This window comes from Frankia sp. ACN1ag (genome assembly GCF_001414035.1).
Lineage (GTDB): Bacteria > Actinomycetota > Actinomycetes > Frankiales > Frankiaceae > Frankia > Frankia torreyi.
The window spans coordinates 1-57,671 of record NZ_LJPA01000002.1 but is presented as its reverse complement, the minus strand read 5'-3'; the positions used below and the strand labels follow the sequence as shown (position 1 = coordinate 57,671).

The following is a 57,671-nucleotide window of genomic DNA, read 5'->3' as shown; positions in this document are numbered from 1 at the left end:
CGCCGTGTTCGCCAGCCGCACCCGGGCGGAGTGGGAGCAGGTGTTCGACGGCACCGACGCCTGCGCGGCGCCCGTGCTGAGCTGGTCGGAGGCTCGTGCGCACCCGCACCTGGCCGCCCGGGGGGTGTTCGTCGACCTGGGCGACGAGGTGGCCCCGGCCCCGGCGCCGCGCTTCTCCCGCACCCCGGGGCGGGTCGCCGAGATGGGGCCGGCCGTGGGCAGTTCCACCCTCGCTCAGGTGAGACAGGCCTGGGGCCTGGCCACCGCCGGCTGACGCAGGAGACGAATGTGAACAGCGTGCCGCCGCCGGCCGAGCCGACGACCTCGATTCTCGATCTGCTGGAGCTGGAGGAGCTGGACCAGGACCTCTACCGGGCCCTGACGGTGTTCCAGGACCCCTACTCCCTCTACGGCGGGCAGGTCGCCGCCCAGGCGCTGCTCGCCGCCGGACGCACGGTGCCCGCCGGGCGCGTCCCGCACTCCCTGCACGGCTACTACCTGCGCAGTGGGGACGCCTCCCGGCCGACGATCTTCCGGGTGGAGCGGGACCGGGACGGCCGGTCGTTCTCCGCCCGCCGGGTCGTCGCCGTCCAGGGCGGCAAGGTCATCTTCAACATGTCGGTGTCGTTCCAGGTCCCGGAGGACGGCGCCGACCATCAGGTCGACCCGATGCCCGACGCCGGCGCCCCGGACACGGCCGAACAGCTGCGCTTTGGTCGGCTGTTCTCGATCGAGGGCCGGCTGCCGAAGCAGCCCTACGAGGACTCCGGGTGGCCCACCCGGGTGTGGGCGCGCAGCACCGTCGCGCTGCCCGACGACCGGCTGCTGCACGCCTGCGTCCTGACGTACCTGTCGGACACCTTCACCGGCCTCGCGGCGTTCCCCGGCGGCGCGGCCCTCTCGGGCGCGAGCCTCGACCACGCCGTCTGGTTCCACCGGCCGATCCGGATGGACGACTGGGTGCTGCTCGACCTGGTCCCGCACTCGGCGGCGGGGGGACGCGGGCTGTACTCCGGCACGATCCACACCGCCGACGGGGTCCTCGGCGCGAGCCTGAGCCAGGAGGCGCTCTTCCGCGTCCACCGCGAGTCCAGCCGGCCGAGGCCGATGCCCCCGACGACGGGCTGACCCGACCGGGCCGGCGCCGCCCACGGCGCCCGAAGGCGCGGCGCCGGCGCCGGCGCCGGCGATCCGAGACGGCCGATCCGAGCGAAGGGCGGGCCCGTGTACCTCAACGGCGATCTGTATCTGCGTGACACCGAGGCCGAGGGCCGCACGGTGCTGGTGACCGAGCCCGCGCCGGGTGTGCGCGTGCTGACGATGAACCGGCCGCAGCGGCTCAACGCGCTGTCCGGGGAGCTGATCCGCGACCTGCACCATGCCCTCGACGACGTGGCTGCCGACGAGGACTGCCGGGTCGTGGTCCTCACGGGCGCCGGGCGGGGGTTCTGCGCCGGCCTGGACCTGTTCAGCATGCCGGGCAGGCGGGCGGGCGAGGCCGACGCCTCCCCGCAGGCCCGCCTGCACACCCAACAGGCCATCGCCGCTCTCGTCCCCCGGCTGCGCAACCTCGCACAGCCGGTGATCGCCGCGGTGAACGGGCCGGCGGCCGGCGGCGGATTCGGCCTGGCGCTGGCCGCGGACATCCGGGTCGCCGCCACCTCCGCCCGGTTCAACGCCGCGTTCGTCCGCATCGGCCTGTCCGGCTGCGACATCGGGGTGAGCTGGCTGCTGCCCCGGCTGATCGGCGCCGGGCGGTCACACGAGCTGCTGCTCACCGGCCGGCTCGTCGACGCCGCCGAGGCGGAGCGGCTCGGCCTGGTCAGCCGGGTCGTCCCCGACGGCGAGACCCTCGACGCCGCCCTGGAGATCGCCGCCCAGATCACGGCGAACAGCCCGATGGGCGTGTGGATGACCAAGGAGGTGGCCTGGAGCCAGCTCGAGGTCGGCAGCCTGCAGGCCGGCATCGACCTGGAGAACCGCACCCAGGTCATGACCGCCTTCACCCGCGACCACACCGAGCAGATCTCGGCGTTCCGGGACAAGCGCCCGCCGACGTACACCAACGGCTGAGTGCGGTCAGCGGTTGCGCCAGTGGGGGGTGCGCTTCTCGGCGAAGGCGGTGAGGCCTTCGAGCATGTCCTCGCTGAGCAGGAGATCGTCCATGGCGGGGGNGTCGTGGGTGACGGCGTCGTGGGGGTCGGTGATCCCGGCGGTCTCGTTCATGATCTGCAGGGAGACGCGTACCGAGGTGGGTGAGCCGGCGAGGATCTCGGCGGCGAGGGCGCGGGCGCCGTCGAGGGCGGTGCCGGCGGGGACGACCCGGTTGACAAGGCCGTGGGCGTGGGCTTCGGCGGCGTCGAGGCGGCGGCCGGTGAGGATCATCTCGGTGGCGAGCGTGGGCGGCAGCGCGCGGGGGAGGCGGATCAGGCCGCCGGCGCCGGCGACGAGGCCGACGCGGACCTCGCTGAGGGCGAACTGGGCGGTGGTGTCGGCGACGACGAGGTGGCAGGCCAGCGCGATCTCGCAGCCGCCGCCGAGGGCGTAGCCGTTGACGGCGGCGATGACCGGTTTGGTCATGTCCCGGCGGCTGGTGAGCCCGGCGAAGCCGGTCAGCGGCACCGAGCCGCGTTTGCCGCTGGCCGTCCAGACCAGGTCGTTGCCGGCGCTGAACGCCTTGTCCCCGGCGCCGGTGATGATGGCGACCCACAGGTCGGGGTCGGCGAAGTAGGCGTCGAAGACCTCGGCCAGCTCGGTGTTCGCCGGCGGATGCAGCGCGTTGCGGGCCTGCGGCCGGTTGATGGTGACCTCGAGCAGGTGGCCGTCTCGGCGGACGAGGATGTGCTCGTAGCTGTCGCGGAAACCAGGGCTGCGGGTGGGTAGCAGGGCGGTCAGGGCGGCGCGGCTGACGGCGGCCCGGTTGCCGTCCGCGGTGGCGCGCACGAAGATCCGTTCCCCGAACGGGGACTCGCCGGCCAGCAGATCGAGCAGGTCGGTGTCGCCGCGCACGGTGGTGGCGAGGAAGCGCCGGTGGTCGTGGTCGAGGCGGCCGACGAGGATGCCGGTGCGCCGTCCGTCGCGGCCGTGGGTGATGGTGAACGTCTCGATCGTCGCCGGGCCGTCGGCGCGGGTCGCCACCTCGACGGGCTCCCAGGAGTTGACCTCCGCCTGCAGGGTGGCGCTGCCGTCGGGCCGCCAGGGCGTGGGGGTGGTGGTGTAGACGCCGACGGAGTACTTCGACAGCGAGCCGCCGTTGGCGCCGACGAGGCCGTGGCCGCCGGTGGCGCGCAGGCGGGTGACGGTCTCGGCGATGGCGTGCATCGAGTAGTTGTTGCCGGCGCCACCGAAGAACGGCAGGCCGCCGGTGAGGGTGAACCCGCGGGGGTCGTCGGGGGAGAGGCCGAGGCCGTCGAGGATGTTGAACACGGCGATGGGGAAGCAGCTGTACAGGTCGAAGGTGCTGATCTCGTCGAGGGCGCGGCCGGCGACGTCGAGGGCGTGGCGGACGGCCAGCACCGCGGCGGGACTGGCCGACAGGTCGGCGCGGGCGAGCAGGTCACGTTCGCGCAGGTCGGCGTGGCCGGCGAGGAAGATCCGTTTTTCGGGTGGGACGCCGAGGCGGCGGGCGGTGCCGGCGGAGGTGAGCAGGACGGCGGCGCCCTGGTTGACCTGGTCACGGGCGACGACGAACCGTGGGTAGGGATCGGCGATTATCCGGTTGCGTTCGGTGACGGTGGCGAGTTCGGTGGCGTCGCGTTCGACGGGGGCGGCGGCGTAGGGGTTGGCGGCGGCGACCGTCGTGAACGGGGCGAACAGCGCGCCCATGGCGAGGGCGTAGTCGGCGCGGGACAGCTTCAGTCGGGCGCGCCGCGCGTTCTCGAACAGCGCGTACTGGCTGGGCGCGCCGAGCAGGCCGTGGGCGGCGTGGTAGCGCGACGACAGCCCGGCCAGCCCGTAGCCGCGGTCGTCGAGCTGGCCGCCGACGTGCTCGGTGAAGTCGGGCCGGTCGGGGGCGTCGGCGAGTGCCCGCGTGGTGGAGATCGCCTCCGAGCCGACCAGGAGCACGACGTCGGGTCCGGTGCCGGTCGCGATCGCGGCGGCGAACTCGTTGACGAGGTGCTGGGGCGACTGGCCGCCGACGACCTCCAGCACGGCGTGCGCCGGGTCGGCGCCGAGGCGGGCGGCGACCGAGCGCGGGTAGTTGTCCGACCGGCCCAGCGGGGCCTTCGCCCGCGGGCCGGAGATCTCGAACTGGCGGACCCCGGCGATCGTGTCGATCGCGGCCGGATCGATGCCGGCATCCTCGAGCGCCCGCCGGGCCGCCGCCGCCGCCAGCTCCACCGCGGACAGCCGCGCGTAGCCGGGCTGGCCGGGCTGCTCGGCGTGCTGGCCGACCCCGACCAGCACCGGGGTCGCGGGATCAAGACCGTCGAGGGCGCTCATCGCTTCTCCTGGTTGTGCCGAACGTGGCTGGTCACTCTGCCTGCGCGGACGGGCGCGGGCCGATCCCGCGTCAAGGCACGGGTGGAGCGGTTCGCGGCGCTTCGAGGACGCCCGCGGCGACCAGCTCGTCCACCTCCGCGGGGGACAGCCCGAGCAGGCGTTCGGCCAGCTCGCGGGTGTGCTCGGCGACCAGCGGCGCCGGGCCGACGAGCGGGTCGGCGACGCCCCGGTAGTGGGCCGCACCGCCCAGCGTCAGCAGCGGCGGCGGAAGCTGGGGCTGGTCCTGCTCGACGAGGAGGCGCCGGGCGGCGAGCTGCGGATCGGCCGGCAGCTCGTGCACCCGCAGCATCTGCCCGGCGGGCACGCCGTGTTCCTGCAGCCGGCGGGCGGCCTGCGCCGGGGTGCGGGCCGCGGTCCAGCGGCCCACCACGGCGTTGATCTCCGTCCGGTGGGCGTCGCGGCCGGCCGCGGTGGCGAACCGGGGGTCGTCCCGCCACCGCGGCTCGCCCACGACGTCGGCGAGCCGGCCGAACGTCCCGTCGCCGTCGCCGCCGGCGTTCACGTCGACGACGCACCACTCGTCGTCCCCGGCGCAGGCGAACAGCCCGCGTGGGGCGTCGCCGCGCCGGTCGTTGCCCTCCGCGTGGACCGACCCCGGGCGCAGGTACTCCTCGGCGAGACCGACCCCCATCTGGTAGAAGATCGTCTCGATCTGGGCGGCACTCACCGTGCCGCCGCGGCCGGTGCGCCGCCGGCGCAGCAGCAGCGCCAGCACCGCCACCGCGCTCACCCTGGCGGCGACATGATCGGGGTAGATCGTGATCGCGTCGCAGAACCCGTCCGGGAGGTCCGGGTAGCGCCACAGCTTGCTGAGACCGGCGGTGGCCCGCACCAGCGGCCCGTAGCCGAGGCGGCGGCTCCACGGCCCGGTCGAGCCGAACGCGCTGCTGTCAGCGACGATGATCCCCGGGTTCACCCGGGCGAGCTCGTCGTAGCCGAGTCCGAGCGACTCCATCGTGCCGGGCTTGAAGTTCGACAGCACGACGTCGGCGGACGCGGCCAGCCGCAGGAAGATCGCCTGGCCACGCGGGTCGCGCAGGTTCAGCCCGAGGCTCGACTTGTTGCGATGGCCCCAGGCGAAGCTCTCGCTGATCTCCCCGCCGCTGCGGTTCTGCCGCGAGCCGTCCGGGAACGCCCTGTTCTCGACCTTGATGACCTCGGCGCCGTGATCGGCGAACAGCCGACCCAACTCCGCCCCGACGACGATCACCCCGAGGTCGAGCACCCGCAGCCCGGCGAACGGATGGCGTGGTGCCGCCGCCNCACCGGCTGGGACGTCCGCTCGCCCGGTGTCCGGCCCCGAGAGCGCGGTAGGGAGCCCTGGGACGCCGGCGCCCGGGCCCGGGGCGGCCGCCGTGGTCGCGGCGGTGGCGAGGACCGTGGGGTCGCACTCGCCGAGCGGCGGCGGGCCGTACCGCCGGCCGGCCCGGACGCCGTCGATCTCCACCAGGCCGTCGGCGACGGGCACCGTCACGCCCGGGGCGACCTCGACGGGCACGAAGGTCCTCCGCGCGCGGACGTGCTCGCCGGCCACTGTCGCGGCGGCGTCGAGCAGGGCGGCGGCGGGCACGCCGAACCCGATCGACTCGGCCACGATCGTCTCCATGGTGCGCTCGACGAACAGCTTCCCAATCAGCGGATAGAGCTCGCCGGCGGCGGCGAAGCGGACGCCGATGTTGTCATATTTCGGATCGGCGAACTGGGCCGGCTCGCCGAGCCAGCGGAACATCCCCTGCCACTGCCGCGCCGCGAGCAGGCAGATCCGCACCCAGCCGTCGGCCGCCGGGAAGATCGGGTACAGGTGGCGGGCGTCGGGTCGCCCCCGCGGGAGGTCGCGTACCGTCGCCCCCGCGCGGGCGCTGCCCGAGATGCCGTAGCCCGGGTCGAGGACCTGGGCGACCGCGGTGAGCACCGAGAAGTCGACGACGTCGCCGCGTCCCGTGTCCAGCCGGTTGACGTACGCGACCAGCGCGGCCCAGGCGGCCTGCGCGGCGGCGCACTCGTCGGCCAGGAACGCCGGCGGCAGCAGCGGCGGCAGGCCGGGCAGACCCGAGCGGGACAGCAGGCCGCCGATCGCCACGTGCACGTCGCTGCTGCCCGTCCAGTCCCGGTACGGACCCGTCAGCCCGAAATCGGTGATGGAGACGACGACGAGGCCCGGGTGGGCGGCCAGCAGGCCCTCGGGGTCGAGGCCAAGCGCCGCCTGCCGGTCCGGACGGGCGGTGTGCAGCAGGATGTCCGCGGTCGTCGCCAGCGCGCCCAGGAGCTCCCGACCCGCCGCCGTGGTCAGGTCCACCACCACGCCGCGCTTGTTGATCGAGTGGACCGCGAACGACAGGCTCGTCCCGTCCTCGGTGAACGGCCCCACCCGTCGCGACGCCGCGCCGCCCGGCGGTTCGATCCNCAGCACCTCGGCGCCGAGGTCGGCCAGGTAGCGGCCGGTCGACTCGCAGCGGCCGTCCGCCAGGTCCAGCACCCGCACCCCCGCCAGCGGTAGGTCCACGCCGGGGGGCCCAGTTCGACCGGTCATGGGGTCTCCCTTCGCCGCGCCGGCGGTGCGAACCGCTCGCGGCTGCCTGGCCGCTCGGCTGGCAGGAGGTCTGAGCGGGGACGAATCCCCGCCTGCCGGCCGAGCCGTCGCTCGATCGTGTGCGCCGGATCCAGCGAACACCCGGTAGTCGCGTCGACGCCATTGCGTTGCGTGCCGACTGGGCGTGCCACCGGACGCACGGTGGCGCGCCGCCGGCTCGCCCCCCCGATCGTGGTCCCCCATCGGCCGGCGGAATCCGTGGAACTACTGACCAAAAGGTGAGGTGACTAGGAACGGCCTCTTTGTCATAGCCGAGATGGGCTACGGAACGAGTCGCATTGCCGTTTTCTGATTAAAAAGGATGTGGTCACAACGGTGTGGCCCTCTCCTGTTGGCCGGACGTTCATCCAGCGCTGCCACCCTCTGCTCGGCGCGCCGGATGCTCACGTGCGGCGCGGCGGTCATCGAAAGGATCGACATGGGGGATCACGAGCACCGGGCGGATCGTCGCGGTGGGCGTCGGCGTCCGGGCCCGGCCGCCGCGGCCGGTGGGCCGACGCGGCCCGACACCGCGGCCGGCGGGCTGACGCTGCCCGACACCGCGGCGCCGGCCGTGCTGGCGCCCGCGCGATGACCGGGTCGCTCATCGTCGGGGTCGACGCCGGCTGCGCCTCCCTGCACGACGCCGACCTGCTGATCCACCGGCTGGTGGAGCTGCTGGACCTGCCGGGGGACACCGTCGCCTGCACCCACCTCGTCGACGCGCACCGTGTACACGTGGCCCTGTCGTTCGCGCTGCCGCCGACGTGGCGCGAGCCGGGCAGCTGGCGGCGCGTGGCGCACCTTGCCGGTGAGCTCGCGATCGTGGAGCTGGCGGCGGCCCGACGCGCCGCCGCGGCCGCGCTGGTCGGGACGGGCCCGGTCGGGACGGGCCCGGTCGGGCTGGGCTCGGTCGGGCTGGGCTCGGTCGGGCTGGGCCTGGCCGGGGCAGACCTGGTCGGGGCAGACCCGGTCGGGGGGCACCCGATCGGGGGACACCTGGTCGCGGGACACCTGGTCGGCGGGCTTGACAGCGCCGGCGCGCCCGGTGCGGTGGCCGGGCCGATGGTCGAGTTCCTCGGCATCGGTGCGCTGGTCTCGGGGCCGGTGGGGCTGGCCTGCGGGGCTGAGCGGATCGGCCCGCCCGAGCTCGCGGACGGCGCCGCGCAGGCCGTCGCGGACCACGCCGGCCGGCAGGGCGGGCGAGCCGTCGTCTACCCGGGGGTCGGCCGACTGCGCGGCACCGTGCTGGTGGAGACCGTGCTCGGGCAGACCGCGGTGGGACGGGTCGTCGTGCCCACCGGGCAGGCGGAGCCCCGCCGGTCGGACCTCCTGCGCACCCGCAACCACGTGCGACCCGTCTGGCGCGACGGCGTGCTCACCCTCGTCGCCGCCGCCGAGCGCGGCCGGGTGTTCACGCCCTCCGAGGTGCCCCACCCGACCCCGGTGGGCGGCCGCTGACGCGGGCGAGCGGACGCGCGGACACCCCCGCCGCCGGCCCCGTACTCGGCGTGCGATTTCCGGCGCGGAAGAACCGCCGGTAAGGCGGTCGTCATTACCTTTTCGGGGTGGCCGCCGGTGCACTTTCGGCCAATCGTCAATGGGATCCGGTCGCAGTTTTCCCATTGCCCGTTTTCGCATTGCCCGAGGAATGTCCGGGGTAATGGCCCGGCGACGATGTCGCCGGCCGCGCGGGATTGGTCAGTAGGTGCAGGTGGGGGCCTCGGGCGGGGCGGTCGGGCCCTGGACGCCGGCCGTCGCGCCGCCGGCCGTGGTTCCGGCCGCCGGGGCTGGGGCGGCGCCGGAGGTCCCGACGCTCGACGAGACACTCGGCGTGACGACCTCGGTGAACCCGGAACCGAGGACGAGCTGGACGCCGGTCACGCTGGAGTCGGCCAGCACGCTCGATCCCGGCACAGCCGCGGCGACGGTGCGCGCCTCGGCATCCTGGCCCGGTCCGTAGATGACCCGGGACGTCACGTGGGTGAGCGCCGAGGCGTTGCCGGCGTTGCGCGCGTGGAAGCCCTTGCTGGTCAGCGCGCCGGTGACCTGGGAGGCAAGCCCGGAGCGGGAGGAGCCGTTGTAGACGGTGACGCGCACCTGCGACGGGGCCGCGGTGGCGCCCGGGGCGAGCGCGGGGCCCGCGCCCGCGCCCGCGTCGCCCGAGGAGCTGGCGCCCTCGACGCGGCCGCCGAGTGGGCTGACGATCCGCAGCAGGTCGTCGGGCTGGTAGAACTGCACCGACGCGCGGGTGCCGTGCAGGCGGATGTCGCCCATGTCGTCGACGGCGCCCTCGGCGCGGGTCGGGGCGTGGGTGGGCACGGTCTGCATCCGGATCCCGCCGTTGGTGAGGCCCTTGATGCGGGTCGCGAGGCCGCGCAGGTCGGCGATGGTCGTGTGCTCGTCGAGGGTGAGCGCGCCCGCCGCGGTCGACACCAGCCGTTCGGCCTTGATGGGATTCGACAGCGTGTCGCCATTCATGATCTTGTGGAACATGGCGCCGATGAACTGCTGCTGGCGGCTGATCCGGTCGGTGTCGCCGGCGGGCAGGCCGTGGCGCTGGCGGACGAAGGCCAACGCCTGGTCCCCGTTGACCTGGATGGTTCCCGGGCCTCCGCGGAAGCCGCTCATCGGGTCGTTGGTGTTCGTGCTGACCCGCCACCGGCCGTTGTCGTCCTGGAAGCGCTGGGGCGGCGCGTTCGACGGTTTGATGCAGACCTCGACGCCGCCGATGGCATCGGTGATCTTCTTGAAGCCCTGCAGGTCCATCGAGATGTAGTGGTCCACCTGCATGCCCGTGAGGCTCTCGATGGTCCTGACCAGCAGCGGCGGGCCGCCCGAGGAGATGGCCGCGTTGAACTTGTCCTTCGTCGACGCGTGGCGCTTGCCGTTCGTGTCGGTGTACTCGGGGATCGTCACGTACATGTCCCGGGGGAACGAGATCATCGTCGTGGTCCCGTCCTTGTCCAGGTGGGCGAGGATCGTCGTGTCGGAGCGCTGCCCCTCGACGTCGCCGTACTCCCCACCGGTGCCGGCCCGGCTGTCGGTGCCGACCAGCAGGTAGTTCGCCACCCCCACCCCGCTCGAGCCGCCGTCGGAGAGGCCGAGATCGATGCGGTTGACCTTGCCGTTGATGAACGAGTAGGCGGCCCAGCCGCCGACCGTGACCAGCAGCACGCAGCAGGACACGAGGGAGAGGAAGGCCAGCAACCCGCGTCGGCGCCGCGGGGGAGGCCCGCCGGGCCCCGCGCCACGTCCCGACCGGCCGGGTCCTGACCCCCGCGGATCCAACCGGGGCGGGAGGACCCTCGCGCTGTCCACGGCGTCGTACTGCAGGTGCGGTGCGGTCACTTCCCGCCTTTCCTCGAGGGGCCCTGCGGGCAGGGTCCGACGTAGTGCGGAAAGTAACACGTATGGGTTATTGGCTTACCTTGAGGGGTGTCGACGAGATTCCCCGTATACGTGGCGCGATGGGGGTGGCGTCANGCCGGGATCCATCCGCCGATCACCTCGATGACGACGGCGTTCCGTGACGTCTGTCGACGCGTTGGCGGCCTGCCTGCTTGACGTACCCGGCGGATCGGCCCGCAGGGACTCCGGACCGACGCAGTGCGGCGCGGCGGTCCTACCGGGACGGGAACGCGGCGCGCAGGTGGTCGACGGCGGCGGTGATCCGTGGATCACGGGCGGCCGTGGCGCGCGACCAGACCAGGCCGAGCTGGAAGTCGATCTCGCCGGGAGCCAGTGGGACCAGGGCGAACGCCGGGTCGGCGAACACCCGTCCGGCGGGCCCGGAGTTGGCCGAGCCGGTCAGGGTGAGCTGACGGGATCGGCGGATGGTGGTCGCGAGCAGCAGCAGGTCCTGCTCGCGCATGGTGACGACGTGCGCGTGACCCGCCTGCTCCAGTCGGTCCTGCAGCCGGCGCATGGCGATGGGCTGCAGTCGGGTGGGGGTCAGCAGGATCTCCCGGTCGCGCAGGTCGGCCAGGTACAGGCAGGTGCGGGCCGCCAGCTCATCGTCGGCGCGCATCGCGACGCGGAACCGGTAGGTGACCAGGGGCAGCACATCCAGTGACGGATCGTCGACGGGCAGGTGCACCAGGGCGAGGTCGAGCTCGCCACGGGCCAGGGTCGGCAGCAGTTCGCTGGACGGGCCGTGGACCAGCTCCGCCAGACCGCCGCTCGGAGCGTCCGGGACGTCCGAGGTGGGGGTCTGGCCCGGCGCGCCGGTCGGGAACGCGGTGATGGTCGCGACGACGCGGTCGACGACGTGCGGCGGCGCGAAGTGGGTGGATCCCAGGCGCAGCGGCGCGACGTGGCCGGCGGCCTGGCGGGCGGCGAAGCGCGCCTCCTCCAGACTGCGCAGCGCCGCCTCGATCCGAGGCAGTGCGGCTCGGCCCGCCTCGGTGAGCGTCAGCGAGTGATGGCCGCGGGCGAACAGCTCCACGCCCAGTTCATGCTCCAGCGCGCGGATGCTGCGGCTGACCGGCGACGGAGTCAGGTGCAGCCGCGTCGCCGCGCGGCCGACGTTGCCCTCCTCGGCGACGGTGACGAAGGCTCTGAGCTGTCCGATCTCCATAGCGGTCTCACGGGACCATGAGCGGCGACCCGCTGTCAAAACCGGCCGCCCCACCGCGATCGGCGTCGGTGGGGCGAGGCCGTCGGGAGTCGAAGATCGTCAGTGGTCGAGGTAGAGCCAGCGGCGGCTGGTGGTGCCGGCGAGGACGCGGCCGAAGCGCAGGCCGGCGAAGTGCGGGGAGGCGACGGGGGTGCCGTCGGACTCGATCTCGTCGATGAGGCGGGCGCGGGCGGCCTGGGCGGCGGGGCTGTCGGTGTCGTAGACGGTCTCCCAGCCGGCGTCGAGGAGTTCGACGGGGGAGTGGGCGACGTCGCCGAGCAGCAGGGCGCGGTGCTGGCCGCTGGAGACGACGAAGATCGTCGAGCCGGGGGTGTGGCCGGGGGTGTGGCGGGCGTCGATGCCGGGGGCGAGGGTGAGGTCGGTGTCGAACAGCTCGACCTGTCCGGTGATCGGCGCCAGCTTCGCCGCGGTGCGCCGGTCGGGCTGCGGCCCGTCGACGAAGTGGTGCCAGTCGGCGGCGTGGCAGCGGTAGGTGGCGTTCGGGAAGACCGGCCGGTCCTCGAGCGCGGTCCAGCCGGTGTGGTCACCGTGCAGGTGGGTGAGCAGCACGTCGGTGACGTCGGCGGGCCGCACGCCGAGCGCGGTGAGGCTGTCGAGGAGGTGGCCGCCGTGGAAGCCGCGGGCGGAGAGCGGGCCGAGTCCGGCGTCGACGAGGACGACCTGGTCGCCGGTGCGGATCAGGAAGCCGCCGAGCGCCATCTCGAACTCGCCGGCGGCGGTGAAGTGCTCGGCGTTGCACTCCCAGTGGGCCTCGTCGCCGCCAGGCGGGGTGAGTACGTCGCGGGCTCGCACCCGGGCGTCGCCGTCCCACACGGGCTGAACGTTCAGGTCACCGACCTTCATCGTCACTCCTTGTTGCCGAAGGGGTCAGCCATTGGATTGCCGAAGGGGTCGCTGAACGGGTCGCCGTCGGGTTGCCATCGGGGTGGTCCGGGACACCGACCGGGGACGGCCATCGGGGACGGGGCGCCCGCGGCGGTCAGATCCCGGCGTCACCGCGGCGGTATTCGATGGTGATCTTGTCGAGGCGTTCCCGGGTCGCGTCGTCGAGGTGCAGGTCCACGGCGGCGAGGGTGGCGTCGAGTTGCTCGGGGCGGCTGGCGCCGATGATCGGCGCGGTGATCGCGGGCTGGCTCAGCGACCAGGCGACCGCCAGGGTCGGCAGGGTCACGCCGAGGTCCGCGGCGACGGCGGCGAGTTCGTCGATGGTGTCGAACATCCGCTCCTGCCAGTAGCGCTGCTGGTAGCGGTCGGCGGCGGTGCCGAGGGTGAACCGGCTGCCGTCGGCCGGGGGCTTCGTGCGGTCGTGCTTGCCGGACAGCAGTCCGCCGGCCAGCGGGTTGTAGGGGATGACCCCGACGCCCTCCTCCTGGCACAGGGGGAACAGCTCGCGTTCGACCTCGCGGAACAGCAGGCTGTGGCGGGGCTGGGCGGAGTCGAAGCGGACGAGGTTGAGCGTCTCGCTGCGGCCGATCGCGCGGGCGAGCTGGTAGGCGAGGTAGTTCGAGACACCGACGTAGCGGACCTTGCCCGCGCGGACGACGAGGATGGCCCGGGAGCGTTCCTCGTCGCACTGCAGGCCGAAGGTCATCGTGCCCAGGCACAGGCGGGAGACGTGCAGGCCGGTCCGGCCTAGCCGTACGTGCTTCATCGGCGTCATCCTTCGTCGGAGCGTCCGCGGGTCGGGTCGGGGGATCACGGGTCGGGTCGGGGGATCAGCCGCCGTCGTGCGCGTGGTCGCGCCACGAGCGGCCGGGCTTCCAGCCGAACAGGGCGCGGGCCTTCGTGATGGAGATGCCGCCGGCGTCGGGGCGGTCCAGCTCCCGCAGCGGTGGGGCGTCCGGGCCGAACACCTCGGCGGCGAGCTCGGCGAGCGGGCGGCCGGCGATGTTGTCGGGTTGGGCGGCGTAGACGACCTCGTGGCCGGCGGTGTCGGCGGTCGCGGCGAGGGCGATCAGGTCGGCGAGGTCGTCGGCGTCGACGTAGGACCACTGGTTGAACGCACCCCGGCGCGGATCGGTGGTCACGCCGGCGTGGACGGCCTCGTAGGCGTCGGGGGTCAGCACGAGGCTGGGGCGCACGGAGACGGCGGTGGCGTCGCTGCGGCGGACGAGCGCATCGCAGATGTTCTCCCCGAGGGCCTTGGACAGGCCGTAGGCGTCCTGGGGGCGCAGCGGGTGGTCCTCGTCGACGGGCAGGTAGTCGGGTAGGAACGGCCGCTCGGCGGTGACGAAGCCGGGGGCGGTCTCGCTGGAGGTGTAGATCAGGCGGCGCACGCCGGTCCGGGCGATCGCCTCGGCGATGTTGTACGTCGACTGGGTGTTGGTCGCGAAGATGACGTGCCCGGGGTCGTGCGAGGGCTCGGGGATGCCCGCGGTGTGGATGACGACGTCGGGACGGGTGCGCAGGACGACGGCGATGGCCTGCCCGTAGTCGGTGAGGTCGGCGCGCAGGTAGGGGTCGAACGGCGGGCCGTAGTGGGCGGCGACGATGTCCGTCCCGGCGACCTGGTGGCCGTCGGCGCCCAGCCGCGCCACGACGCGGGAGCCGATCTTGCCTCGGGATCCGGTGACCAGAACTCGCACGGCCGCTCCTGTCCGCTGTGGGTTGGCTGTCTGCTGGGCGTGCAGCCGCGAAGGCGGGATCGCGCGACGCCCGACGTGTCACCTTACGCCGAAGATGACACCTGATGACACGTTCATTGGCCGTCGGCGTCCGGGTTGTGGGCGTGCTCAGCCCGTAGGCGATCCGGCTGGACAGGCAGGCCGCGGCCGGCTTGTCCGCCGTCACCAGCCCCCAGGCCCGCGACGCCGCCCGCACCTGCGCCTTGGCTGCACGAGGCGTGCATCGCGAGCAGGGCGATGACACCGTCCAGCCCCGATCCGTACCCCGTGCTCGTGGGACCGCGATGACGGGCGCGGCCGTCAGCCCGGCCGCGACGCTGGCGAGCGCGCCCTCCATGCCGGCCACGACGACCAGCACGTCGGCGTCGCGGATGCGGTCGGCCTCGGCGAGCACCCGGTGCAGCCCGGCCACGCCGACGTCGCCGACCAGCTGGGGCTCGTAGCCGTAGGCGCCGAGCCCGGTGGCGACCTCGCGGGCGACCGGCAGGTCCGCGGTGCCGGCCGTCAGCACCGGCACGAAGCCGGGCCGGGCCGGTGCGGGCCGCCAGGCGAGCAGGACGTGCCGCGGCCCGGTGCCGGTGGCCGTCCCGCCGGGGTTGGCGGCGAGCGCCGCGCGAGCCTGGTCGGGCTCGGCCCGGGTCAGCAGGACCGGGCCGGCACCCGGGCCGGTCAGCAGCCCGCGCACCGCCTCGGCGCACTGTGCTGGTGATCGAGCCGCAGGTCGGCGGGATCGGTGGGGACTGCGGGGCCGGCCGGGCCGACAGGGTCGGCGAGCGGCGGAACGGTGGTCATGCCGCCGTACCGGCCGGCGTCGGCGCGGGCGGGGCGGGCGCGAGGAACACCGATCGGGCGTGGGAGAGCTCCCGGAATCCGTGTACGCCGTGGTAGCGGCCCATCCCGCTGGTGCCGATCCCGCCGAAGGGGAGCTGGCTGTCGACGAAGTGCAGTGCCCAGCCGTTGACGGTGACCCCGCCGGATGATGTGCCCGCGAGCACCGCGTCGACCAGGCCCCGGTCGTCGCTGTAGACGTACATCGCCAGCGGCTTGCCACCCGCGCGGACATGCTCGACGACCTGCGCCGGGTCGGTGAAGGTCAGCACGGGCAGGATCGGCCCGAAGATCTCCTCGGTCATGATCTTCATGTCGGGGGTCACGTCGAGCAGGACCGAGGGCGGCAGGACGGTCCCGGCGGGATCCGGCGCCCCGCCGCCGACCAGCGTCGCGCCCCGGGCGACCGCGTCGTCGAGGTAGCCGGTCAGCCGCTCCAGGTTGCGCCGGTCGACGATCCGCCCGAGAGCCTCGGGCACGAGGCTCCCCTCGCGGTAGAGGTTCTGGTCGACCCACGTCTGGTAATGGCGGAGGAATGCATCGCGGACTTCCGGGCGCACCCACAGGTGGTCCGGCGACAGACAGATCTGCCCGGCGTTGGTGTGCTTGGCCTGCGCGATCTGGGCCGCGGCCGTCGCGAGGTCGGTGGTCCCGTCGACGATCGCCGGGCACTTCCCGCCGAGTTCGAGGGTGACCGAGGCGAGATGGCGGGCCGCGCAGGCCATCACCACCCGCCCCACCGTGGGGCTGCCGGTGAAGAAGACGTGGTCGACGGGCAGCTCCAGCAATGCGTTCGCCAGCTCGACCCCGCCGGTGAACACGGCGACGTGCTCCGGGTCGAAGACCTCCCGGATGATCCGCGCGCTGATGGCGGAGGTGGCCGGGGCGAGCTCGTTCGGCTTGACGATGGCGGTGTTCCCAGCGGCGATGATCGGTACCAGCGGCTGGAACAGCAGGCCGAACGGGAAGTTCCACGGCGCGAACAGCAGGCAGATCCCGCGGGCCTCGTACTGCACGAACTCCGCGGCCCCGGTGCCGAGGTACGGCGGCGGGGTCAGCGGGGTGGGCGCCGTCCACTCGGCGAGGTGGGCGACGGCGTCGTCGATGTCGGCGAGCACCGCCGCCACCTCGGACGGGATTCGCGGGCGCGGGGGGCGCAGCAGGTCGGCGTGCAGCGCGGCCCGGATCTCGTCGAGATGATCGGTGATCGCCGTCCGCAGTCGGGTGAGATGCGCGGTGCGCTCCTCGACAGTCGACGTCTTCGTAACCCAGCGGTGCCGGCGTTGCGCATCGAAGATCTTCGCGGCGTCGGTGGCGTCGAGCGTCTTCTCGGTCTGCATGGTGGTGCCCTCCAGGGACGTCGAGCCGCTGGTCGCTCGGTGCCGGATGTAGCCGGGCCCGACGCGCGGTGACACCCACAGCCCGGCGCCACGCCGGCTGCCGTCCCGCCAGACTTGCGCATCCGAGGGCCGACGGCCATTGCGGATTTTCGTCCGTAGACGTGCCACTCGGCGCAACCTCGCCACCGTTCGGGCGGGCTCGCCGCGGCGGGGGCGCGCATACTCGTAGTAGTGATTCGTGACAGAAGGTCAGCGAGCCGCCGTGGCGCCGAGCGGCGGCCGGTGGGCTCGTCCGAGGCGAGCTGGGGGCGGTCGCTCATCCCCCTGGTCGTCCTGCTCGCCGTGGTCGTCATGGACCTCACCGGCGACCGGCGCTATGTGATCATCACCAGTCTGGTGATCAGCCCGCTGCTCGCCGCGGCGCTGACCGGGCCGCGGGTGACCGCCGCCTATGCCGGCGCGGCACTGCTGTTCGGCGCGCTGCAGGCCATCCCGCTCGGCTACTACACCGGGGTCGGCCACGAGAGCCCCGTTGCCCAGCTGATCCGGCTGGCGGTGATCGCGGTCGGCGGCGCCATCGCGGTCGCCGCCAGCCGGGACCGGCAGCTGCGCGAGGCGCAGCTGCGCGACGTCACCCGGGTGGCCGACGTGGCGCAGCGGGCCATCCTCGGCGTCGTCCCCGCCCGACTGGGCGATCTGCGCCTGGCCGTGAACTACGACAGCGCCGCCGCGCAGGCCCGGGTCGGCGGGGATCTCTACGAGGTGACCCAGACCCGGTGGGGGGTGCGGATCCTCGTCGGCGACGCCCGGGGCAAGGGGCTCGACGCCGTCCGGCTTGCCAGCCGGGTGATGGCCACCTTCCGGGTTCTCGCCCGCCACCTGGCCGACCCGGAGGAGATCGTGGCCGCCCTCGACGCCGAGGTGGTCCGCTCGGGCGGGCCGGAGGACTTCGTCACCGCCGTGTTCGCGCAGATCGACGGCGCCCGGCTGGAGATGGTCAACGCGGGCCATCCCGACCCGGTGCTGCTGCGCCGGGGCGCGCCGCGCCTGCTCGACGCGAACGCGGGCCATCCCGACCCGGTGCTGCTGCGCCGGGGCGCGCCGCGCCTGCTCGACGCGACCGGTCGGCGTACCCCGCTCGGCCTGGGTGCGGCCGGCACCACCGTCGTACGCAGCCGCCTCGTCGCGGGCGACCGGCTCCTGTTCTACACCGACGGCCTGGCCGAGGCCCGCCACCCACGAACCCGGGAGTTCTTCCCGATGCTGCCGGCCGCCCAGGCCGCCTTCGCCCCGGCCCGGCGGCTCGACGCGGGACTGGCCGATCTCGTCGCGGCGCTGCGGCGCTGGACCGAGGCGACCCTGGGGGACGACGTCGCCCTGCTGGCCGCCGAGTTCGCCCCGCCCACGCGGGCCACGGCCCCCGTCGCCGACCAGCCCGCCCGGGCGGGCACCGGTTCCCCGTGGCCGGCGCCGGCCGGATCACGGGAAGGCTCCCGGCCTGTCGCCGGTTGCTCGGAACGAGGCCGATGACGCCCGCCGCCGCGGCGCGGACAGGCCCACCAGCGGGCCGACGCGAGCGCGCTGAGGCGAGGCGACGGGAGGGAGATCCGATGACGACGACGCAGCAGGCGCGGGGCCGGGTCCGGCTGGAGCAGGGGCGCAAGCGGGTCCGCGCCTACCTCGCCGGGCGCCTGGTCGTCGACACCACCAGCCCGGCGCTGGTCTGGGAGAACCCGCACTATCCGGCCTACTACCTGCCGCGGGTCGACGTCGTCGCCGAACTGGTGCCTACCGCCCGCACGGAGCACTCCCCGAGCCGCGGCGAGGCCGTCTACTACGACGTGGTCGTCGAGGGGCACACCGCGCCGGCGGCGGCCTGGGCGTACCCGCAGTCCCCGCTGGAGGGACTGCGGGACCTGGTCCGCTTCGACTGGGCCGCAATGGACCGCTGGCTGGAGGAGGACGAGCCCGTCTACGTCCACCCGCGCAGCCCCTACACCCGCATCGACGCGTTGCCCAGCTCCCGGCACGTCCGGGTCGAGATCGACGGGGTGGTCGTCGCCGACTCCCACCGCCCGGTCATCCTGTTCGAGACCGGCCTGGTGCCGCGCTACTACCTGCCCCTGGTCGACGTCCGTCAGGAGCTGCTGCGCCCCTCGGACACCCGCACGCACTGCCCGTACAAGGGCAACGCCGAGTACTTCTCGGTGGAGGTCGACGGCCGGCGCCACGACGACGTCGTGTGGACCTACCGCACGCCGCTGCCGGAGAGCGCCCGGATCACCGGCCTGGTCTGCTTCTACGACGAACGCGTGACGGTGTCCGTCGACGGCGTGCCCACGCATCCCTGACCGTCGCGGTCAGCCGGTCAGGGACTCAGCCGGTCAGGACGGACATCGCCTGGTCGAGCAGGGCGGCGAGGTCGGCCGTCCCGTCGCAGTCGCGCCAGACCGTCAGGGCGGCGTCGTAGCAGCCGAGCGCCGCGGAGGCCAGTGCGCGTGGGCGCGGGTCGGCCGTGTCCGTCGGCGGGATGGCGAGGCGCCGGGCGAGCTCGGGGGCGAGTAGCCGCTGCCAACTGTTCTGGCGCTGCAACTGGCGGCCCTGCAACGACGGCGTGTCGACCATCATCCGGGACAGCCGCAGGGCCCGTTCGGGGTTCTCGACGTTGAAACCGATGATCGCGTTGAGCGCCTGACGCAGCGCCTGCCACGGCGTCTCGTCCGCGGGACGGCCGGCGAGCGCGTCGCGCAGGACCAGGCCGCGTTCCTCCACCCCGAGCAGGACCACGTCCTCCTTGGTGGCGAAGTAGCGGAAGAAGCTGCTGCGCGACAGGCCGGCCTCGGCGGCGATCTGGTTGATCGTCGTGCATTCGAAGCCCTGTCGGTCGAACAGGTCGAAGGCGACGGCCGTGATCTCCGCCTGCAACGCCCGCCTCGTCCGGCTGCGCAGATCGGTGCCCCGCGCGGGGGTTGCGGCGTCGGCGGGGACTGCCGCGGGGTTCTTCACCACGAAACGAGGATACCAGATCCGGCATCCCGGCTCACATGTTGGACTGAGTCTCATCTTTGGGCTACAGTTTCGCTGCGACCACCGGTCGAACCTCCCCAGCGAACTCGAACCTCCCAGCGAACCGAGCCCCGGGCGACATCCCGGGCACAGCGCCGGCCCGCTGGCCCTCCTGTACCCCTCATCGGACTTCACGCGCGGGAAAGTGACCTATGACTGCGGAGACCATGGCGTCCAGCGGGGCGCCCGCGACCGGGCTCGGCCCGTGGATGCGCTTCCGGCGGCAGTACTCCCGGCTCTCGCCGCCGGTCCAGATGATCGGCCTGCAGCTCTGGCTGCCGCTGGTCTTCGTCATTGCCTTCTGCCTGTGCTACATCAACGCCTTCCACCAGCCGACGCCGAAGGACATCAAGGTCGCGGTGGTCGGGACGGGCCCGGCGGCGGCGACCCTCGCCGATCGGCTGGAGGGCACGAGCAACGGCATGCTGTCGGTGTCGATGGCGGGCTCGGTCGACGCCGCCCGCGGCGACGTGCGCGACGGCGACCTGGCGGCGGCCTTCACCCCCGGCGCGGCGAACCAGCCGGCCCGGCTGCTCATCGCCAGCGGCGCGCAGTTCCAGCTCGCCGAGGTCGTCCAGCAGACGTTCGCCCCCGTGGCGGCGGCCGAGGGCACCACCCTCGCCGTCGACGACCTCGCCCCGCTGCCCAAGCACGACTCCTACGGCACCTCGGGCTTCTACCTCGCGCTGGTCTGGACCATCGCCGGCTACATGGTCGGCATGTTCATCGGGATGATGGGCCAGACGCTCAAGCACCACGTCCGCCTCGGCCTGATCGTCGGATCCGGCTTCGTGTTCTCGCTGCTTGGCACGCTGTTCGCCGGTCCGGTGGTGGGCGCCGTGCACGGCCACTTCCTGTCGCTGTGGCTGCTCGGCTGGCTGACGACGATCTCGGTCGGCCTGGTGGTCAACGGCCTGTCCTACTTCATCGGCCGGTTCGTCACCGGCGCCGCGCTCATCCTGTTCGTCTTCCTCAACATCCCGGCGTCGGGCGGGGCGTTCCCGGCCGCGTTCGTGCCGGAGCCCTTCAAGTGGCTGCATCCGTACGTGTTCGGCACCGGTGTCCTCGACGTGCTGCGCGGCATCGTGTACGACGCCGGGCCGGGGATCGGCCGCGGCGCGACGGTCATCGGCGTCTACGCGGCGGTCGGCATCGTGCTCACCGCGGTCGGCCGGCCGTTCTTCAACCGCCGCACCCGGCTGCGGGCCGAGCGCGGCAAGCCGGTCTCGATGATGCTGGCCGCGCAGGGCGCGGCGATGGCGGCCCGCCAGGCCGAGCAGGCCGAGGCCGCCGCCGGCACCCGCCCGCACCACGTCACCACGAGCGATGCCCCCGCCAGCGATGCCCCCGCCAGCGGCGCCCCCGCCAGCGGCGCCACCACGAACGGCGTCACCACGAACGCGGGCCCGCGGCGGGACGGCGAGTCCCGTGACAACGAGTTCGCAGACGAAGAGGTCGAGTCCGATGCGGCCGCCGTCTCGGGCGCAGCGGCGGGCAGCGGCAGCGCCTGACACCCGACTCCGCAGCCGACCCCGTCGCACCCCGTCCCTTCCCCGTTCCGCCCGAGGGGGAGGGGCGGGGTGGCGGCGTTTCGGCGGGCGACTCGCGCCGGCGCAGCCCGGGGGGGCGGGTGCGCCCGGTTCAGCCGGTGGGCGCCGACCAGCGCACCCGGGTGCCGCCGGCGGGGCCGGGCTCCACGGCGAAGGTTCCGCCCAGGCTCTCGGCCCGGCCGCGCAGGTTCGCCAGCCCGCTGCGCCGCGTCGTCGGTCCCAGGCCGACCCCGTCGTCCACCACGTCCACGCTCACCCGGCCGTCCGCGACGGCCACCGTCACCTCGACGGCGCGGGCGTGGGCGTGGCGGGCGGCGTTCGACAGGGTCTCGCGCACCACGGCGATGAGGTGGTCGCCGACGGCGGCGTCGATCGCCGTGTCGACGGGGCCGTCGAGATGCAGCCGGGGGGTGAAGCCGAACGCCCCGGCCATGTCGTCGATGATCCCGAGGATCTGTGCCCGCAGCCCGCTGCCCGTGGCCGGGGTGGCCCGGCCACGCAGCTCGAAGATCGTCTGGCGAATCTCCCGCACGGTCTCGTCGAGGTCCTCGACGTAGGTGCTCATCCGCTCCGCGCGCGCCGCCCGCTCCTCGCTGGCGGCCAGGCCCTGCAGGCCCATCGCCACCGCGAACAATCGCTGCATCACGTGGTCGTGCAGGTCGCGGGCGATCCGGTCGCGGTCCTCCAGCAGCGACAGCCGGCCTCGCGCCGCCCGCGAGCGGGCCAGTTCCAGGGCGAGCGCCACGTGGGCGGCGAACGCGGCGGCGAGTTCGAGGTCCTCGTCGCTGAACAGGATGCCGCCGCGGCGCCGGCCGAGGATCAGCGCCCCGGAGGTGACCTGTGAGGCGATCAGCGGCACGATCATGATCGGGCCGACGTCGAGCTTGTCGATCTCGGAGCCGCCCAGCGTGCGCACATCGGCGACGACGAGCGGAGCCCGGTCGTGCACCGCCCGCCCCGCCAGCGACGTCTCCAGTGGCACCCGCTGGCCGCGCAGCAGGTCGGCGTCGTTGCCCTCGGCGACGTCGAAGGACAGCTCCCGCGCCGTCGGGTCGCACAGGGCCAGCGCCGTCGTGTCCGCCCTGGCGACGTCGCGGGCCCGTTGGACGATCAGCTCCAACGGGTCGTCGCCGTCGGCGAGCAGGTGGCGGGTGATGTCCGCCGACGCCTGTGACCACTGCTGACGGTGCTGGGCCTCGCCGAACAGGCGGGCGTTGTCGATCGCCACGCCGGCGTTGGCGGCGAGCGCCAGCACGAGCTCCTCGTCCTCGGCCGTGAAGATCCGCCCGCCGCGCTTCTCGGTCAGGTAGAGGTTGCCGAAGACCTCGTTGCGGACCCTGATCGGCACGCCGAGGAACGCCCGCATCGGCGGGTGCCCCGCGGGGAAGCCGACGGCACGGGGATGGTCGGCGATGTCGTCGAGGCGCACCGGCCCCGGCTCGGCGATGAGCAGGCCGAGCACCCCGTCGCCGCGGGGGGTCCGGCCGATCGCCTCGACGCGGCCCGGGTCCATCCCGACGTGGATGAACTGTTCGAGGTGACCGTCGCGGGCGATGACGCCGAGCGCGCCGTAGCGGGCGTCGACCAGCTCGCAGGCGGACTCGACGATGCGTCGCAGCACCACGTCGAGGCTGAGGTCGGCGGTGACCATCCGGTTGGCCCGCAGCAGACCTCGCAGCCGGCCCTGGGTGGCCAACACATCCTGGGCCCGCTCCACCAGTTGGGAGAGAAGCTCGTCCAGTTCGAGCCGAGCGACAGCGGGGAAGATCAGATCTCCCGACGACCCTGACGGGGAGGTCTGCCCGCAGGCCGCCCCGGAGGTCCCTGCGCCGGCCGGCGCGAGGTCCCGTTCGGACTCCATGCTTCCAGCACGATAACCGATCCGCGCCGAGCGGCGGCCGAGATCCGGATCGCGGCCGAGACGTTCCCGGCGAGGATGGGCCGCGGGTCCCGGCGGGGGCCATCCGTCCGTGGTGGGCGCCACGTCATCGTGGAGTTGGCGCGGGCGGTTCCGCGGGGGTTCGCGTCTGCCCGGCACGCCCGGCACGCCCGGCCTGTTCGGCTTGCGCGGTTCGTCCCGTGGCCTCGACGGCATGCATCCGCGTCGTCCTCACTTCGCGCACCCTCAACGGGTAGCCTCCTGTCCACCACGTCGACCGACCGGAGCCCGGACCGGCGGCCAAGGCACCGGGTCAGCCATCCCGGCCCGCCGCGCGCCTTTCGCCGTTTCGCCGCTGCGCGGTCGGCCTCAGCGCGCCCCGGGTCGACCTGCGGCGGGTCAACACGTCATCTGCCATGTTCGGCCCCGCCCCACCCCGGCGCCCAGGGACCTTAGGCGCACATCGTGGAGCACTTCCTACCCTGCGATCCGCACCGTGCCGGCCCAGACCGGCCCAGACCGGCCCAGGGCGGCCTGCCACCCCTCGCTGCCAGGGCGTCCGTTGCGGACGCCGGCTTCACCGGCCGGGTCGTCGGACCATGCCCCGGACGGGCCGCCGCCCCGCCCGACCGGGCGGGGGAGTGGACTGCCTGCCCCGATCGGGCCAGCCGAGGTGGTCTCGCGGCCGCACGGTACCCCCCGAACGGGGAGGAGACGGCGGCCGAACGCACCCCCGGCGGCAGGCCGTTCGGATCCCCCGCGGGGGCCACCGCGCACTCGCCGGCCCGGGTCGCGGCAGGCACCCTGGAATGGAGACCGGGGAGCCGGCAATCGGGGATCTGGAGCTTGTGGTGTCGGGCTGCATCGTGGTGGGAGTGGACGGATCCAGAGACGCCGACGCGGCGCTGCGCTGGGCCGCCGGAGAGGCGTGGCTGCGCCGCGACCGCCTCGAGGCGATCCTGGCCTGGACCCCGGACGACTGCCCGCGCGAGGTACTCGACCGCGCCTATGCGCCGGGCCCCCACACGATCGAGGAAACCGCCCTGGCGCTGCTGCGGGAGTGCGTCCAGCGGACCCAGGACCCGCGCCGGCCGGTGCCCGTCACCGAGCGGGCCGTCTACGCCGACGCCGTCGAGGCGTTGCTGTCGGCCGGCGCGGGCGCAGACATGATCGTCGTCGGCTACCGGGGGACCAGCCGGCTGCGCCGGTACCTGGTCGGGTCGGTCTCCGCCGCCTGCCTGCATCAGGCGACCCGGCCGGTCGTCGTCGTCCGGGCGGACGGCCGCAGCGCCGAGGACGGCCGCAGCGCCGAGGACGGCCGCAGCGCCGAGGACGGCCGCAGCGCCGAGGACGACCGCAGCGCCGAGGACGACCGCAGCGCCGAGGACGACCGCAGCGGCCGGCCCGTGCTGGTCGGCGTGGACGGATCGGCGGCGTCGCTGGCCGCGTTGCGCTGGGCCGCCGAGCAGGCCGCGCTGCACGCGGCACCGCTGCGGGTCGTGCACGCCTGGCAGCCACCACTGCTGCCCACCGGTCACCGCGCCGCGCGCGACCGGGCGGCGCTCGAACAGTCCGCGCACGCCGTCCTCGACGACAGCGTCAGCAAGGGACTAGTCGACGAGGGGCTGGCGGACGTCACCCTCGACACCCGGCTGGCGCTCGGCGGGCCGGCGCGGAGCCTGCTCGCCGAGGCCGCCGACGCCCGGCTGCTCGTCCTCGGCGCCCGTGGTCAGGGCGGTTTCGCCGGCCTGCTGCTGGGCTCGGTCGCCCACCAGTGCGTGCACCACGCGCGATGCCCGGTCGCGGTCATCCCCGACCCCATCCGCTGAGCGGGCCGGCGTCCGGCCGGACGCCGGGTACCGGTGAGCGGGTCAGCCGCCCGGTCGCGGCCCGGGACCGACGGTCGAGGGCGTCCGGGAATCCTCGGGCGTGCCGCCGGTCGAGGTGGGGCCGGCCGGAGCGGGGTCGGCCTGGCCCTGGGCGACGAAGTCCTTGCGGCGGATGAGGATGAGCGCGCAGACCGCGCCCACGAGCGCGACGATCCCGGTGACGAGGAGCAGGTCGTTGATCGCACCGGCGAAGCCGGCCTTGACCGCGCCGGCCAGCGGGCCGCGGGCGCTCGGGGGCGTGGCGGCGAAGAGCTGGTCGGTGTCGCCGCGGCGCAGCGTGTCGGCGATCCGCCCACCCTGCCCGCGCAGCGCCGGGACCCCGCGCAGGGCACCGTTGATGCCGCTTTCCAACCGGGCCGCGAAGATCGAACCCAGGGCCGCGATGCTGATCGCCATGCCGATCTGGCGGAACGTGGTGTTCGCGCCCGACGCCATGCCGGAACGCGCCGGCGGCACCACCCCGACGGCGGTGGAGGCCAGCGGCGGATTCACCATCCCGCTGCCGATGCCCGCCAGGACGAAGCCCGGGATCAGGTGCGTCCAGGAGCTGCCCGCGTCCAGGCCGGACATGAGCAGCAGGCCGACGCCGACCAACGCCAGGCCGGGACCGATGAGCCAGCGCGCCGGCACCACGCTGCTCAGCCGCCCGGCCGCGGTCGCGGCGACGAAGCTGCCCGCGCTCACGATCAGCAGCCGCACGCCCGACCCGAGTGCGGAGTAGCCCAGGTCGTTCTGCAGGTAGAGGACGAGGTAGACGAACATCGCGAACAGCGAACCGTTCATCGCGACCGCCGCGAGCGACCCGCCGAGGAACGTCGGGGTGCGCAGCAGCGACAGGTCGAACATCGGGTGCGCGACCCTGGCCTCCACGGCGATGAACGCGACGAGGAACGCGACGCCCAGGCCCAGGCTGATCACGACGCCGGTGTCCGACCAGGCCGTCTCGCCCGCCCGGATCAGGCCGTAGACCACGCCGGCGAGCCCCGCGGTGAGCACCGCGAAACCGGGCCAGTCGGGGCGGTGCGCCGCCGGCGGCCGGGACTCCTCGACCTTCCACACTGTCAGGGCGACGGCGACGATCCCGATCGGCACGTTGACCAGGAAGATGCCCCGCCAGCTGATGCCGCTGGTGATCAGGCCGCCGAGGATGGGCCCCAGCGACGTGGCGACGCCGGTGACCGCACCCCACACCCCGAACGCGATTCCCCGGTCCCGGCCGCGGAAGCTGTGGGCGAGCAGCGCCAGCGACGTCGCGAACAGCACGGCGCCGCCCACGCCCTGCACGCCCCGCGAGATGATCAGCATGATCGCCGACTGCGAGAGCCCGCACAGCAGCGACCCCGCCGTGAAGATCGTGAACCCGATGGTGAACAGCAGCCGGCGCCCGTAGAGATCGGCGAGCGAGCCGGCGGTCAGCAGCAGCGCCGCCAGGGTCAGCGCATAGGCGTCGATGACCCACTGGACGTCGGCGAAGCCGGCGTGCAGACCGCTCTGGATCTCGGGCAGCGCGACGATCACGATCGTCACGTCGAGCAACAGCATGAACGTGGCGCCGCAGACGACCAGCAGCGTCCACCACTTCCGATCCATAGCTCTCCCTGAGGCCTGGAACATCGTTTGCCGCGCGCCGCGTCCGGACTGCCGGAACCGGCCGGAGCGCCCGTGGCGGCGGACGGTGATGGTCTGACGTTTCGCGCCGGCCCNAGGTGACCGGGGACCGGGTGCGGCGGTGGCAGGGCCGCGACGGTGGGGNCGGCGAAGGNGAGATCAGTAGTTCCCGTATGCCCGGGCAACGGGGACGTCATAGATGAGTCGTCGCTCGGTGCAGACTACGGTCCGACTGACCGTCAGTCAATGGAATGACCGGCGGTCAGTCGGGCTCCGTATCATGGGCGGGCGTGGGTGGAGGTGGGCCGATGCCCAGAACCAAGCCAGCCGACGAGCGGCGGGCGGACCTGCTGGCTGCGGGAGCCGAGATCTTCATGGCCAAGGGGGTCGCGGCGGCCACGCTTGACGACATCACCCGGCGGGCCGGAGTCTCCAAGGGCCTGTTCTACCAGTACTTCCCGTCCAAGGACGGACTGGTCTTCGCGCTACAGGAGAAGTTCGCCATCGAGTTCGCCGCGCACGTCACGACCGCGGCGGCCGAGCGGTCGGACTGGCCGGGCAAGCTCGACGCCGCGGTTCTGGTGTGCTGCGAGCATTTCCGGGCCGAAGAGAAGCTGCACGACGTGCTGTTCCAGCATCTGCCCGGCGCCCACGCGGACTCCCGGGAGGGTCCCGCCGCGCAGGAGTTGGGCCACACCGCCGCCCATCACCGCCTCGTCGAGGCGATCGCCGCTCTGCTCACCGCCGGTGTTGCCGCCGGCGCGTACCACGTCGAGGACGTGGAGGCGACCGCGGTGCTGTTCTTCACGACCATGCACGCCTTCGACAGGGCGTTCCGGCATGACTACCGGCTCAGCGACGACCGCCTTGTCCGGGCCACCCAGCGGCTTGTGCGCGGCGCGGTCGGCCTGATCTGACCGGCCGGGCCGGTCCGGTCCGGCATCCCGACCACGTGGGCGGGATCGGCTGACCTTTGGCCGCCACCGGTGGACCGTCAGGCGAGAAGCGCGTCCGCAGTGGTCCGACCCAGCCGGTTCTCGTCATCATCGAAGGACCAGCCGCGGTCGCCGAAGGCCGATGCGCATCGCCGGCGTGGGATCGCGGGTCCCGGCATTGCAGTCGTGGTCGACGGGAACTGCGGGCCAGCCGTTCCGACGGGTTCCGCGGGTCAGCCGTTCCAAAGATTGCGCCGCAGGTAACGCGGCTGCCACAGCAGTCGGTTGAGGAGCCGGGCGGGGGCGGGCAGCCTCGCGAGGATCCGCTGCCGCTCGGCCGGTGATTTCTCCTCGAGGACCCACGGAACGAAATAGGCAGCCCCCTTGACGCCCTCGCGGCGAGCCATGGCGCCACTCATCCCGTCCCATTCCGCACGCGGCAGGACGGCCTGGATGAGCGGAAGGGCACTATCCTCCTCGTGCGTCAGATGATCGCCGAGTACCGCCGCGACATCGCGGATCCGGTCGGCGAGGTCGGCCGCCCGGCCGGCCAGCGCCTCGTCGACTCTGGCGAGCAACGGGTCGAGCTGGGCATGCTCGTCCTTCATGTCCTTCAGCAGGGCCAGGTCGTGGGCCCGTCCCGCCACGGCGTTTTCCACGCGCGGCCACAGGTAGGAATCCTCGACGCCGTGGTGGATGAGGAGCTGGGTCTTGAAGTTCTCCCAGCCGGCCAGGATCTTGGGGTTGCCGCCCTTCCCTGCGGCAGCCGCGGCCTCGAAACGCTTGAGGTCCCGCCGGAAGGCGTCGTGCGTCGCGTACATCATGCTGAAATCGAGCTCTTCTTGCTGCGAAACAGACATGGTCGGTGCCTTTCCGTGCGTCGAGGTGAAGAACTCCGGCAAGCAAGATCATGAAATGTTCTTCCTGCCGCTGGACCCGCGCCGGTATCGGTGATCCGGGTACCTTGTCCTTAACACCCCATACGATACGATATGGGCGATATGGGCACGGTATCACCATAGGAGGCCAGACGCGGACGTGAAGTGTCACCGACGACGGCTGGACGTTTCGATCAAGGAATTACTGCGGGAGCTGGGCATCCAGTCGTCGGTGCTCAACGATCACGTCGGAACGCACCCTGAGCGCAAGGACATCGATCTCGACTGCCTCGACCTCGCCGATCGGTTTGGTCCGCTCAGCCCGAACGCCCTCGCGCGCCGCGTCGGGCTACACCCGGCCACAATGACCGGCATCCTCGACCGGCTCGAACGCAGCGGCTGGCCGACACCTGATCCGACGCAACTCGATGCAACTCGACTCGACTCAGCCAGGTGACCGCGCTCGCCGGGCCTGCGGGTGTCAGGCGAATGCCGACGTGAACGCGGCACGGAACATCGCCCTGGGACATTCCCGCAGGCCGTAATCCTGCACCTCGCCCCCGACCGTCCGGGGGCGCTGGACGGTCAGAGCGGTCCCGGCGGGCGGGGCTGGTCGCGCAGCCGTTCCAGCACCCGGCGGTCGCGCTTGGTCGGCCGGCCCGCGCCCCGGTCGCGCACGGCCACCGTCGGGGTCGGATCGCGCAGCACCGGGGGGCTGTGGTCGACGAAGCACTCGGCCGCGACCGGCGCCCCGACCCGCTTGCGCAGCACCTTCGTGATGACGACGATCCGTTCCCGCCCGGCGAGCCGGATCCGGATCTCGTCTCCCGCGCGCACCAGGTGCGCGGGCTTGATCCGCTCGCCGTTGAGTCGGACGTGGCCGGCGCGGCAGGCCTCCGTTGCCTGCGCGCGGGTCTTGACCAGCCGCACGCACCAGATCCACGTGTCGGCCCGGACGGAGTCCTCCGGTGGCGCCATAGGCGCGACTCTACGAACCCCGAGGGCGATGGGCCTTGGGCAGCGTGGCCGGTGCGTGCCGCTGGGCCGCGCGCAGCGCCGCCCGGGCGAGCTCGTAGCCGGCGATGGGCAGTTTGAGCCACCAGTGGTCGAGCACCTGGTAGTCGTCGGCGGGCACGAGCCGGTCAGCGAGGTCGGGCCGTAGCCGGTGCAGGTACCGCCGCCCGCGCGCCGCGTGCAGCGGATCCGAGGCGATCGTGAGCGTCCGTGCCGACTCGGCGATCGGCACCGCGAACGTGATGTTCTCCCAGGTGGTGCGGGCCGCGGTCTCCAGCCGGATCTTCGCCGCGGGCACGCCGAGCGTGTCCCGTGCGTACCCGGCCATGGCCTGTGCCTCGGTCACCGCGCCGGGCGGCCCGCCGCCGGTGAAGATCAGCAGGCTGTCCGCGTCCGGGGCGAGGGAGCGCACGCCGATCTCCGTGCGCCAGCGTTGGAGCGGATGCAGCGTGCCCGCGCGGGTCGACGGGAAACCGAGGACGATGACCGCCTGAGCGCCCCGCCCCGCCGGGTGGGCCCGTCCATCGCCGCGCAGCTGGCGCGACGCCACCCAGCTCAGCGCCTCGGCGAGGACGACCGGGGTGGAGGCGACGGCGACGGCGACGCTCAGCCGTCGTGCCCATGGTCGGAGCCGGGCGGCGCGGGTCGCGGTCACGCCGATGTACAACACCGAGCCCGACCGCTGTGCGTCGGTTCGGCGGGTGATGCGACGGATGTCCCTGTCGGCCCGTGGCAGACGATGATCATGCTGCGGTCGTTGGCGCAGTAGGGTAATCGTGACGCTGCCGATCGGTGTGGATGCGCGGGCGGGGAGCCCCGGGAACCGGCGCGACGACGGCAGGCGGGCCAGAGGGGAAGTCGACCGTGCGGCCGTTCCGGTTCGGAGTGAACATGTTCGCGGTCTCGGCGCCGGGGGAGTGGTCGACGGCTGCCCGCCGGGCCGAGGAGCTGGGCTACGACGTTCTGCTCATCCCCGACCACCTCGGGCTGCCCGCGCCTTTCCCCGCGCTGGTCGCGGCCGGGGCCGCCACCAGCCTGCGGCTTGGCACCTTCGTCCTCAACGCGGCCTTCCACAATCCGGTGCTGCTGGCCCGCGAGGTCGCGACCACCGACGTGCTGACGGCGGGGCGCCTGGAGCTCGGCGTCGGCACGGGTTACGTCGCCGAGGAGTTCACCGCCGCCGGCATCCCGTTCGGCACCGCGCGGGACCGCGTCGATACCCTCGAGCGGGTCATCGACGCGGTGTACGGCGTGCTGGGCGACCCCGCCAGCGCGCCGCAGCCGGTGCAGCGGCCGGTGCCGCTGGTCATTGGCTGCAACGGAAACCGGATGCTCACCCTGGCGGCGCGCCGGGCGAACATCGCCGCGTTCACCGGCGCCTCCTCCGACCCGGCGAACCCGACGAACCTGCGGCTGCTGTCCGGCGCCGCGTTCGCCGAGCGGATCGCGTTCTTCGAGAAGGTCGCCGGCGACCGGGCCGGCGAGGTGGAGCGCAACCTGCTCTTCCAGGATGTCGCCGTCACCGACGACCAGGAGGCGGCACTGGCGGCCTGGGCGTCCCGGCTGCCGTACCTGAGCGCCGAGGAGATCCCCACGGTGCCGGCGCTACTGGTCGGCTCCGTCGAGCAGATCGCCGACCAGGTGCGCGGCCTGCGCGAGCGGTTCGGCATCACCTACTTCACCGTGCTGCAGCCCGCGCTGGAGGCGTTCGCCCCGGTGATCGCCGCACTGCGCCGCGACTGAGCGCGCCACCGGCCACTGGCCGCCGGTTCCGCGGTTCCGCGGTTCCGCGGAACCGCCGGTTCGTGGGTCCGGTCCGGTCCGGCCATGGTCGTGGCCGGGTCGTGGTCGTGGCCGGGTCGTGGTCGTGGTCGTGGTCGTGGGCCGCTGCATGGCGTGACCGGTGAGCGGCGGAAACTCGGTCGTCAGCGGTCGACCTGTCTGCCATGATCGGGCGATGCCGCGCGGGTTCGAGGAGCTGGTCGACGAGGCCGCCGCAGCGCCCGTCGATGGGTGGGACTTCTCCTGGCTGGACGGCCGGGCCAGCGAGCAGCGGCCGTCGTGGGGGTATGCCCGCCTGATGGGCGAGCGGATGGCCCGCGCCGATGTCGCCCTCGACGTGCAGACCGGCGGCGGTGAGGTGCTCGCCGGGGTCGAGCACCTGGCGCGGCACACGGTCGCCGTCGAGTCCTGGCCGCCGAACATCGCCCGGGCGGCGGCGCTGCTACGCCCCCGCGGCGTCCATCTCGTCGCCGCGGACAGTGATCACACCCTTCCGTTCGCCGACGCGACGTTCGATCTCGTCGTCAGCCGGCACCCGGTGGCCACCTGCTGGTCGGAGATCGCCCGGGTGCTGCGCCCCGACGGCGGTTATCTGTCCCAGCAGGTCGGCCCGGCCAGCGTCGGCGAGCTGTCCGAGTACTTCCTCGGGCCCCAGCCGGCCGCCGTACGTGGCCGGCGCCATCCTGACGGCGCGCGCGACGCCGCCCGCGCCGCCGGACTGGAGGTCGTCGACCTGCGGATGGAGTCGCTGCACACCGAGTTCCGCGACATCGGCGCCGTCATCTACTTCCTGCGCAAGGTGATCTGGATCGTTCCCGGATTCACCATCGAGCGGTACCGCGAGCGCCTCGCCGCACTGCACGAGCGGATCCGCACGACCGGCCCGTTCACCGCCCGTACCACCCGCTTCCTCATCGAGGCCCGCCGCCCGCAATGACGTGACGTGCGCATGGCTCTTTTCGGCGCACAGCGTCTTTGTCTGCGTTGACTTGGCGTGCGCTCGAATCAATAGCGTCCTCACCGAGCACGCATTCGTGCCAGCGAGCAGGCGCAGGAGGACATGATGGCTGAACATCTGACTGGCACCGTCGCACTCGTGACCGGGGCGAGCAGCGGCATCGGAGCCGCGACCGGTCGGGAGCTGGCCCGCCGGGGTGCGGCGGTCGCGCTCGTCGCGCGCCGCAAGGACCGGCTGGAGCAGCTCGCCGCCGAGATCCAGGGCGAGGGCGGGAAGGCGCTCGTCCTCGATACCGACATCACCGACCAGCGGCAGGCGATCGACGCGGTCGAGCGGACCGTCGCCGAACTCGGCCGGCTGGACACCGTCGTGAACAACGCCGGGGTCATGCTGCTCGGCCCGATCGTCGACGCCCCCACCGCGGAGTGGGACCGGATGGTCGCGCTCAACCTGCAGGGGCTGCTGTACGTCGCGCACGCCGCGCTGTCCCACCTGCTCACCGCCGCCGACTCCGGCCCCCGCAACGTGGCGGACCTGGTCAACGTCAGCTCCGTGGCGGGCCGGCGGGCGACGCCGAACTCCGGCGTCTACAACCTCACCAAGTTCGGCGTGAACGCCTTCACCGAGTCGCTGCGCCAGGAGGTCACCGAACGGCACGTGCGGGTGTCCGTGGTCGAGCCCGGCGCGACCGTCACCGAGCTCGCCGACCACCTGCGCGAGGAGATCCGCGAGACGGCGATGCGCGTGTTCACCGACGTCGAGAAACTCGAGGCGGAGGACATCGCCGACGCGATCGCCTACATCGTCACCCGCCCCCGCCGCGTCGCCGTCAACGAGATCCTCATCCGCCCCACCGAGCAGGTGCGGTAAATGGGCGTATCGCCCCTCAGTTCTGTCGTCTGACGAAATCGGTCTCCCGCGGCGCTTCGGCTCACGGAGGACAGACGTCGCTGACCTACCTGGTCAGCTCGGGATGGGAGTCAGGAACTCCAGCCGGTTTCCCAGGACGTCAAATACGTAGAAGCGCCGATAACCCGGGAAGTCGTCGTCCCAGATGATCTCGATCCCCTTGTCGGTCAGGCGATCCGCCAGGCCATCCAGGTCTTCGACGACGATGCCGGGGTGGGCCTTGCGCGCTGGTCGGAAGTCGCCCTCGACGCCGAGGTGGATCTCCAGCCGGTCCGAGCGCAGCCACAGTCCGCCCCGCGCCGCCAGCACGGGCGGCTTCTGGACCTCGGTCATGCCCAGCACGTCGAGGTAGAAGCTGCGGCACAGTTCCTCGCTGCCCGGCGGGATCGCCAGTTGGACGTGGTGCAGGCCCAGGCCATGGGGCGAGGTGGCCTCGGTCGTGTCATAGGGCAGCGTCTGACGTTGGGGCATGGGCCCGCTGTCCTCTCGTGTCGCGGCGGCCATCAGCCGACCGCCCGCTCGAGTATTGCGCCAAATCCGATCGGAAGATCTCGATGATCTCTCGACGTCGGGCCGAGCCCCGCAGGCCAACGGGGTCCGGACGCCGGGCGCGGATCGGTGCCGGTCAGCGGCGGACGGTCCAGCGGCGGGGGTTGGTCGTCGTCGGGATGTGGCGGCAGGTCAGGCCGGTGGTGATGGTGGCCTGCAGTTCGGCGCCGAGGTCCGGATCGGCGGCGGTGATCGCGTCCAGGGCGCGCCTGACCGTCTTGCGCACGGCGGTGCGGGCGCGTTCGGCCGAGGTGCGGAACGCCCGGCTGCGCCCGCCGAGGCCGGCGACGGTGCGCAGGTGGTCGGTCAGAGCATCCCAATCGGCCTGGAGTGTGCGGGCTCGGTCGGTGTCGCCGTCGGCCTCGGCGTCCTGACGTTCCTCGTCGAGTTCGCGCAGCCGCCGCCGGTAGGCGTCCAGGGCCTGCCGGTCGACCACCTCGTGGTGGCCGGCGTCGAACGGCGCCGCGCCGCAGAGGGCCAGCGCCGTCACCCCCTCGCCGGGGCGTTCCAGCAGCACCGCGAGATGGTGCAGCCCCTGCAGGTCGGCCAGGAACAGTCGCCGGCCATCGGCGGCCAGCGTCCACCCGTCGCCCTGGCGTGTCAGCGTCCCCGTGCGACCGGTGCGCCCCGCCTCGGCCGTGGGGATCGACGACCCGGCGGTCGTCTCGGCGGCCTCGGCCTCGGCGTCGGCGCGCTTGGCGTCGGCGGGCTTGGCGTCGGCGTCGGCGGAGGCGTCGGCCGCGCGTAGCAGGGCGGCCCACTGGGCGGCGCGGACCGGCAGGTCCATCGCCTCCGCCTCGGCGTGGGCAGCGGCCAGGAGCGTACGTGCCCGCGGGCGGTCCCCGGAGCCGGCTCGGGCGGTGAGGGCGGCGGCGAGGTCGACGCGGGACAGAGCGGTGCCCGGACGGTTGCCGAACCGCCGGTTCGCGGCCACGGCGCGTTCGTGGTGGCGCACGGCCCCGTCGGCGTCGCCGAGTGCCAGGGCGATCAGACCGAGGGCCCGCTCGGTGGAGCCGAAGCAGGTGACGGCGAGCGACGGCATGACCGGCAGGTCGGCGAACGGTTCCACGAGCCCGTGGACCTGCTCCGCGATCGCCCGCTCGCCGAGCAGGCCGGCGGCCTCGGCGACGGCGACCATCCCGGTCAGCCAACTGCTGGACGTGGGCAGGGCGGCCAGCCCACCGTCGCCGGCGACGAGCCGGTGCAGCGCGGCGCGGGCCTCGTCGAGTCGGCCGGCGCGGGCCGCCATCATCGCGGCGCCGGCGGCGAAGGCGAAGTCGCCCGCGGCCAGCGTCGGGGAGGCGGCCGCCTCGGCCGCGAGATCGAGCAGCTCCCCGTCGCGGCCCTGCATCCAGCGGATGCTGGCGAGCTGCGCGCCGTAGAACGCCTCGGCGTCCGCGTCCCCGACGGCGAGGCCGAGCTCCAGGCAGGTGCCGGCCGCGGCCTCGGCCTGCGCCAGCCGGCCCGCGCGCACCAGCCGCATGACGTCCATCGCCGCGACGATGTAGAGGACGCTCTGGCAGGCCAGGGCGTCGGCCCGCGCCCGCAGCTCGGCGAGCGACCGCTCGGCCCGCGCGTCGCCGAGGTGGAACAGGTCCACCGTCCGCCACAGCAGTCCCAGCAGCGCCAGCATGCCGTCCCCGGTGCTCGCGGCGACCGTGAGCAGCTCCTGCGCGAGGGCCAGCTTCACCGGGTTGTGCTCGGGTCCGAGCATCGCGTGATGGGTCAGCGACAGCGCCTCCGCCAGGGCCGGGGCGTCGCCCGTCGCCCGGATCGCCGCCAGCTCCGCCAGCGCCCGCGCGGGCGTCGCGCCGTCGTAGACCGACTCGGCGGCGAGCCGGACCGCCAGCCGCCCCCGCAGCGACACCACCTGCCGCAGAGACGAGTCACTCACCGCCCCCGAACCCGTCGCCGCGCCGTCCACCGCTGTCCCACTGGTCACCGCTGTCCCACTGGTCACCGCTGTCCCACTGGTCACCGCTGTCCCACTGGTCACCGCTGTCCCACTGGTCACCGCTGCTCCGCCGTGCGCCGTCACGGTCGCGCAGCGGGCTGACGCGCCGGCTGCGGGGACGGCCGCGGCCAGGGCGTCGAGGGCGCTGCGTTGCAGGGCCAGCACGCGTCGACGGTCAATGGGATCGCGGTGCTCGTTGAGCCAGACGCCGCCCAGGCCCAGCGCCGCGCGGGCCAGCAGGATCGGGTCGTCGGATCCGTCGAGGGCCTCGGCCGCGCGGGCGAAGGCGTCGCGGGCGGCGGACAGCCGACCGCAGGCGAGGATCGCCTCGGCCCGCTCGACCAGCAGCGCGGCCCGCCCCGCTACGGCCGGCCACGGATCGGACACGGCGACGGCGGCGTCGAGCAACGCCGCGGCCTGCTGATAGTCGGAGCCGCGGCGCATGGATCGGGCCGCCGCCCGGCAGGCGCCCACGGCGCGCTGCGCGTCCTCGCCGGAGCGGGCGGCCGCCCGCAACGCGTGATGGGCACGCAGCGCCAGCCGGTCCGCCCGGTCCGACGCGCCGATCAGAGCCGCGGCGGTGGCATGGGCGTCCAGGCGCTCCCGTGGTCGCAGCGTCGCGGCAGCGGCGCCGAGGATGACGTCGTGCCCGAACCGGAAGCGGTCGGTGCCCGCCGGCTCGACGAGCCCGATCCGCCGCGCGTCGGCGAGGGCGTCAAGGACGGCGGGGACGGGCCGATCGGCCAGCGCGGCGACGTCGTGGATGGCCACGATCCGGCCGAGCACGGCGGCCAGGGCCAGCGTTCGGCGGCTGTCCGCGCCGAGCCGGCCGATACTGTCCGCCACCGCCTGCTCCACGCCGGCGAGGCCCGACTGCGGGGAGCCGTGCGTGACGACCCGGCTGACGTACAGCGGATTGCCGCCGGTGATGGCGAGTACCGTCCGGGCCAGGTCCTGTCCCGCGCGGTGCCCCCCGCCGCCTGCACCGGTGGTACGGGCGGGGTCGCCGGCACCCACCCGGTGGCCGGCACTGATCGGGTCGCCGGCACTGATCAGGTCGAGGGAGCCGACCGGAGGGGCGTCGGCCGCCCGTAGGTCGTGCAGGCCGTGCGCGGCGAGGTAGTCCTCCGCGTCGGGGAGGGTGAACCGGCGCAGGGCGAGGACCGTCGCCTCGCGCTCCACGTCGGCGGCGAGCCGGGCCAGCGCCGGGTCGCCCTGGTCGTCGGGGCGGCGCGTGAGCACCAGCAGCAGCGGAACCCGGTCCAGCGCCCGGGCGAGGAAACGGGTCAGCAGCAAGGCGTCGGCGTCGGCAGCGTGCACATCGTCCAGCACGATCATGGTGGGCCGGCCGGCCAGTCGCCGCGCCACCAGATCGGCGACCGCCTGGAACCGGGTGAACCGCTCCGGGGCGGCCGCCTCGCCGCCGAGTCCCTCGGCCAGCGAATGGCCGCCCGGCGTGCCGCTCACCGCCGCCAGCACCGCAGGCCAGGGCCACAGGGGCGGCGCGCCACCGTAGGGCCAGCAGCGTCCCCACTCGACCCGCAGACCGGCCTGCTCGGCCTGCTCGGCGGCCCGTTCGCACAGGTACGTCTTGCCGATCCCCGCCTCGCCGGAGACGACGACGACCTGACGCCGCCCCGCCGCCGCCCGCGCCGCGAGCCGGGCCAGCAGCGCCAACTCCTCCCGGCGTCCGACGAACACCCCCGCGGCGCCCGGCTCCCGGGCCGGGTTCTCGTCGGCGGGACGCGCGACCGGGCGGAGCAACACGGGTTGGGGCGGCACCGGCTGGGGCAGCACCGGCTGGGACAGCGCGGGGTGGGACAGCACGACGGCGGCGCCCAGGCGGTCCAGTGCCAACGTCGCCCTCTCCCCACCATGCCCCTGCGCAGCACGCCGACGCGGCCGAACGCGGCCACTCCCGCCGATCCTAGGAACGCCCGGGCGCCCGTGGATCGCCCTGTCGTCAGCGCGACGCGCCGGCGGCGGCACACCCGTGGCACATCCGCGGCACGCCCAGACGGACGACGGCCGAGGTCGGAACCGGTCGGCGACGGCCGTCAGGCGCGGCCTCGGCCGGACGAGCATCAGGACGAGAAACAGGAGGGCTGTTGTGGCGAATCATCGGGTGGCGATCGTGGGCACGTTTGTCGAGCCGATCGGCATGGTCCGGTCGGCGGTGGGCGGCGCGATCGGGGGTGCCGTGGGCGCGGCCGTGGCCGCGAGCGGCTCCGCGGACGGCGCGGTGCTGGCCCGAGGCCAGATCGNCTACCTCGGAGTGTTCCCCGGCGAGGTCATCCTGTTTGCCGCCAAGCGGGGCGCCTTCCGGCCGAAGCCCACCGAAACGGTGATCGCGGCGGCGCCGCGACCCGCAGTGCGACTCGCCCAGCTCAACAAGGCAAAGGTGGCCGGCGTGTTCGAGATTCACCTTCACGACGGGACGGCATGGCGTTTCGAGGTGCCCCGAGTGCATCTCGGTGGCGCGCAGAAGGTCGCCGCCGTGCTTTCCCAGAACACCTACTGAGTGGAGCCGTTCCGACACGTCGGTTCGCGATCGACGGTGACCAGCTTTCGCTGGCGGCGGGTCTCAAGCCGCGGCGGGTCTCAAGCCACGGCGCGACACCGTGTCCGCCGGCGGGAGCGTCGGGCATGATCGGACGGTGGGCGGGAGATGGCGCGGGCGGCTGCGGCGCGCCACCGACGTCGGGATCGTGCTCCTGATCGGCCTGTTCCTGGTCGCGGTGGTGCTGGACGAGCACGACCGCACCCGTGAGCCGCTGTTGATCGTCCTTGGCCTGCCGCTCGGGGTCGGCCAGTCGCTCGCGCTGTACTGGCGCCGTACCCGGCCCGGAGCCACGCTCGCCGCCGCGCTGGTCGGCGGCCTCATCATCCAGATCCTCGTCCCCTCGGTCGTGATCCCGATCGCGGCCCTGATCGCCATCAGCTCGTTCGCCGCCGCCCGACCGCCACTGCGATCCCTGCCCGCGCTGACAGCGCTGCTCGGCGTGTGCGCGGTCGACTTCGCTTCCGCCAGCCGCGAGGACACGTACTTCACGATCGTCCTGGCCATCGCCGCCTGGGCCATCGGAGAGATCGCCCGTAATCGCCGGGCCGCCATCGAGGGGGAGGCCCGGCGGGCGGTCGCCGAGGAGCGGGCCCGCATCGCCCGGGAGATCCACGATGTCGTCGCGCACAGCGTGTCGGTGATCATCGTGCAGGCAGCGGCCGCCGACGACGTCTTCGACACCCGTCCCGACCAGGCCCGCCGCGCCCTGCGCTCGATCGAGACCACCGGGCGGGATGCGCTGGCGGAGCTACGCCGCCTGCTCGCCGTCGTCCGTCCCGGCGGCGACGAGGTGGGCCCGGTGCGCCCGCAGCCCGGCCTGGCCCGGGTGGACGAGCTGGGTGAGCCGCTGCGCGCCGCCGGGCTGCAGGTCGCGATTCGCGTGATCGGCGCGGCACGCCCGCTGCCCGCCGGGGTGGACGTCTCGTCCTACCGCATCGTCGGCGAGGCGCTGACCAACACCCTGCGCCACGCACGCGCGTCCCACGTCGAGGTCACTCTCGCCTACACCGCGGCCACCCTCGACCTGGAGATCGTCGACGACGGCGTCGGCACGCCGGGCACGGGGTTCTCCGGCGGAGGCGCGCCGACCCCGTGGCCCACCACAGGTGCCGCAACCGGTGCGGCCATCAGCACCGGTGCGGCCATCGGCACCAGTGCTGGTTCCGAAGGCGGCCCTGAACCGGTCGTCCGCGCCGGCCGGCGCGCCGCGACGATCACGACGGCGCCGGCGCCGACAGGCAGGGGCGGCGGGCACGGCATCATCGGCATGCGGGAACGCGCGGCCATGCTCGGCGGAAGCCTGGAGGTCGGCCCGCGTGACGGCGGCGGATTCCGGGTCCGGGCGAGCCTTCCGCTGCCGACCGAACTCGGCGGGAGACCGGTATGACGACCGAGGCGACCCCGGCGATTCGGGTGCTGCTGGCCGATGACCAGGCGCTTGTCCGAGGCGGGTTCCGCATGATCCTCGATGCGCGGCCCGGTATCGAGGTGGTTGGTGAGGCCGGCGACGGGGCCGAGGCGGTCGAGCTCGTCGGCGGGAGCACACCCGATGTCGTGCTCATGGACGTGCGGATGCCGACGATGGACGGCGTCGAGGCGACCCGGCGCATCGCCGCCTCGGGCAGCGCGGCGCGGGTCATCATCCTGACCACGTATGACCTCGACGAGTACGTCTTCGCGGCGCTGCGGGCGGGCGCCAGCGGGTTCATGCTCAAGGACGTGCGGCCCGCCGAGCTCGTCGACGCCGTCCGCGTCGTCGCCCGTGGGGACGCGCTGCTCGCGCCCACGGTGACGCGGCGGCTGCTCGACCGCTTCGCGCAGACGCTGCCGTCCGTCGCCGATGCCCCGTCTCCCGACGGTCCGGCCGGGCGCCGCCGCGCCGGCGCCGGCTCCCTCGACCGCCCGGTCCGTGCGGTCTCCCCGCCCGAAGTCGGCGGGGAAGCCGGGCGGGGCGCCCGGATCCGGATCGGGCTGGAGGAACTGACCGAGCGGGAGGCGGTGGTGCTCCGGCTCGTCGCGCTCGCCCTGTCGAACGCCGAGATCGCCGCCGAGCTCGTGCTCACCGAGGCGACCGTCAAGACGCATGTGTCGGCCGTGCTGCGCAAGCTCGGCCTGCGCGACCGCGTACAGGCCGTCGTCTTCGCCTACGACCACGGGCTGGTGCGCCCCCGGCCGAACTGACCGGCCGTGGGCGACCGGCCGTGGGCGACCTCGCCCGAGCGGCCCGGCGCCTCGGGGCATCCGACCGGCGGACTGCGACTGTAGTAGGAGGCAGGTCCATACCTGCGGCGGATGTGCCCGGACCACCGTGGATCTAGCTTCCCGAGCATGGACGAACCCGACGNCCCCGCCGCCCACGAGCCGATGCCAGCCGTCTTGCCCGTGCCTGCCGTGCCGCCCGTGCGTTCCGTGCCGCCCGTGCCTGCCGGTTCAGGATCGGTCGACCCGCCTGCGACTGCCGGCGGTCCGCGGCCGGGCGGCCTCGGTTGGTTCGGTCGCCCGGCCGATTGGGCGCGTTGGCGGCTTGCCAGGGTCGCCTCGGCCGTCGTGGTCGGGCTGCTCGTCGCCGCCGTCAACATTCTGCCCAGGCTGGCCGGCGACCTGCCGCACGTCGGCCTGCCCGCGATCGACCTGCCAGATATCGAGCCGCCCGACTGGGTCCGCGGAACCTTCGACGCGCTCCGGCCGGTGCGGATCGCCCTGCTCGGGCTGTTCGTGCTCGCCGCCGCGTTCGGTGAGTACAGCCGGCACCGCAGGTCGGCGGACCGTTCCGCCGGCCGGCACTCGCCTGCGCCCCGCGGCCCGTCGGCTCCGAACGCGTCCCCCGGACCGGCGCTGCCTGCCCCGTCCGCCCTGCCGTCGGGTTCGCCCACGCTGCCGGGTTCTCCCACACTGCCGGCGTCGGGTTCTCCCGCGCCGGACGGCGACGACCCGTGGGACGGGAACGCCGAGCGGTGATCCAGGTACGCGAGCTGACGAAGGTGCACGGCGACACGGTCGCGGTGGACCGGTTGACCTTCGACGTGACGCCTGGCGTCGTGACCGGGTTCCTCGGCCCGAACGGCTCCGGCAAGTCAACCACCTTGCGCCTGATAGTCGGCCTTGACCGGCCCACCAGCGGCCGGGCGACGATCGGAGGCCGCGCGTTGCGCGATCTCGCCGCGCCGATGCACGAGGTCGGGGTGCTCCTCGACGCGAGGGCCGCGCCGGCCGGCCTGCGGGCCCGCCAGCACCTGGCCTGGCTCGCCCGGGCTGGCGGCGTGCCCGCCCGGAGGGTCGACGAGGTGCTCGCCGAGGTCGGCCTTGCCGACCTCGGCAGGCGCCGTGTCGGCGGGTTCTCGCTCGGCATGCTCCAACGGCTCGGCATCGCCGCCGCGCTTCTCGGCGACCCGGCGGTGCTGATCCTGGACGAGCCGGTGAACGGCCTCGACCTCGACGGCGTCCGCTGGGTCCGCGGGCTGCTGCGGCGCTGCGCCGCCGAGGGGCGCACCGTGGTCGTCTCCAGCCATCTGCTCAGCGAGATGGACCAGACCGCCGACGAGGTCCTGGTCCTCGGCCGCGGCCGCCTGCTCGCCCATGGCAGCGTCACCGAGATCACCCGGGCGGGTGCCGGCACCCACATCCGGGTGGCATCGCCGCGTGCCCCCGAGCTCGCGGCGGCGCTGCGGGCAGCCGGTGCCTCGGTGACCCCGGCACCGGACGCCGACGGCGCGCTACTGGTCACCGGCATGACGGCGCCGGCCATCGGCGATCTCGCCGTCGGCCGCGGGTTCGCCCTGCACGAGCTGACCGAGCGGCGGGCAACGCTGGAGGACGCCTTCATCGAGCTCACCGACGACACCGTCGAGTACCAAGCCGTCGACCGGCGAGTTGTCAACCACCAGGGGACCGGTCACCGGGAGGTCGGCCGCCGGGGGGAGAAACCATGAGCCGGGCCCCCGCCGCCCCGCCGCGGTGGACGGCCACGGTCGCCGGGGAATGGCTCAAGCTGCGCGCGATGCGCGGGACCCTGGTGATCGCCTGTCTCGGCCCGATCCTCGGGACGGCGCTGTGCGTGCTGCTCGCCGTCGCGGTCGGCCTCGAGTCGGACGGCTGGTCCGAGCAGGACCGCGCCGAGTTCGACCCCGTCCTGTTCCCGTTGGTCTCGGGGATCGTCAGTGGCGTCCTGCTCGTCGTTCTCGGGGTGCGGGCCGGCGCCTGCGAGTACCGGGCGGGGCTGGTGCGACTGACCCTCACGGTGACGCCGCGCCGTGGTCGGGTGTTGCTGGCCAAGATCGTCGTGATCGCGGTGGCGAGCTGGGTGGGCTTCACGGCCGTCACCGCGCTGGCGGCGCTCGCGGCGCAGCCGGTGTTTCACGCCTACGGCCTGCCGTACGTGACCAACGCCGACCTCGCCGCCGGCAGCGAGGTGCGCACGCTCGCCGCGGCCATCGGGCTGGCCCCGGTCTTTCCGTTGATCGGGCTGGCCCTGGCAGTCCTCACCCGCAGCGCGGCCGGGGCCCTCACCTCGGTGCTCGCCTTGCTGTTCGCCCCCGCGATCGCAGGCGGGCTGCTTCCGGCCTGGTGGGCGGCACACGTGCTCAGCTATCTGCCGGGCCCGGCGAGCGACAGCCTCTCCCTGACCGGGTCGGACGACGCCGGCTTTCTGTCGCCCGGTGTCGCCGTGCCCGTGGTCGCGGCGTGGCTGGCCTTGTTTCTCGGTGCCGCCTGTCGCTGCCTGCAACGCCGCGACGCCTGACCCTGCGGGGCCGGCGATCGCGGCCACGGTGGTGGTGCGCGGCGAGGCCGCGGGCCACCGCCCGGCCGAGCAGGAACAGCACGAACAGCATGCCGGCGGCCGGCAGCGCCAGGACGACGGCGGCTGCGGCGTCGGCGACGGCGGTCAGCACCTGCCCGTCACCGAGTGCCGAACCCGCCGGCGCGAGCTGCGCCCAGACGGCACGCGCGGTGCGGGGCACGACGAACGGCACCGACACGAGCAGCAGCACCAGGTTGACCAGAATCGCGGGCGCGGCCAGCAGCGCCCAGGCGGTCACCACCAGCCGAGCGCGCCGGGTCAGGCCGGTCAACCGCGCACCGCCGCCCGGTCCGGCAGACCCCGCGCCGCCGGCCTGCCCGGCACCGCTGGCACCGCCCGCCGGGGTGGCGCTGCCGCCGGCCGGCTCTCCGGAGGACGGCGGCCGGCGCCGGGCGGGCCGGGCGGAGCGCAGCGCCGGGATCATCCGGCTGAACAGGTCGGGGACGCCGGCGAGGTCGCCCATGATGTAGTAGCCGTCCAGTCGGACGAACGGCGCGAGCTGGCGGGCGGCGTCGAGGTGGGCGAGCACGATCGCGGTCACCAGGACCTCGGCGTGGCTGACCGCGAGCGCGCCGCACAGCATCAGCGCGTACAGCCCGTTGAAGTAGATGCCGCCGAGGTCGGTGCGCAGGCGGCCACGCCGGGAGAGCCGGTAGGAGTCCGTGACATCGGTGAAGAACGCCGGCCACACCAGGTACATGCCGAAGCCGATCACCCCGGGCCGGGCGCCGCCGTAGCGGCAGGCGGCGGCGTGCCCACACTCGTGGACCAGGGCGCCGGCCAGGGTCAGCCCGACGACGGCCAGCATCAGCGTCGGGGTGGCCAGCACCGTGGCCGCGCTGTCGGCGACGCTGTGCCGGCGCAGCATCCAGCCGTCCGCCGCCACCAGCAGGGTGAGCAGTCCGGCGACGACCGGCGGCCGGAACAGCACGGCGAGGACCCCGCCCAACCGGGTCACCACCGGCGCGGGCAGCAGGGTCCGCCGTCCGGCGAGGGTGAACATCGCCGCCGCCCGGGGCATCGGGGTGGCACCGGCCGCGGCGGCGATGAGGCCCAGCGGCATCAGCCGGTCGGCGATCAGGTAGCGGACGTCGGCCCCGCTGACCGTTCGCCCGTCGCGCGCGGCCACCCGGCCGGCGATCGCCTCGATGTCGCGGGTGCCGTCGGCCGCCGCCAGGATGTGTGCGAGCAGCTCGGTGAGCGCGACGACCTGGCCGTCGCCGCGGCGGGCGAGCTGGACCGGTCGGTCCAGGCCGGAGCCGGCGAACTCGCCGAGCAGGGCCAGGCCGTCCGCCCGGCACGGTCGGGCGGGCACCGTGCCGGGCGTGGACAGCGGGCGGATCTCGGTCATTCTCGGCCGTCCGTCGTCGCAGGTTGGTCAGGATTTGTCGAACTGGAAGATGATGTTGATGCTGGGTACCAGCGAGATGAGGATCGGCAGGATCCCGCCGAGGATCTGTGGTTCGCCGTGCGCGTCGATGTGGGCCATGTTCGACCAGGGCGAGTTGACCGGGAAAAAGGTGGGATCGAATTCCCGGCGGCCGATCTCCAGGGCCGCCAGAGTCAGTCTTTCGGGTAGCAGCTCCGCCTTCTCCAGGATGAACTCCGGGTGTTCCACGCCGAGCCCATCAGGTGAATTATAGCGCATTCTTCCCCCGTCGTGATCCAGTCTTTATGACTGCTCGGACGGGTGGCACGCTAGCCGCACGAGAACCTGGCGGCGGGGATTTCAGCCGGGCGTGTCACGCGGTCATCTGCGTACGGTTCAATTGCACTGTGGCCGGCACGCGCGTCGGTGGACAGTGTCACCACTGGTTGACCTGGCTCCAACTGTTGACGATGGACTCGACGACCGATCCGCTGCTGTAGGCGATTTGGGGTTCGCTGTGGTTCTCGATGTAGGAGTTGTTGCTGCCCGGCGAATTGACCGGGTAGTTGCTCGGATCGAACTCGTTGCGGTTGATCTCGACGGCGGCGAGGGTGAGGCGGTCGGGTAGCAGCTCCGCCTGTTCCCGGGCCAGGTCGGCGGCGTTCAGTCCGCTGCCGGTGCTCATCATCTGGCTCCGTTCGGATCGCTCGGGTGCGCGACGCGCGCGCGGATCGATGCACCGGCCGGCTCCGGACCGCGCCGGGCGAAAAGGTCGGCCGAATACAGAGGTCGATATCCGCCTCGGCCGATCGGCACCTCTGAACTGTAGGAGTGATCATTACCTTCCGCAACCTGGCGATGTCGCCCGGTCACGGGTCGGCGTCGGTGCCCGGGCGGGCCCCGCGGCGGGAGGCCGGGCGCCCCCCGGCCCCCGGCCGCCGCCGCGGGGCCGGGGGCGGTGTCCGGCCGGTCGGACATCAGCATGGAGGCCATGAGTTCCCCCGCCGACGCTCACGACCAGCACCGACACCCTGGCGCTGCCGGCCGTTCCCGTTCCCGCGCCCGCATCCGCAACGAGCGGGTCGTCTTCACCCGGATGAGCTCCCCCCAGGACCGCGCGGCGGACCTGATCACGGCGTTCGCCGGATCGCTGCCCTTCGTGTACCTGCACGCCGTCTGGTTCACCGGCTGGATCCTGCTCAACGAGGGCGTGTTCGGTGACGGCGCGGTGTTCGACCGCTACCCGTTCGGCCTCCTCACGATGATCGTCAGCTTGGAGGCGATCTTCCTGTCGACGTTCGTCATGGTCAGCCAGAACCGGGAGGCCACCCGGCAGAACCTGCGCGCCGATCTGGACTTCGAGACCAACCTGCGCGCCGAGATCTGGTCCGTGCACATCGGCCGAGCCCTCGGCCTGGACCCCGCCGAGATCGAACGGCACGTCCAGGAGACCCTCGCGCACGCTCGCACCGAGCTCAGCACCGGTCACCCCGAGCCGACGGACGCCGGCCATCTCTGAGCCGACGTCCGGCCGCCGCCCACCGTCGCCGATCTGCCAGGCGGCGACCACGCCGGCGATGCGGCCGGCGGTGCGGCCGGTTGGCCGGGCGTTTCAGCGGTCGGCGTCGCGGCCGTCCAGCGGGCCCGGCGCGGGACCGGAGATCTCCTCGAGGCGGGCGGCGTGCTCCTCGGGCAGGGCAAGGTCGAATCCGGCGAGATTCTGTTCGTACTGTGCGAAGGTGCGCGGTCCGATGATGACCGATGTGACGCCGGGACGGGCGGCGGCCCAGGCGAGCGCCACCGCCGCGGGCGTCGTGTCGAGCTCGGCGGCGACCACGGCCACCGCCTCGGCGATGCCCAGCCCGCGCTCGGTGACGATCCCATCGGCGAAACGCCGGGCGGCCGGGGCGCCCCACGCGCGCAGGCGGGCGACGCGGGTGTCGGCGTCCGGATCTGCGCCGCGGCGATAGCGCCCGGCGAGGATCCCGCCGGCCAGGGGACTGTAGATCAGGGTGCCCACGCCGTGGCGGGCGCAGACGGGCAGGACCTCGGCCTCGATGCCGCGCGCGACGAGGGAGTACTGCGGCTGAAGGCTCACGAACGCCGTTCCGTGAATGCGTTCGGCCGCCCACTGCGCCTCGACGATCCGGCTGGCGCTGTAGTTCGAGCAGCCGAGGTAGCGCACCTTGCCGGCGCGGACGAATCCGTCCAGGGTCGCCATCGTCTCCTCGATGGGCGTCTCGTCGTCCGGCTGGTGCACCTGGTACAGGTCGACGTAGTCGGTGCCGAGCCGGCTCAGGCTCGCGTCCAGGGCGCGGGTCAGGTGCACCCGGGACGAGCCGCGGCCGTTCGGGCCGGGGCCGGCGGGCATGTGTCCCTTGGTGGCGAGGACGACCTCGTCACGGCGGGCGGCGATGGCGCGTCCGACGATCTGCTCCGACTGCCCGCCGCTGTAGATGTCGGCGGTGTCGATGAAATTGTGCCCGGCGTCCAGGAAGGCATTGATGATCCGGGTGGCCTCGGTCTCGTCGCAGGACGCGAGGCCGACCGCGCCGAAGTTCATCGCGCCGAGGCACGCCTGGGAGACCTTGAGGCCGGACCGGCCCATCGTCCGGTAGTCCACGTCGATCCTGCTTTCAGTCGTCGCCCGTCGGGAAGGCTCGGTGCCTGCCGGGGTCGGTCGGTTTCCCCGGGGCAGTTCGGCCGGTGGTGCCCGCCACCTCCGCACCGGATGCCCTTCGGGCCGCGTCCTCGTGACGGGAGGCTCGGTGGTCGTCGCCTGCGTAGCCGTCGTTGGTCGAATAGTCGTCGTCACTTGCGTAGCCGTCGTCGCTTGCGTAGCCGTCGTCGCTTGCGTAGTCGTCGCTTGTGTGGCCGTCGCCGGTCTCGGTCGGGTAGGCGGTGAGGTCGCCGGTGTCGGGCCCGCCGGCGGTCTGCGCCCCGGGCGTGGCCGGGGTCGCGCGCAGGCCGGTCAGGGCGAATGCGACCAGACAGAGGGTTCCGGCCGCGGCGAGCGCGAACCACGGCGACCAGCCGCCCGGGGGGTTCCACTGCGACCGGCCGAGGAACCAGACGGGTCCGCCCGTGCCGACGGCGTAACGGCGGGCGTTCGCCCACAGCCCGACGAGGTGGACCGCGGCGACCGCCAGCGGCACCGCGACCTGGATCAGCCGGCGGACCGCGCCCGGCAGCCGGGCCGCCTGCCGGGTGACGATCTCCCCGGCGGCGAGCGGCAGCAACACCGCGAGGGGCAGCAGGTAACGCCCATACACCGGGAAGCGGGTCTGGCGCAGCACCACGACGTCGAGGCCGACGGCCACCACCGCGGCGCCGACGAGCACGGCCACGAACCCCAGCCGGGCCCGCCACGGACCGGTGGCCAGCGCCACCAGGGCGAGGACGACGACGGCGAGCCACCAGATCCGGTACGCGTACGTGGGCATCGGCAGGCTCGCCCAGCCGAACACGCCGACCCACTGCCGCACCCAGGCGTCGGCGTCGTGGGGCAGGCGATGCAGCCCCTCGACGACCAGCGCCCGGCGGATCCCCGGATGCGGCTGCACGGCCCGTTCCCACAGCGCCGTCGCCACGACGCCGCCGGCAGCCAGCCCCAGCCAGAGCACCGGCCACGCCCGCCGCCACCGGGTCGCGCTCCGCCACCGGTCCGCGCTCCGCCACCGGCCCGCGCGCCGCTGGGCGAGCACCAGGCCGACGAGCGGGGCGAGCAGCACCCAGGCGGGTCCGGTGGGTCGCGACAGCGCCAGCAGTGCGCCGACGACGCCCACCGCCGGCCAGGCCCAGCGGGGCGGACCCGTCGCGCGGCCCATCCGCAGCACCAGCGCGAACAGCGCGGTGCAGGCCGCGATCTCGATGCCGTTGGTGCCGAGCACGGAGCCCATGAACAGCACCATGGGCGACGCGGCCAGCAGCACCCCGGCGACCGAGAGCGGGCCGGCCGGCCCGCTCCACGCCGCGGCGACCGCGACGGCGAGCAGCCCGGCCACGAGGGCGGCGGTGACCGCCCGCCCGGTGTAGAGCGCGCCGAGCGCCGTGTCGGTGTGCGCCATCGCCGCGCCCGGGACGGCGTAGACATACGGCTCGTAGGTCCCGACATAGCTCAGGGCTCGCGTCGCCGGTGGGCGGGGGTGCGGCCGGTCCAGGCAGCTCACCGACAGCCAGTTGCGGAACAGGTTGCAGGGGAAACCGGCCCGGCCCGGGTCGAGCCCGGCCGGCAGTCGGAAGACCCGGCTGTTGCGGTTGATCCAGTCGATGCGCTCCGGGGCCCCGGGCTGCGCCCCGAACGCCGGATGCGCGAGCCGCCCGGGCGTGCCCGACCACTGGCCGGTGCCGGCGCCGACCTCCTTGACGAAGTTCGCCGGCTCGTCCGGCCCGAAGCCCGGCGCGTTGCTGCCGACCCACGCCGCGAGCAGCAGGCCGAACCCCGCCACGAGCAGGAGCCGGGCGAGCCGGCCACGACGATGCATGCGCGACGTCCCCCGCCCGCGCCCCGGCGGGCGCGCAGACTGCCGTCCGGGGCGAAATTCTCACCCCATGTCACGACAAGTATGGGCGACAGCGACGGATCGGTCGCCAGGTGGGGACCCGGACCCGCCCATTTCGGGCGGCGCGAACCCGCCGAGGGCGGCGACTTCTATAGCCTTCTGTCATATATGTCCCATACGTTCCTACTTGGGAAATATATACCTGATGTCCTATGGCGGCGGTCCGCCCGATCCCTGGGACAGCGCCGGGCGTTGCTGTCCAATGGTTACGCGCGACTGGGTGGACCATCACAGAAAGAAACTCGTCCGCCGTCCGGATCGTTGGGTTCAGTGCAAACCCCGTCACCATCCGCGGTAGACCAGGTGGGCGTCGTGCACCGCTGACTGCTGGTAGTGACCAGGACGAGAACCATCGGCTACGACGCCACCCTCGGGCCGCCCGTTTGGGTGACCCCCTTCATTGCGCCGATCCTCGAGGAGTTTGGACATGACCCCACCGGTCACCCCGCCGTCGCCGTCGCGGCACAGCCACTCGCCGCCGGTCGAGGCGAGCCGGAAGACCCCGCCGCGCGGCTCGCGCCGGTCGCGGCGGGAGGCGGCCCGCCGGGAGGGGTGGCGTCCCGACCTGCAGGCCTCCCTCGTCGTCTTCGTCGTCGCCCTGCCGCTGTCGCTGGGCATCGCCGTCGCCTCCGGTGCCCCGGTCGCGGCCGGCCTGCTCGCCGCGGTGGTCGGCGGCATCGTCGCGGGGGCCCTCGGTGGCGCCCCGTTGCAGGTCAGTGGGCCCGCCGCGGGTCTGACCGTGATCGTCGCCGATCTCGTCAACACCTACGGGTGGCGGGTCACCTGCATGATCACCGCGGCCGCCGGCCTGCTGCAGATCCTGCTTGGCCTGTGCCGCGTCGCCCGGGCCTCCCTCGCCGTCTCACCCGCCATCGTCCACGGCATGCTCGGCGGCATCGGCCTCACCATCGTCCTCGGCCAGATCCACGTCGTGCTCGGCGGGAAGGCCGACAGTCACGCCCTGGAGAACATCCGGGCGATACCCGAGGCGATCATGAGCCCGCACGGCCCGGCGACCGTCGTCGGCCTGGTCACGATCGCGACGATCCTGCTCTGGCCGCGGCTGCCGCAGGCCGTCCCGGGTGCCCTCCGCCGCATCCCGGCCTACCTCGTCGCCGTCGTCGTGGGCACCGCGTTCGCCGCCGCCGTCGGCTTCGACGTCCCACGCGTCGAGCTGCCCGCCTCCCTGTTCGACTCGATAGCCCTGCCCGAGTTCCCCCACGGCGACTGGTCCGGCATCGCGCTGGGGATCTTCACCGTGGCGATCGTCGCCAGCGTGGAGTCGCTGCTGTCCGCCGTCGCCGTCGACCAGCTCGCGACCTCGAAGGGCTGGCGGGGGCCGCGGGCCGACCTGGACCGCGAGCTGCTGGGCCAGGGCACGGCCAACCTCGTCTCCGGCCTCATCGGCGGTCTGCCGATCACCGGCGTCATCGTGCGCAGCTCGACCAATGTCATCTCCGGCGGGCGCACCCGCGCCTCGGCGATCCTGCACGGCCTCTGGGTGCTGGCGTTCGCGCTGTTCCTCGGGTTCGCCGTGGAGTGGATTCCGCTGGCGGCCCTGGCCGGCCTGCTCGTCGTCGTCGGGCTGCGCCTGGTCGACGTGGCCCACCTGCGCCATGTCCGCCGGCACGGCGAGCTGCCCGTCTACCTGGTGACGCTGGTCGGCGTCGTCTCGCTGGACCTGCTGCAGGGTGTCGCGCTCGGGCTGGTCACCGCGCTGGGGCTGGTCCTGCGTCGGGTCCTGTGGTCGAGCGTCCGCCTGGTGCGCTCCGGCGAGCTGTGGCAGGTGGAGGTCGAGGGGACGCTGAGCTTCCTGTCGCTGCCGCGCCTGGCCCGCGTCCTTGGCCGGATCCCGCTCGGCGCACCCGTCTCGATCGAGCTCATCGTCGACTACCTCGACCACGCCGCCTTCGAGCACCTGCGCGGCTGGTGCGCCAACCACGAGGCGTCCGGCGGAGTGGTCAGCATCGACGAGATCGGCCAGGTCTGGTTCCGTCGGTCCGACCACACCGAACGGCGCCGTTCGGTGACGCCGAACCTGCCGCGCTGGTTCGCCCCCTGGTCGCAGTGGCAGGAGCTGGACGAGATCGACCACCAGGAGGCCGGGACGGCCGACCACGCGCCGTCCGCGGCGGTCCAGGTCGACCACGTCGGCACGATGCTCGTCGGCGTCAACGAGTTCCACCGCCGCGCCGCGCCGCTGCTGCGCGGCACCTTCGACGGCCTCGCCGAAGGACAGCAGCCCTCCGCGCTGTTCCTCACCTGCGCCGACTCGCGCATCGTCCCCAACATCATCACCAGCAGCGGGCCCGGCGACCTGTTCACCGTCCGCAACGTCGGCAACATCGTTCCGCGGCACGCGAGTCACCGTCCGCCGCTTGGCCGGCCCCTCGCCCGCGACCTGGGCCGACTCGCCTCAGCCAGCCCGACCGGCACCGGCGTCGGCATGGCCTCGGGCGTCGGCATGGCCGCCGGCGTGAGCATCGCGCCCGGGGTGGAACTGCCACCCGGTGCCGCCTCGGGGCTCCGCTTCGGCCTGCCGGTATCCGGCGACCTGTCCGTCACGGCCGCGCTCGACTACGCCGTCGACGTGCTGCGGGTACCCGCGATCGTCGTCTGCGGCCACTCCGGCTGTGGCGCCATGAACGCGCTGCTGACCGGCGCGCTGCACGGTCAGCCGGAGTCGGCGCTCGCCGGCTGGCTGTCCCACGCCGCCGCGTCGCTGACCCGCACGCCCCCGGCGGGGACGGAGGACCTCGCGCCGGTCGAGCGCCTCGGCCGGGCCAACGTCGCGCAGCAGCTCGACAACCTGCGCGAGCATCCGGCCGTGCGCCGGGCCCTCGAGGACGGCACGCTCGAGCTCGTCGGCATGTACTTCGACATCGGCGCCGCACAGATCTCGGTCCTCGACGAGGAGACCGGACGCTTCGTCGACCCGGCGGATGCCCGGGCCAAGGCACCCGCCGACCAGGGCCCGGGTCGGCGCTGGGACACGCCGGCACGCGGAATGACAGCACTCGACGGCCAGGACACCGCCGCCGTCGAGCAGGCGTCACCGGCCGCGTCGGGCGCTCGCCGCGGGCGCAGGTCGGCTCCGACGGGATAGCCGGCGCTCAGGCGTCCACGTCCCCGCGGCCCGGGACCGCCGTCGGGGACGTGGACGCACGCCGCTCCGGTGTCGCCAGCTCCGGTGTCGCGAGCCCCGGTGACGGCAGGTCCGGCGGCGGCCCAGCCGCGGACAGGCGGTCAAGCATCGCCGGCACCTCGCTGGTGTGCAGGACGCCGAGGGACCGCGTCGCCCGGGTCAGCGCGACGTAGAGGTCGTGCGCGCCGCGCGGGGACTCGGCGTGGATCCGGTCCGGATCCACGACGAGCACCGTGTCGAACTCCAGCCCCTTGGCCTCCCGGATCCCGAGCACGACGACCGGCGCGGACAACCGGGCGCCGCCGCCGGTCTCGGCGTCCGGCACGGCCGCCCGCACCGCGGCGGTCAGCTCGGCGAGCCGCCCCGCCGGCACCAGCACGGCAAGCTGGCCGGCGGTCAGCCGGTCCAACTCGGCCAGGACCGTCCGGGCGAGTACCGGGCCGAGTTCACCCTCGCTGACCCGCAGCCGCCAGGGCTCGAGGCCGAGCGCGCGCACCGACCGCGGCGGCTGCTGCGGCGGTCGCAGCGTCGCGAGCACGTCGGCGGCCACCGCCATGATCTCCGCGGGAGTCCGGTAGTTCACCGTCAGCGACTCCTGCCGCGGACGTGGGCCCGACGCCGTGTAGGGGGCGAGGACCCGTTCCCACGACGTCGTGCCGGCCGGGTCGCCGGTCTGGGCAATGTCCCCGACGATCGTCATCGACCGGGTCGGGCAGCGGCGCATCACCATCCGCCACGCCATCTGCGACAGCTCCTGCGCCTCGTCGACGACGACGTGACCGAACGTCCACGTCCGGTCCGCCAGCGCCCGCTCGGCGATCGTCCGCAGGTCGGCGTCCTCGTGCCGGTCGGCGAGCCGGGACGCGTCGATCAGGTCGGTCGCCATCATGATCTCGGGGTCGTCCTCGACGTCGCGGGAGATGATGTCGAGCACGCCCTGGGCGTAGGCCACCCGGGCCAGCCGGTCGCGCAGCGCCGCGGCGCGGGCCGCGCGGTCGTCCTCACCGAGCAGCTCCGCCGCCTCGTCGAGCAGCGGGATGTCCGCCGCCGTCCAACCGCCGGCCGGTCGCGGCCCCTCGCCGGGGCCGGGCTCACCGCCGTCGCCGCTGACATCGCCGCTGACACTCTCGGTGCCGGTGCCGGTGCCGGTGCCGGTGCCGGTGCCGGCCGCGGGTCCGCCGTCCGCGCCGGGGTCAGCGCCGGTCGTGCCGTCCGCGCCGGGGCCCGTCGACGCCGCGGCGCCGGCGGTGGCGTCGCGCAGGTCGCGCAGCCAGGCGTCGTCCGGGTCGGTGCCGTCCTCGGCGAGCGGCCGGTGCAGCAGGCGGCGTTCGGCGGCGGTCAACTCCGGCGCCGCGGACGCCAGCGTGCCGGGGTCCGCGTACAGCTCGGCGACGAGCTGCTCGGGGCTCAGCACCGGCCACAGCTCGTCCAGCGCCGCCCGCACGGCCGGATCGGCGCGCAGCTCCCGGCGCAACTGGGCCAGGTCCTCGTCGTCGAGCAGGCTGGTGCCGCCGAAGCCGGCCGGGGCCAGCAGGTCGAGCGCCTCCGGGTCCGCCTCCAGCACCTGCGCGGTGATCGTCTCGGCGGCGTAGCCGTCGGCGACCTGGCGGGCCAGCGCCTCGATCACGGCCCGCACGAAGATGGTCCGGGCCTGGTTGTGCAGCTCACCGGATTCCCGGGCGAGCGCGCGGGCCCGGGCACAGGTGCTGCGCTCGAGCAGCAGCAGGCGTTCCTCGGTGTGGATCTCCAGCGTCTGCCCGCGGGGCAGCCGCTGTCGGTCGCGGACGGCTGCGGCGAGGACGTCGGCCAGCACCGCCCGGCCCTTGAGCTCGGCCAGCGCAGGCTCCTCCGGTCGGTCGGCCCGCACTCCCGGGTAGAGCGCCTCGACCGTCGCGCTGACCACGCTGGTCTCGCCCAGCGACGGCAGCACGTTCTCGATGTAGCGCAGGAACGTCGGGTGCGGCCCGACGACCAGCACGCCGCTGCGGGCGAGCCGGTCGCGGTGGGTGTAGAGCAGGTAGGCGGCGCGGTGCAGGGCGACCGCGGTCTTGCCGGTCCCCGGCCCGCCCTGCACGACGAGGATCCCGCGGTGGTCCGAGCGGATGATCCGGTCCTGCTCGGCCTGGATGGTCTCGACGATGTCGCTCATCCGGCCGGTGCGCGCGGCGTTGAGGGTGGCGAACAGCGCCGGCTCGCCGACCAGCTCGGTGGCACTCGGCTCCCGGACGGCCAGCTCGAAGACGTCGTCGTCGAGGCCGGTCACCTCCCGGCGGCGGGTCGTGATGTGCCGCCGGCGCCGGACGCCGAGCCGCGCGGCCCCGGTCGCCACGTAGAACGGCCGGGCGGCCGGGGTGCGCCAGTCGATCAGCAGGGGCTCGTAGTCCGCGTCCTCGTCGAAGATGCCCATCCGGCCGACGTAGCGCCGCTCGCCGCCGTCGAGGTCCAGCCGGCCGAAGCACAGGCCGTTCTCCGCGGCGGTGATCCGGGCCAGCGTCGCCGCGCACTCGGCGCTGGCCGCGTCCCGCTCGAACCGGGCCCGGGGCAGGCTCTCGGAGTGCCGGAGAACCGTCCGCAGCCGGGACGTGGTGCGCCGGCGAATCCCGTCGAGCCGATCGTAGAGAGCAGAGACGTATGCCTGCTCGGATGCAATGTCATCTGTTGACAAACCGGCCCCATCCCTGCTATTGTCAGGCGCGCATAAATCTATTTCATAGGCTGCCTCTGGTGAAGTCTAGTCAGCCGGTATCAGGCTTCCACAATCGTGCCGGTCTGGCAGCCCCGGCGGGCGATCGAAAGCCATGGCCTGTCGATTCTCGTGGCCATGCGCCGGTGTTCAGGCTCGCGCGCAGCGGGCCGCCAGCCGCTCGTAGGCGTCCAGCGCCCGCTCGTCCGGCCCGTCCATCGCTTCATTATCCGGCACCGGCGAAATGCTCGGCGGTGCCGCCCGTTCGGGGTATCGGCACCGGGAGGCGGGCCGGCTCGGCGTAACAGCCGCCGATCCACGCGAAGACACGCCGATCCCCTCCAAAGCGGGGGTGAGCGGGCGCGGGAAGGGCGACCCTCGCGGATGTGGAACGCACTTCCGAGAACGGCCCGGTTCCCACCCAGCGGAAGGCACCGTCGGCGCCGCTCGCCGCCGAACACGATCCGGTGCTCACCTACGGCAAGGAGGACGACGACGGGGTCCGGCCGTGGGCGCGCCACGACCGGACGATGGCGCAGACCGGGGTACGCACGATGGCCCGGCGGCTGCCCGGACTGCTGCGGCTCGCCTGGTCGCTGGCCTGGGAGGCCGATCGGCGCGGCCTCGTCGTCATGGTCGTCCTGCGGGTGCTCGCCGGGGTGATCGAGGCGGCCGGCCTGCTCGCGGTCGCCGGCGTGCTGACCGCCGTGCTGCGCGACGGCCCGACGCCGCAGCGGCTGCACGACGCCCTGCCCGCCCTCATCCTCGTCGTCGCCGCCGGAACGCTGCGCAGCGGCCTGGCGGCGGCGACCAACCTGGTGCGGGTCCGTCTGGGCCCCCGGGTGGACCGGGTCTGCCACGTCCGGCTGCTCGACCTGTCCACCCGCACGTCGATCATGGCCTTCGACGATCCGCGCTTCGTCGACGACCTTGACGCCGCGGAGCGGGGCGCCGCCAGCGGGCGCCAGCTCGTCGACAACGCGATCGAGATGCTGACGTCCGCCGTCCATATCGCCGCCGCGGGAGGTGTGCTGGGCGTGCTGCACCCGGTGCTGCTGCCCCTGCTGGTGCTGTCGATCCTGCCGGACGNCTGGGCGTCGATGCGCTCGGCTCGGCTCGCCCACGCCTCCTGGCTGGGCCGGCTGCGCCAGGTCCGGCGCCAGTACATGCTCCGGTACCACATGACCGCGCGGGAGTGTGCCGCGGAGATCCGCTCGTTCGGGCTCGGTCGTTTCCTGCTCGACGAGTACACGATCCTTGCCCGCGAGCAGGAGGCCGAGCAGGTCCGCGTGGGCCGCGGACAGGCGCGGTACCGGCTGACCGGGGAGGCGGTGTCCGGGCTCGCCCTCGGCGTCGTCTACGGGACGCTGATCCTGTTGCTCAACGCCGGGGTGATGCCACTGGCCGCCGGCGGCACCGCGGTGCTCGCGATCCGCACCGGCCGCAGCGCACTCGCCTCGGCGCTGACCACCCTCAACACCGCGTACGAGAACTTCCTCTACTTCGATGAGTATCGCGCCTGGATCGCGCAGGCCAGCGGGCTGGTGCCCGAGCCGCGCGACCATGCGGCGCCGCCGCGGCCGGCGGTCGTCCGGGCCGAGAACGTCGCCTACACCTACCCGCGCACCGACACCCCGGCCCTGCGCGGCGTCACCGTCGAGCTGCGCCGCGGCGAGGTCGTCGCCTTCGTCGGGGTGAACGGCAGCGGCAAGTCGACCCTGGCGAAGATCCTCGCCGGCCTGTACGAACCGGACACCGGGACGGTGAGCTGGGACGGCGTCGACCTCGCCGGCGTCGACCCGGACAGCGTCCGGGAGAGCATCTCCGTGATCCCGCAGGACTACACGCAGTGGCCGATGTCGGCCCGGCTCAACATCGCCGTCGGCCGGATCGGCCGGCTCCTCGCGGACGGCCCGGACAGCGTCATCCCCGCGGCCCGCGCGACCGAGGCCGACGAGGTGATCGAGAAGCTTCCGCACGGCTACGACACGTCGCTGGCCCGCCAGTACAACTCCGGCCACGACCTGTCCGGGGGCCAGTGGCAGCGGATCGCCTGCGCGCGGGCGGTCTACCGGGACGCCCCGGTCCTCATCGCCGACGAGCCGTCCGCCGCCCTCGACGCCCGCGCCGAACAGACCCTGTTCACCCTCATCCGCGAGCTGGGCCGGGACCGCACCGTCCTGCTCATCACCCACCGCCTCGCCAGCGTCCGCACCGCCGACCGCATCTACGTCCTCGACGGCGGTCTCGTCACGGACCAGGGCAATCACGCCGAGCTGATGTCCCGACCCGGCATCTACCGCGAACTGTTCACCCTCCAGGCCAGCCAGTACGTCGACACTGAACCGCCCCGGGTCTCGTAGAGGGCCGGATGCTTAGACTTCGGCCCTGCCCACCACCGTGCCCTCGCCGGCACAAACAAGTGATCCGGGTAGGTCGAGTGGCGCTCGGCGTGCTTCCTGGCTGTCTCGGCGGAGCCGGTGTCTTCGAGGCGCTTCTGGTAGCGGCGTTCGTACTCCTCCTGGAACTCGTCCGAGCTGCGCTTGAGGAAGAGCATCCCGAAGATGTAGTCCCGGTACTCCGGGCCGGTCATGCGCCCGCGAAGGACGTCGGCGGCACCGAAGAGATGGGGCTCCAGCTGGGGGAGAGTGAGCAGAACCACGCGCGATGTCCTTTGGCTGATCACTTCTGAACAGAGGGGGCTCTGACGAGTCCGGATGGCGACCGTCCGCGAAGGTATGCCATCCACCCGTGGCCTTCGTCAGCGGGCAGCGGGGACGATGCCGAGCGAGACCAGCAGCCGCCAGACACCGGTCGACGGGTCCTGTCGCAGCGGCGGACAGTCCAGAGCGTGGCCGGAACGCGCAGACCACGCCGGCCAGGCCAGCGGCGGGGCACCGGCAGAACCATGATCCACCCGGTCGACGCTTGCCTGGCTGGCGCTGCAACCGCTGTGCGCACAGGCGTTGACGAGTGCTCGCGGAGCAATGGTTGAGACCTGTGGATCGGCTGGGGAGGGCGTACCTTCCCGGTGATCGAGGTTGAGGTCTCAGTCAGGCCGACGTTGACGCGTCGGT

General features: G+C 73.6%; 45 protein-coding genes and 4 pseudogenes (1 of these 49 running past the window's edge). 23 read left to right on the top strand and 26 right to left on the bottom strand.

The annotated features are described in order from the left end of the window. The 3 genes from UK82_RS34945 to UK82_RS01710 all read left to right on the top strand — a co-directional run. On the top strand, positions 1-274 hold part of the coding region annotated (locus tag UK82_RS34945) for a CoA transferase (protein ID WP_236705368.1) (this coding region is incomplete at its 5' end). Its footprint begins 149 nt before the window's first position; 274 of 423 annotated nt are visible. A 14-nt stretch (positions 275-288) separates the two neighbouring features. Next, positions 289-1,128: an acyl-CoA thioesterase II gene (locus UK82_RS01715; protein ID WP_055406116.1), complete on the top strand. Its 840-nt coding sequence runs from the start codon at positions 289-291 to the stop codon at positions 1,126-1,128. A gap of 96 nt (positions 1,129-1,224) precedes the next feature. After that, positions 1,225-2,073 (top strand): enoyl-CoA hydratase/isomerase family protein, encoded by an 849-nt coding sequence (locus UK82_RS01710; protein WP_083507008.1) that lies wholly within the window; start codon positions 1,225-1,227, stop codon positions 2,071-2,073. A gap of 6 nt (positions 2,074-2,079) precedes the next feature. On the opposite strand, the pseudogene UK82_RS34940 reads toward UK82_RS01710, so the two are convergent. The 5 genes and pseudogenes from UK82_RS34940 to UK82_RS34925 form a co-directional block, all read right to left on the bottom strand. Continuing rightward, positions 2,080-2,174 (bottom strand): annotated as a pseudogene (locus UK82_RS34940) (hypothetical protein); the annotation flags it as partial. A 1-nt stretch (position 2,175) separates the two neighbouring features. Beyond that, positions 2,176-4,443 (bottom strand): acetyl-CoA acetyltransferase (locus UK82_RS01705; RefSeq protein ID WP_236705367.1); only part of this gene is annotated, 2,268 nt, incomplete at its 3' end. A gap of 70 nt (positions 4,444-4,513) precedes the next feature. Then, positions 4,514-5,728, bottom strand: a complete 1,215-nt coding sequence (locus UK82_RS34935; RefSeq protein WP_255354237.1) for a CaiB/BaiF CoA-transferase family protein — start codon at positions 5,726-5,728, stop codon at positions 4,514-4,516. Positions 5,729-5,766: 38 nt separating this feature from the next. Then, positions 5,767-6,906: pseudogene (locus UK82_RS34930) on the bottom strand (CoA transferase); the annotation flags it as partial. A gap of 1 nt (position 6,907) precedes the next feature. After that, the coding region (locus UK82_RS34925; RefSeq protein ID WP_236705418.1) for a hypothetical protein at positions 6,908-7,033 on the bottom strand (126 nt) is incomplete at its 3' end. Between the two features lie 478 nt (positions 7,034-7,511). Here UK82_RS34925 and UK82_RS33500 point away from each other — a divergent pair. Together UK82_RS33500 and UK82_RS01690 are read left to right on the top strand one after the other, a co-directional pair. Beyond that, positions 7,512-7,667 carry a hypothetical protein gene (locus tag UK82_RS33500; RefSeq protein ID WP_161849084.1) on the top strand — a complete coding sequence of 52 codons (156 nt, stop codon included), beginning with the start codon at positions 7,512-7,514 and terminating at the stop codon, positions 7,665-7,667. Next, positions 7,664-8,533, top strand: coding sequence for a hypothetical protein (locus UK82_RS01690; RefSeq protein ID WP_055406112.1), 870 nt, complete (start codon positions 7,664-7,666; stop codon positions 8,531-8,533). Before UK82_RS33500 ends, UK82_RS01690 begins: the two co-directional genes overlap by 4 nt. Positions 8,534-8,773: 240 nt before the next feature. Here UK82_RS01690 and UK82_RS01685 read toward each other — a convergent pair whose 3' ends face one another. The 5 genes from UK82_RS01685 to UK82_RS01665 all read right to left on the bottom strand — a co-directional run bounded on the left by UK82_RS01685 (position 8,774) and on the right by UK82_RS01665 (position 14,296). Next, positions 8,774-10,423 (bottom strand): LCP family protein, encoded by a 1,650-nt coding sequence (locus tag UK82_RS01685; protein ID WP_055406111.1) that lies wholly within the window; start codon positions 10,421-10,423, stop codon positions 8,774-8,776. A gap of 274 nt (positions 10,424-10,697) precedes the next feature. Then, positions 10,698-11,651: a LysR family transcriptional regulator gene (locus tag UK82_RS01680; RefSeq protein WP_055406110.1), complete on the bottom strand. Its 954-nt coding sequence runs from the start codon at positions 11,649-11,651 to the stop codon at positions 10,698-10,700. Positions 11,652-11,750: 99 nt separating this feature from the next. Next, the gene (locus UK82_RS01675) at positions 11,751-12,554 is read right to left on the bottom strand and encodes an MBL fold metallo-hydrolase (RefSeq protein ID WP_055406195.1); all 804 of its coding nucleotides are present in this window, start codon (positions 12,552-12,554) and stop codon (positions 11,751-11,753) included. Between the two features lie 136 nt (positions 12,555-12,690). Then, complete coding sequence (locus UK82_RS01670; protein WP_063897427.1) at positions 12,691-13,362, bottom strand: aldo/keto reductase; 672 nt, start codon at positions 13,360-13,362, stop codon at positions 12,691-12,693. A 64-nt stretch (positions 13,363-13,426) separates the two neighbouring features. Further along, positions 13,427-14,296 carry an NAD(P)-dependent oxidoreductase gene (locus UK82_RS01665; protein ID WP_055406108.1) on the bottom strand — a complete coding sequence of 290 codons (870 nt, stop codon included), beginning with the start codon at positions 14,294-14,296 and terminating at the stop codon, positions 13,427-13,429. A gap of 436 nt (positions 14,297-14,732) precedes the next feature. Between UK82_RS01665 and UK82_RS33495 the strand changes: the two genes are divergently transcribed. Next, positions 14,733-15,044: a hypothetical protein gene (locus UK82_RS33495; RefSeq protein ID WP_055406107.1), complete on the top strand. Its 312-nt coding sequence runs from the start codon at positions 14,733-14,735 to the stop codon at positions 15,042-15,044. 79 nt (positions 15,045-15,123) lie between these two features. Here UK82_RS33495 and UK82_RS01655 read toward each other — a convergent pair whose 3' ends face one another. Beyond that, positions 15,124-16,503, bottom strand: coding sequence for an aldehyde dehydrogenase family protein (locus UK82_RS01655; RefSeq protein WP_055406194.1), 1,380 nt, complete (start codon positions 16,501-16,503; stop codon positions 15,124-15,126). A gap of 282 nt (positions 16,504-16,785) precedes the next feature. Between UK82_RS01655 and UK82_RS01650 the strand changes: the two genes are divergently transcribed. Next, positions 16,786-18,033 (top strand): PP2C family protein-serine/threonine phosphatase, encoded by a 1,248-nt coding sequence (locus UK82_RS01650; protein WP_236705366.1) that lies wholly within the window; start codon positions 16,786-16,788, stop codon positions 18,031-18,033. Positions 18,034-18,113: 80 nt separating this feature from the next. Next, entirely contained in the window at positions 18,114-18,854 is a 741-nt protein-coding gene (locus UK82_RS01645) for a DUF427 domain-containing protein (RefSeq protein ID WP_044884840.1), read from the top strand. A gap of 25 nt (positions 18,855-18,879) precedes the next feature. Here UK82_RS01645 and UK82_RS01640 read toward each other — a convergent pair whose 3' ends face one another. After that, positions 18,880-19,512, bottom strand: a complete 633-nt coding sequence (locus UK82_RS01640) for a TetR/AcrR family transcriptional regulator (RefSeq protein WP_236705365.1) — start codon at positions 19,510-19,512, stop codon at positions 18,880-18,882. 209 nt (positions 19,513-19,721) lie between these two features. Between UK82_RS01640 and UK82_RS01635 the strand changes: the two genes are divergently transcribed. Then, positions 19,722-21,080, top strand: coding sequence for an ABC transporter permease (locus UK82_RS01635; protein ID WP_055406106.1), 1,359 nt, complete (start codon positions 19,722-19,724; stop codon positions 21,078-21,080). 130 nt (positions 21,081-21,210) lie between these two features. Here UK82_RS01635 and UK82_RS01630 read toward each other — a convergent pair whose 3' ends face one another. Continuing rightward, positions 21,211-22,980: a GAF domain-containing protein gene (locus UK82_RS01630; protein WP_044884843.1), complete on the bottom strand. Its 1,770-nt coding sequence runs from the start codon at positions 22,978-22,980 to the stop codon at positions 21,211-21,213. A gap of 827 nt (positions 22,981-23,807) precedes the next feature. Here UK82_RS01630 and UK82_RS01625 point away from each other — a divergent pair. Then, positions 23,808-24,827: a universal stress protein gene (locus UK82_RS01625; RefSeq protein ID WP_236705364.1), complete on the top strand. Its 1,020-nt coding sequence runs from the start codon at positions 23,808-23,810 to the stop codon at positions 24,825-24,827. A 42-nt stretch (positions 24,828-24,869) separates the two neighbouring features. Here the strand turns inward: UK82_RS01625 and UK82_RS01620 are convergent, their stop codons facing one another. Beyond that, complete coding sequence (locus tag UK82_RS01620) at positions 24,870-26,477, bottom strand: MFS transporter (protein ID WP_044884844.1); 1,608 nt, start codon at positions 26,475-26,477, stop codon at positions 24,870-24,872. 326 nt (positions 26,478-26,803) lie between these two features. On the opposite strand from UK82_RS01620, the gene UK82_RS01615 reads away from it, so the two are divergent. Beyond that, positions 26,804-27,412 carry a TetR/AcrR family transcriptional regulator gene (locus tag UK82_RS01615; protein WP_055406105.1) on the top strand — a complete coding sequence of 203 codons (609 nt, stop codon included), beginning with the start codon at positions 26,804-26,806 and terminating at the stop codon, positions 27,410-27,412. Positions 27,413-27,663: 251 nt separating this feature from the next. Here UK82_RS01615 and UK82_RS01610 read toward each other — a convergent pair whose 3' ends face one another. Then, positions 27,664-28,332, bottom strand: coding sequence for a hemerythrin domain-containing protein (locus UK82_RS01610; protein ID WP_199865366.1), 669 nt, complete (start codon positions 28,330-28,332; stop codon positions 27,664-27,666). Between the two features lie 136 nt (positions 28,333-28,468). Between UK82_RS01610 and UK82_RS01605 the strand changes: the two genes are divergently transcribed. Further along, the gene (locus UK82_RS01605) at positions 28,469-28,765 is read left to right on the top strand and encodes a MarR family transcriptional regulator (RefSeq protein ID WP_082121817.1); all 297 of its coding nucleotides are present in this window, start codon (positions 28,469-28,471) and stop codon (positions 28,763-28,765) included. A 128-nt stretch (positions 28,766-28,893) separates the two neighbouring features. Here UK82_RS01605 and UK82_RS01600 read toward each other — a convergent pair whose 3' ends face one another. Together UK82_RS01600 and UK82_RS01595 are read right to left on the bottom strand one after the other, a co-directional pair. Then, positions 28,894-29,286: an RNA-binding S4 domain-containing protein gene (locus UK82_RS01600; protein WP_044884846.1), complete on the bottom strand. Its 393-nt coding sequence runs from the start codon at positions 29,284-29,286 to the stop codon at positions 28,894-28,896. A gap of 10 nt (positions 29,287-29,296) precedes the next feature. Continuing rightward, on the bottom strand, positions 29,297-29,977 hold the full coding sequence (locus UK82_RS01595; RefSeq protein WP_044884847.1) for a YdcF family protein: 681 nt from the start codon (positions 29,975-29,977) through the stop codon (positions 29,297-29,299). 209 nt (positions 29,978-30,186) lie between these two features. Between UK82_RS01595 and UK82_RS01590 the strand changes: the two genes are divergently transcribed. The 3 genes from UK82_RS01590 to UK82_RS01580 all read left to right on the top strand — a co-directional run bounded on the left by UK82_RS01590 (position 30,187) and on the right by UK82_RS01580 (position 32,932). Further along, positions 30,187-31,065, top strand: coding sequence for a TIGR03621 family F420-dependent LLM class oxidoreductase (locus UK82_RS01590; protein ID WP_083507005.1), 879 nt, complete (start codon positions 30,187-30,189; stop codon positions 31,063-31,065). A 214-nt stretch (positions 31,066-31,279) separates the two neighbouring features. Next, positions 31,280-32,041: a class I SAM-dependent methyltransferase gene (locus tag UK82_RS01585; protein WP_055406103.1), complete on the top strand. Its 762-nt coding sequence runs from the start codon at positions 31,280-31,282 to the stop codon at positions 32,039-32,041. Positions 32,042-32,167: 126 nt separating this feature from the next. Continuing rightward, on the top strand, positions 32,168-32,932 hold the full coding sequence (locus tag UK82_RS01580) for an SDR family oxidoreductase (RefSeq protein ID WP_055406189.1): 765 nt from the start codon (positions 32,168-32,170) through the stop codon (positions 32,930-32,932). Positions 32,933-33,025: 93 nt separating this feature from the next. On the opposite strand, the gene UK82_RS01575 is transcribed toward UK82_RS01580, so the two are convergent. Together UK82_RS01575 and UK82_RS01570 are read right to left on the bottom strand one after the other, a co-directional pair. Continuing rightward, complete coding sequence (locus tag UK82_RS01575) at positions 33,026-33,442, bottom strand: VOC family protein (protein ID WP_055406102.1); 417 nt, start codon at positions 33,440-33,442, stop codon at positions 33,026-33,028. Between the two features lie 154 nt (positions 33,443-33,596). After that, positions 33,597-37,331: an AAA family ATPase gene (locus UK82_RS01570; protein ID WP_055406101.1), complete on the bottom strand. Its 3,735-nt coding sequence runs from the start codon at positions 37,329-37,331 to the stop codon at positions 33,597-33,599. 800 nt (positions 37,332-38,131) lie between these two features. Between UK82_RS01570 and UK82_RS01560 the strand changes: the two genes are divergently transcribed. From UK82_RS01560 to UK82_RS34920, 4 genes and pseudogenes are all read left to right on the top strand, one after another. Continuing rightward, complete coding sequence (locus UK82_RS01560; protein ID WP_055406099.1) at positions 38,132-39,424, top strand: sensor histidine kinase; 1,293 nt, start codon at positions 38,132-38,134, stop codon at positions 39,422-39,424. Further along, on the top strand, positions 39,421-40,218 hold the full coding sequence (locus UK82_RS01555; RefSeq protein WP_044884852.1) for a response regulator transcription factor: 798 nt from the start codon (positions 39,421-39,423) through the stop codon (positions 40,216-40,218). The genes UK82_RS01560 and UK82_RS01555 overlap by 4 nt, the downstream gene beginning before the upstream one ends. A 773-nt stretch (positions 40,219-40,991) precedes the next feature. Next, complete coding sequence (locus tag UK82_RS01545) at positions 40,992-41,966, top strand: ABC transporter ATP-binding protein (RefSeq protein WP_055406097.1); 975 nt, start codon at positions 40,992-40,994, stop codon at positions 41,964-41,966. After that, positions 41,963-42,601: pseudogene (locus tag UK82_RS34920) on the top strand (ABC transporter permease subunit); the annotation flags it as partial. The gene UK82_RS01545 and the pseudogene UK82_RS34920, both read left to right, overlap by 4 nt. 16 nt (positions 42,602-42,617) lie before the next feature. Here the strand turns inward: UK82_RS34920 and UK82_RS01540 are convergent. The 3 genes from UK82_RS01540 to UK82_RS01530 form a co-directional block, all read right to left on the bottom strand. Further along, the gene (locus UK82_RS01540; protein WP_055406096.1) at positions 42,618-44,186 is read right to left on the bottom strand and encodes a hypothetical protein; all 1,569 of its coding nucleotides are present in this window, start codon (positions 44,184-44,186) and stop codon (positions 42,618-42,620) included. A gap of 27 nt (positions 44,187-44,213) precedes the next feature. Next, positions 44,214-44,483, bottom strand: coding sequence for a hypothetical protein (locus tag UK82_RS01535; protein ID WP_055406095.1), 270 nt, complete (start codon positions 44,481-44,483; stop codon positions 44,214-44,216). Positions 44,484-44,640: 157 nt separating this feature from the next. Beyond that, positions 44,641-44,889 carry a hypothetical protein gene (locus UK82_RS01530; RefSeq protein ID WP_044884912.1) on the bottom strand — a complete coding sequence of 83 codons (249 nt, stop codon included), beginning with the start codon at positions 44,887-44,889 and terminating at the stop codon, positions 44,641-44,643. Positions 44,890-45,195: 306 nt separating this feature from the next. On the opposite strand from UK82_RS01530, the gene UK82_RS01525 reads away from it, so the two are divergent. Beyond that, positions 45,196-45,723: a DUF1003 domain-containing protein gene (locus tag UK82_RS01525; protein WP_199865367.1), complete on the top strand. Its 528-nt coding sequence runs from the start codon at positions 45,196-45,198 to the stop codon at positions 45,721-45,723. Positions 45,724-45,816: 93 nt separating this feature from the next. Here UK82_RS01525 and UK82_RS01520 read toward each other — a convergent pair whose 3' ends face one another. Further along, a complete protein-coding gene (locus UK82_RS01520) occupies positions 45,817-46,827 on the bottom strand; it encodes an aldo/keto reductase (RefSeq protein WP_044884856.1) in 1,011 nt (336 codons plus the stop codon). Positions 46,828-46,840: 13 nt separating this feature from the next. Further along, complete coding sequence (locus UK82_RS01515) at positions 46,841-48,688, bottom strand: DUF2142 domain-containing protein (protein WP_055406094.1); 1,848 nt, start codon at positions 48,686-48,688, stop codon at positions 46,841-46,843. Between the two features lie 505 nt (positions 48,689-49,193). Between UK82_RS01515 and UK82_RS01510 the strand changes: the two genes are divergently transcribed. Next, a complete protein-coding gene (locus UK82_RS01510; RefSeq protein WP_052681043.1) occupies positions 49,194-51,872 on the top strand; it encodes a bifunctional SulP family inorganic anion transporter/carbonic anhydrase in 2,679 nt (892 codons plus the stop codon). Between the two features lie 7 nt (positions 51,873-51,879). Here UK82_RS01510 and UK82_RS01505 read toward each other — a convergent pair whose 3' ends face one another. Next, entirely contained in the window at positions 51,880-54,576 is a 2,697-nt protein-coding gene (locus UK82_RS01505) for an ATP-binding domain-containing protein (protein ID WP_055406093.1), read from the bottom strand. A gap of 404 nt (positions 54,577-54,980) precedes the next feature. Here UK82_RS01505 and UK82_RS42210 point away from each other — a divergent pair. Beyond that, positions 54,981-55,683 (top strand): annotated as a pseudogene (locus UK82_RS42210) (ABC transporter ATP-binding protein); the annotation flags it as partial. A 1-nt stretch (position 55,684) separates the two neighbouring features. Continuing rightward, a partial coding sequence (locus tag UK82_RS34915) for an ABC transporter ATP-binding protein (RefSeq protein WP_396230433.1) occupies positions 55,685-56,957 on the top strand: 1,273 nt, incomplete at its 5' end. On the opposite strand, the gene UK82_RS01495 is transcribed toward UK82_RS34915, so the two are convergent. Then, the gene (locus tag UK82_RS01495) at positions 56,891-57,256 is read right to left on the bottom strand and encodes a type I restriction-modification system subunit M N-terminal domain-containing protein (RefSeq protein ID WP_055406091.1); all 366 of its coding nucleotides are present in this window, start codon (positions 57,254-57,256) and stop codon (positions 56,891-56,893) included. The genes UK82_RS34915 and UK82_RS01495 overlap by 67 nt on opposite strands. Positions 57,257-57,671: the final 415 nt, after the last annotated feature.

Coding starts and splice junctions, on each gene's coding strand:
- UK82_RS01635 (WP_055406106.1), top strand. CDS start 19,722: ATGACTGCGGAGACCATGGCGTCCAGCGGGGCGCCCGCGACCGGGCTC.
- UK82_RS01580 (WP_055406189.1), top strand. CDS start 32,168: ATGGCTGAACATCTGACTGGCACCGTCGCACTCGTGACCGGGGCGAGC.
- UK82_RS01525 (WP_199865367.1), top strand. CDS start 45,196: ATGAGTTCCCCCGCCGACGCTCACGACCAGCACCGACACCCTGGCGCT.
- UK82_RS01535 (WP_055406095.1), bottom strand. CDS start 44,483: ATGCGCTATAATTCACCTGATGGGCTCGGCGTGGAACACCCGGAGTTC.
- UK82_RS01510 (WP_052681043.1), top strand. CDS start 49,194: ATGACCCCACCGGTCACCCCGCCGTCGCCGTCGCGGCACAGCCACTCG.
- UK82_RS01655 (WP_055406194.1), bottom strand. CDS start 16,503: ATGCAGACCGAGAAGACGCTCGACGCCACCGACGCCGCGAAGATCTTC.
- UK82_RS01585 (WP_055406103.1), top strand. CDS start 31,280: ATGCCGCGCGGGTTCGAGGAGCTGGTCGACGAGGCCGCCGCAGCGCCC.
- UK82_RS01675 (WP_055406195.1), bottom strand. CDS start 12,554: ATGAAGGTCGGTGACCTGAACGTTCAGCCCGTGTGGGACGGCGACGCC.
- UK82_RS01630 (WP_044884843.1), bottom strand. CDS start 22,980: ATGGAGTCCGAACGGGACCTCGCGCCGGCCGGCGCAGGGACCTCCGGG.
- UK82_RS01530 (WP_044884912.1), bottom strand. CDS start 44,889: ATGAGCACCGGCAGCGGACTGAACGCCGCCGACCTGGCCCGGGAACAG.
- UK82_RS01615 (WP_055406105.1), top strand. CDS start 26,804: ATGCCCAGAACCAAGCCAGCCGACGAGCGGCGGGCGGACCTGCTGGCT.
- UK82_RS01625 (WP_236705364.1), top strand. CDS start 23,808: ATGGAGACCGGGGAGCCGGCAATCGGGGATCTGGAGCTTGTGGTGTCG.
- UK82_RS33500 (WP_161849084.1), top strand. CDS start 7,512: ATGGGGGATCACGAGCACCGGGCGGATCGTCGCGGTGGGCGTCGGCGT.
- UK82_RS01555 (WP_044884852.1), top strand. CDS start 39,421: ATGACGACCGAGGCGACCCCGGCGATTCGGGTGCTGCTGGCCGATGAC.
- UK82_RS01645 (WP_044884840.1), top strand. CDS start 18,114: ATGACGACGACGCAGCAGGCGCGGGGCCGGGTCCGGCTGGAGCAGGGG.
- UK82_RS01600 (WP_044884846.1), bottom strand. CDS start 29,286: ATGGCGCCACCGGAGGACTCCGTCCGGGCCGACACGTGGATCTGGTGC.
- UK82_RS01515 (WP_055406094.1), bottom strand. CDS start 48,688: ATGCATCGTCGTGGCCGGCTCGCCCGGCTCCTGCTCGTGGCGGGGTTC.
- UK82_RS01690 (WP_055406112.1), top strand. CDS start 7,664: ATGACCGGGTCGCTCATCGTCGGGGTCGACGCCGGCTGCGCCTCCCTG.
- UK82_RS01540 (WP_055406096.1), bottom strand. CDS start 44,186: ATGACCGAGATCCGCCCGCTGTCCACGCCCGGCACGGTGCCCGCCCGA.
- UK82_RS01575 (WP_055406102.1), bottom strand. CDS start 33,442: ATGCCCCAACGTCAGACGCTGCCCTATGACACGACCGAGGCCACCTCG.
- UK82_RS01670 (WP_063897427.1), bottom strand. CDS start 13,362: ATGAAGCACGTACGGCTAGGCCGGACCGGCCTGCACGTCTCCCGCCTG.
- UK82_RS01620 (WP_044884844.1), bottom strand. CDS start 26,477: ATGGATCGGAAGTGGTGGACGCTGCTGGTCGTCTGCGGCGCCACGTTC.
- UK82_RS01680 (WP_055406110.1), bottom strand. CDS start 11,651: ATGGAGATCGGACAGCTCAGAGCCTTCGTCACCGTCGCCGAGGAGGGC.